Source organism: Mycobacterium neumannii (genome assembly GCF_048452905.1).
GTDB lineage: Bacteria > Actinomycetota > Actinomycetes > Mycobacteriales > Mycobacteriaceae > Mycobacterium > Mycobacterium neumannii_B.
This window is the reverse complement of sequence record NZ_JBCGVF010000008.1, coordinates 58,643-110,463: the sequence shown is the minus strand read 5'-3', so window position 1 is coordinate 110,463 and position 51,821 is coordinate 58,643. Positions and strand designations below refer to the sequence as shown.

Below are 51,821 nucleotides of genomic sequence, written 5' to 3'. Positions count from 1 at the left end.
TCATGGCGGGTCAACAGGTCCAAATCACAGGCCACCACCTGCTCATAAGCCGCGCGCAGCCCGGCGATCGCCGCCTGCAACGCTGTCCCCGACATACCTCGAACATACATTCGACATCCGACAAATCCGGCCCGGTGATTTGTGCTGCCACGCCGGCGGTCGGCGTGTTCGATGTTGTAGCCCGCAGAAAGAGTGTCCAGTAGTGATCCGAACTCGCGGGGCGATCGGAGGTCGGAGGCGTCCGCGTAGCGAGAGCTGGCGGTAGCGGTGCGGGCCGTTCAATTAGGTGGCGCATGGGCGGGTTGAGGATGGTTGGAAGTCATTGTGGCCGTGGGCAATCGTGGTGTGCAGACTTCTCCAAACCCGACTCAACTGCACCTATGCCGTGGTTTCACACACCGGGCACTATCTCGGCGAAGGTGCGTGTCTGCCCACGACGCGCCTCTCGAGTTCAGCAGTCTCTGCACGCTCGCGACACGGCGAGCGCCTCAGTACACGTCGCGCACGTAACGCTTGGCCGCGACCAGTTCGCGTTTGTAGTCATGGGCCTGTTCGTGCGACATCCCGCCGTGCCGCTCGATGATGGTGGTCAGCGCGGCGTCGACGTCCTTGGCCATGCGGCTGGCGTCGCCGCAGACGTAGAAGTGCGCGCCGTCGTCGAGCCAGCGCCACAGCTCGGCGCCCCGGTCGAGCATCCGGTGCTGGACGTACACGCGCGACGCTTGATCGCGGGAGAACGCGAGGTCCAACCGGTCCAGCAGCCCGTCGCGGGCCATGTCCTCGAAATCGTCGCGGTAGTAGTAGTTCTGAGCGCGGTGCTGCTCACCGAAGAACAACCAGTTGCGGCCACGGTGGCCGAGGGCCCGTCGCTCCTGCAGGAAGCCGCGGAACGGCGCGACGCCCGTGCCGGGACCCACCATGATCATCGGCACCGAGCCGTCATCCGGCGGACGGAAATGTGGTGAGCGCTGCAGGAAGACCGGCACCGACGACGCGCGGTCGGCCAGGAAGGTCGAGCAGACGCCGCCGCGCCGACCGCCGTCGGCGCCGCGGTAGCGCACCACCGACACCGTCAACTGCACCTCGTGCGGGCTGACCAGCGGGCTCGACGAGATGGAATAGCTGCGCGGGGTCAACCGGACCAGCACCTCGCGCCACTCGTCGGGATCGGCGTGCACGACGAACTCCTGAACGAGGTCGAGGCCGTTGCGGCCGGTCAACCATTTGTCCAGCTTGGCTTTGGGCGTCCGAAGCGCCTTGGCGTCGCGGCTGTGCTCGGCGATGAAGCGCACCAGGTCGGGAGTGACGCGGCAGAAGTCGAAGTGAGTGATGAGCGCGTCGCGCAAGGTCTGCTCGGCGCCGTCGACCTCGACGGTGTGCTGAGCCGGCATTCCGGTGGCCGCCAGCCACGCGTCGACCGTCGCGGGGTCGTTGGTGGCGCACACTCCCAGCGAATCACCTGCGGCGTAGGTGACGTCGTGCTCGGAGATGTCGAAACCGAACTGCCGCACTTCTTTTCGTGATGCGGGCCCGGTGAGCACCACATTGCGGGACAGCGGCACGACGAGGGGACGCGCGCGGGTGAACGGCTCAGCGACGGTGGTCGGGCGCGCGAGTGTCGCGACGCCTCCCCTAGGCAGTGATGTGTCGATGCCGGGGGTGAGCAGTGCGGTGACGTCGTCGGCCCAGCGTCGCATCCGTTCGTCGTCGTAGGCCTCGCAGTCAGCACGCTCGAGAAGCCGGATGGCGCCGAGGTCCGCCAGCCTCGTGTCGACGGCCTTGGCGTGTCCGCAGAAGTCGTCGTAGGACCGGTCGCCGATGCCCAGCACTGCATACCGCACGCCGGTCAACGGCGTCGCCTCCGAGGACTGCAGTCGCTGCCAGAAGCTCGCGCCGTTGTCGGGCGGCCCGCCGTCACCGAACGTGCTCGTGACCACGAGTACGTCACGAGCCGCCGCGAGGTCGGTCGGCGTGAGGTCGTCCATGTTCACCAGCTGAGCGTTGCCGAGCCGCTGGGCCAGTCGGGAGGCGAAGTCCTCGGCGTTGCCGGTCTGCGAAGCCCACAGTACGAGCGGTCCGCCGTCGAGTTCTGGTCGAGGGTCCGGTTCTTCGCCAGCACGCTGGGCCTGACCCGCGAGCAAGCCGTTGATCCACTGTCGTACCTCGGTGCACACGGGTGCCGAATCGGGCAGCACCGGAACATCGGCCCCGGCCTCGGCCAGTCCGCTGAAAAAGCCTGACACGTAGAGCGATTCGTGCTCGGTGAGCGTCGGCGACGCGACTGGCCGCAGGTCGACCGCGCACACCTTGAACTCGGGCTGCAGCGAGTCGGGGTCGACCGCGTCGTTGGTCAACGCGTTGACGGTGAGGTGCTGACCGTGCTCGTCGTTCCAGTGGAAAGGGACGAAACAGCTGCCCTGCCGTATGCGTTCGGTGACGACGGCGGTCAGCACCGCGCCCCCGCGCCGCGTCGTCAGCTCGACGGTTCGCCCGTTCTCGATGCCCAGCCGCAGCGCATCCTCGGGATGCACCTCGACGAACGGCTCACCGGTCAGTTTGTTGAGCGACTCGACGCGGCCCGTCTTGGTCATGGTGTGCCACTGGTGTGGCAGCCGACCGGTGTTGAGCACCATCGGGTAGTCGTCGTCGGGCAGTTCCCGCGCGTCCATGTGCGGGCGGGCGTGAAAGATCGCACGCCGTGACGGGGTTGGAAAGGCCAGTCGGGGTGTGCGTCCGTGCTCGTCGACGAACAGCTCCTGGCTGACGCCGTCGTTGAGGTAGCGGATGGGGTGGCGATCCGTGTCTCCGCCGGGCATGTCGCTGGGCGGGCAAGGCCACTGCAGTGGGGTTTCCCGCAGCCGCGCGTAGCTGGCGCCGCGAATGTCGTAGCCGGTCTTGGGGTTCCAGAACCGCCGGATCTCGTCGAAGATCTGTTCGCTGGAGGTGTAGGTGAAGTGCTCGCCGAAACCCATGTGGTTCGCCACCTGGCAGATCAGCTGCCAGTCGGGTCTGGCCTGCCCCGGTGCGGGAATGGACTGCTGCAGTAGCGTGAGGTTGCGCTCGGAGTTGACCATCACCGCATCGGATTCGGCCCACATCGCGGCGGGCAGCACGATGTCGGCGTAGGTGTTGGTGGCCGTCGCGCTGTAGGTGTCCTGGGTGATGACGAGTTCGGCAGCCCGTAACCCGTCGATCACCGTCGACCGGTTGGCCACGCTGGCAATGGGATTGGTGCAGATGATCCAGCACGCTTTGATGTCGCCGGCGGCGAGTTGCCGGAACATGTCGACGGTGCCAGGGCCGACGTCCGCGCGGATCGTGCCGGGGGCCACGCCCCACTGCTTCTCGACGAATGCGCGGTCCTGCGCCGAGGTCACCGAGCGCTGGCCCGGCAGCCCCGGTCCCATATAACCCATTTCGCGTCCGCCCATCGCATTGGGCTGTCCCGTCAACGACATCGGTCCGCTGCCCGGTCGGCAGATCGCGCCCGTGGCCAGGTGTAGGTTGCAGATCGCGTTCGTGTTCCACGTCCCGTGAGTGCTCTGGTTGAGTCCCATCGTCCAGCAGCTCAGCCACTCCCCAGCGTCGGCGATCATCTGGGCGGCGAGCCGGATGTCGGCCTCCGCCAGACCCGTGACGTGAGCGACCTTTTCGGGCGTGTAGTCGGCGAGGAACGCCGGCATCGCCTCCCAACTCTCGGTGTGCCGGTCGATGAAATCGCGGTCGATGTCGCCGTTTTCGACCAACAGATGCAGCAGCCCGTTCAGCAGCGCGAGATCGGTTCCCGGCTTGATCTGCAGGAAGAGGTCGGCGCGTTCGGCGGTCGTGGTGCGGCGGGGGTCGACGACGATCAGCTTGGCGCCTGCCTTGAGTCGGTCGCCCATGCGCAGGTGGAGGATGGGATGACAGTCGGCCATGTTGGAGCCGATGACGAAGAACAGGTCGGCGCGATCGAAGTCGGCGTACGACCCCGGTGGGCCGTCGGCGCCCAGTGATTGTTTGAAGCCGGTTCCGGCGCTGGCCATGCACAGCCGTGAGTTCGACTCGATGTGCACCGTGCGCAGGAACCCTTTGGCCAGTTTGGTCGCGAGGTACTGCGCCTCGATGGACATCTGGCCCGACACGTACAGCGCCACCGCGTCGGGACCGTGCTGCTCGACGATCTTCCGCAGCCTTCGGCCGGCCTCGGCGACGGCGTCGTCGACGGGTGTGGGGACCAGTTCCTCGTCGCGGCTGGGCCGCAGCATCGCCGAGGTCAACCGGCCGTCTGCGGCGCGCATCAACTCGGCGTGGGTGGCGCCCTTGGTGCACAGCCTGCCGAAGTTGGCCGGATGCAGCTTGTCCCCGGACACCCGCGCGATCACCGGGTTACCGGTTTCACGGTCGGTGGTGGTGTGCACCTCGATACCGCAGCCCACGCCACAGTACGAACACGCCGTCCGAGTCACCATGGGCGTCAGGCGGGCACCCGTGAAGCGACGCGGTCGACCTGCTCACCGGCGCCGGCCCGCGAGGTCTGCATGCGCAGGAACACGAACCATGTGACGATCGCGCAGATCACGTAGAAGCCGAGGAACACCCAGAACGCGTTGGTGGCGGACTTGGCGTCGCTGACGTACGACGCGCGCAGGACAACGTTGATGAACACGCCGCCGAGGGCGCCGACCGCACCGGCGAAGCCGATCAGGGCGCCCGACATGCTGCGCGACCAGGCGGCCTTGTCCTCGCGGCTCCATTCGTCGCGACTCTGCGCCTTGGCCTCGAAGATCGACGGGATCATCTTGTAGGTCGAGCCGTTGCCGATGCCCGACAAGACGAACAATAGGATGAAACCGGTTACGTAGGCGGCCATCTGCCCGCTGGTGGCCGCGCCTGCCATACCGTCGTCGAGCACGCCGGCCGCCACCAGGATTGCGGCGGCGAAGATCATCGCGATGAAGGTGTAGAGGGTGACCCTGCCCCCGCCGACCCGGTCGGACAGCTTGCCGCCGAACGGACGCGAGATCGAACCCAGCAGCGGGCCGATGAACGCGATCTGGGCGGCGTGCAGCGAGGCCTGCGCGGGGGTGTCGCCGCCGGCGAGGAAGTTGATCTGCAGCACCTGCCCGAAGGCGAACGAGAAGCCGATGAACGAGCCGAACGTGCCGATGTAGAGAAAGCTCATCACCCAGGAGTGCTTGAACCGCAACGCCTCTGCCATGGCGCCCAGGTTCGAGTGCTGATTGCCGAGGTTGTCCATGAACAGGGCCGCCCCCAACGCGGCCAAAGCGATCAGGACAAGGTAGATGGCGCAGACGATTTCGGGAGCGGTGTTGCTGACGGTGGCGATCACCATAAGCCCGACCAGCTGGATCACCGGCACCCCGATGTTGCCGCCGCCGGCGTTCAGGCCGAGCGCCCACCCCTTGAGCCGCTGCGGGTAAAACGCGTTGATGTTGGTCATCGACGACGCGAAGTTGCCGCCGCCGACTCCCGCGACCGCGGCCACGATCATGAACGTGGTGTAGGACGTGCCGGGATTGTTCATCACCCACAGCGTCAGCACGGTGGGGATCAACAGCAGCAGGGCGCTGACGATGGTCCAGTTGCGCCCGCCGAACCGCGCGGGGGCGATGGTGTACGGAATCCGCATGAATGCGCCGACCAGGGTGGGCATGGCGACCAGGTAGAACTTGCCCGCCGCGTCTATGCCGTAGACGTCCTGCGGCATGAACAACACCATCACAGACCAGATCGACCACACCGAGAATCCGACGTGCTCGGCGAAGATCGACCAGGTCAGGTTCCGCTTGGCGATCTTCTGGCCACCGGATTCCCAGGCCTCGACGTCCTCGGCGTCCCAATTGTCGATGGTGCGGCTGCGGCTCAGAGTCTTCACAAGCATCAGAGTCGCCTGCACCCATTCCGCATCCGTTGCGTCATCGTGACGTAAACGTCAACTCCAGCTCACATAGGTAACGGATACGCGTGCGGGGTGCACGAAACCGAGCCGAAACAAATGTGGCGTGGGTTACGCCGTCTCTCGCAGGCGATCAGAACGGTGGGATGTCCGCGGCATAGCGTGCGGCGTTGATGGCGCGTAGCCGGTTGATGCGATACGCGCGATCCTGAGCGCGGGTACGTTTTCGCTTCGGCATCGCCAGACCGCGCCATTCGTAGGGCGGCGGTCCGGTGCTCGAGGTGAGGACACCTGTGGGAGTCGCGAGGTGCGTGAACAACTGCGCCCCGAGTGGTTCGGTGCGGTATTTGCGACCGCTTGGCGAGGTGAAAACGATTGTGCCGTCCGGTGATTGCTGCTCGGTCCAGCCGCCGGGACCACAGTGGAACGTTTTCATGAGGTGGTGGAAGCGGCAGTAGCAGGCGTTGTTCGACGGATGTGTCGGCCCTGCCGGGTAGGGCACCGTGTGGTCGATGTCGGCTTTCCAGGCCGGCTTGTCGCAACCGGGCCATCTGCAGGTCAGATCGCGGCAGCGGACGAAGTCGGCCAGTGCGGCCGACGGCCGATACCGAGGGTCGGCGACCGGATCCTTCGGGATGACGAGGGGCTTGAGCTTGGCGGTTCTGGCCAGGTCGCGCACCATCGGCGCCGGTACCGGGCCGACGCCGGCCACGTATCCCGGTGTGTTCTTCTCACCGCTCACGGTCGCGGCGTCGGCGATCAGGTGGATCACAACATCCGTCGTCGCGGTGCGGCGACCTGACGCAGCGCACCGTTGTGTTTCGCACCGGCATGCCATCGAGGATTCCCTGTTGACGAGTGCCATCAGGGCATCGGCACGGCGTTGCCGTGCGGTGCGCGGGTCATCGCGGCAGACGGTGGCGGTGAGTTGGCCGAGTGTCTCGTCCAGTGCGGCGGCGTCGGTCGCGCGGATCTTGCCCTCGATATCGGCCATTCCGTACTTATCGATGGTGATGTCGATGTAGCGGTCGTCGTCGCGTTCCTTGGCGACGCGCAGCGCGTCGGGATCGACGTCGAGCACCATCCAATCGACCAACTGAGCGATCTTCTTGTCGGACAGCTTGTTCCATGATGGCGCCTTATGGGCCACCATTTCGTCGATCGCGGCGATCGCCTCGTCGTCGACGATCAGTCCGGCCCGGTAGTCGATGATGCTGATCACCCGAAAGTCGACCTGACCCGCGAGGAAGACCTCACCCAGCCGCGGCATGTGCTCGATAAGCGTTCGGCCGTAACCGATCATCGAGGACGCCCGTCCCCGGCTCATGCCCAGTTCGGCCGCGACCTCCGAGGCGATGATATCCCAGTCGTCGACGCACCAGTCGTCGTGCGTGTTGCCCATCGCGGCGAAGCGTTGCAAAGCAAACCGGCCTGCGGCGAGGAACTTCCGCGCGACGGCGACGCGCTCGGCACGCTGCGCATCGCGCATCGTATCGAGCAACTCCCCGTCGCCCGCGGATTCGAACATGCTTTCGATAATAGTCGCGACGTCCGACATTGATGCTGTTAAGCAGCCGTCTCCCAGAATCGGGTAAGAACCTCGGCTCCGCGTGCAGGATCCTGCACCATCCACCAGTGCCCCAAGCCATCGAGAACCTCCGTGCGTGCACCTGCTCGCGCCGCCGCCCGCCGGCGCATGTCCTCGGTGCCCACGTACGTGTCCTCCGTCGCGAGAAACGACAACCCCGGACGGGCGGCGGCCTTCTCGAGCTGGCGGGCCGCCTCGGACAGCACCGACTGGGCCGCAGATCGGTACAGCGCCAAGATCGCGCGACCCATCTCGGGACCTTGCGCCCGGGCGAGCGCGGTCGCGACATCGGGTGGGAGCCCCAGATCGGCCATCTGGGCCGCCCGGTCTTCGACCGTGCCGCCCATCATCGCCTCGACCAGTTCCTCACCGGCTCCGGGCGTCTGCCACACCTGAGCGAGGTCGTGCCAGACGTAGTCGGGATCGAACAGCCCCACGACGTCGCTGGCCCATGTCCGCAAGAGTTCGGGACGGTGCATCGCCACGTTCACGACGTGACCGCCGCCCCAGTCGTGTCCCACCAGATCGACCGGCTCGTCGAATCGCTCCAGTTCGCGCTCGAGCCAGTCGCGATAGTCGAGGTAGGCCGCTCCGAAGCCGTCGGGCACTGGTGCACCGAATCCGGGCGGGGAGAGTCGCACAACGTCATGGCGCTCGAGCGCGTCGACCAACGGACCCCATATTGCGTCCGTCTCCGGATTACCATGCACCAGAACCACAGTCATACCGCGATACTAGGCGTGCCTGATCACAGCTTGCGCCGGAGCCGGTCCCGGTACGACCGCCCGTCCGGGTCGTACATCAACCGGTACACGGGCTCGGCCCACAGCCGCATCAGCAGCCCGAGTCGTTCGGCCTTGTGCGGGCGCAAGCGGCCGGGCGGTCTCGGTCCTCGCCGACCCGAGGCGTACCACGCCTCCAGCGCCTCTGCGGTTTCAACGATCTCGGACACCGCGGTGACCGGATCGACCAGGCCGCCGTCCTCGCTGCCGTCCTCGGCGCGGTCCAAGTGCTCGCGCATCAGCTTCAGCCTGAAATCCCGTGCGAATACACCCTCGGAGTCCAGTACCGCACAGGACAACTCGCTGTCGTGCGTCCACGATCGCCGGTTGAAGTTGTCGCTTCCCGAGCACGCCCACACATCGTCGATCACACACACCTTCGCGTGTACGTACACCGGTGTGCCCTCGTGGTTCTCGACGTCGAATACGTGCACCCGGTCCGGTGCGGAACGGTGACACGTCTCGATAGCCTTCCACCGGCCGACCTGGTTGGGCGGCAGGGCCAGCCGGCCGTCGACATCGGGGTAACGCGGCACCACGGCGACCAGATGCAGACCGGGGTTGGCCCGTAGCGCGGCAGCGAACAGGTCGGCCACCCGCTTGGACCACAGGTACTGGTCCTCCAGGTAGATCAGGCGACGCGCGCGCGGCACCGCCTTGCTGTACGCGCGGGCGATGCTGCGCTCTCCGTGCGGGGCAAAGTCGTACGCGAAGTGGGCGTCGGGGTAGGTCCGCAGCACCTGCACGCTGTGCGGACCACACCGGGGCGGGTCCGGCGGTTGCTCCGGCAGCGTGTTGGCCGTCATATCCGCGCCGTTGAACTTGTCCCGCAGCCACGCCAGCGGGTTCAGCATGTCCAGCGACGCGGGGTCGTTCCACCGTTCGCGAAACGTCATGTCCAGCGCGCCCACGACAGGGCCCTGCAGCCGCAGTTGCACGTCGTGCCACGGCGGATGATCGCCGTAGCGCGGCGACATCTCGATCGCCTGCGGGTCGCCGCGGTGCGACGCGTCGTCGCGCCGCGAGTGACACAGGTCGATTCCTCCCGCGAACGCCACATCGCGTTCCGGCTGACCGGGATGGCGGATCACGACCAGCTTCTGGTGGTGCGAACCACCGATCCGCACCCGCTGGTCCAACAGGACCTCGCCGCCGGCCTTCGCGATGTGCTCGCCGAGGTTGCGGTTCTCCTCCTCACTGTAGGAGAGCTCGTTCAGATGTGACCGCCACACCAAACCCTTGACCACCACACCGCGTTCGGCTGCGCGACAGAACAACTCGCGAACCGTCGGACCGTCGTCGCGCATCTTCTCGTCGGGATCACCACGCCAGTCGGTGAAGAACACGTAGTCACCCGGCGCGAGCGCCTCCACCTCCGTGGCAAGGTGATCGAAATACGTCGAACCGTGCACGAGCGGTTCGACGCGGTTGCCCTCGCACCACACCGGGAGGTCCGTCGCGGGGTTTCCGCGCTCCTCCGTGGTCAGGAACCACTCCTCGACGTTCATGGGCGCCGCCGCAACAGCCGGTCGCGATACGAGCGACCGTCGGGGTCGAAGATCACCCGGTAGGCGGGTTCGGCCCACAGCCGCGTCAAAGGATCGACCCGTTCGCTCTCGTGCCGTCGCAGCCGTCCCGGCGGCCGCGGCCCGGAGCGGCCCGACCGATGCCACTCCTCCAATATCTCTGCGCACGCGATCATCTCGTCGACGGCGGCGATCGGGTCGACCAGACCCTCGTCTTCGCTGCCGTCCTCGGCCCGGTCGAGATGCTCGCGGAGCAACCGCAGCCGCAGATCGCGCGCGAACCGGTCGTCGGCGTCGAGCACGGCGCACGACAGTTCGCTGTCATGCGTCCACGACCGGCGATTGAAGTTGTCGCTGCCGATGCAGGCCCAGGTGTCGTCGATGATGCACACCTTCGAGTGCACGTAAACCGGTGTGCCCTCGTGGTTTTCGACGTCGAACACGTGCACCCGATCAGGCGCGGCGCGCCGGCACGCGTCGAGTGCCAATTGACGCCCGACCAGCGTCGGCGGGCGGCCCAGACCACCTTCCAGATCGAAGTAGCGCGGCACGACCGCGACCAGTTGCAGTTCGGGGTTGTTGGTCAACGCCTCGACCAGCAGGCTGGCGATCTCTTCGGACCACAGATACTGGTCTTCCAGATAGATCAGGCTCCTGGCGCGCCGAATCGCCTTCGTGTAGCCACGTGCGATGCTGCGTTCGCCCTCCTTGGCGAACTCGTACTGGATCAAGGCGTCGCCGTAGGTGCGAAGCACCTGCACCGCGTGCGGTCCGCAAGCCCGCGGGTCCGGCGGTTGCTCCGGGAGCGGGCGCCGCCGCTGGTCGTCGCCCCCGAATCGGTCGCGAAGCCACGCAAGCGGGTTGAACAGATCCAGCGGGGCGCGCGCCGTCCACCGCTCCCGGAATGTGACGTCCAGCGCGCCGATGACCGGACCGCGCACCTGCAGCTGCACGTCGTGCCACGGTGGGCGCTCCCCGTACCGCTTCGACATCTGCACCGCCTGCGGGTCACCGCGGTGCGACGCGTCGTCGCGACGCGAGTGGCACAGGTCGATGCCTCCGATGAACGCCACGTCGCGGTCCGGTTCGTCGGGATGTCGGAGCAATACCAGCCGTTGATGATGTGATCCGCCCACCAGTACCCGCTGATCGAGCAGCACCTCCCCGCCGGCGCGCTCGATGGTCTCGGCCAGGTGGCGGTTCTGCTCCTCGTTGAACTGCAAGCGATTCGGATACGACCGCCACATCAGACCCTTGACGAGCACGCCGCGCTCGGCGGCCGCGCGGAACAGTTCGGCGACGGTCGGGCCGTTGTCGCGCAACCTCTGGTCGGCATCCCCGCGCCAGTCGGCGAAGAACAGGTGATCTCCCGCGCCGAGCGCCTCAACCTCGGTGACGAGCCGATCGAAGTACGACGCGCCGTGAATCAGAGCCTCGGCCTGGTTGCCCTCGCTCCAAGCCGGCAGCTCCCAATCGGGGTTGCCGCGTTCACCGGCGGTGAGGAACCATTCGGCCAGCACTGACACCCCGTGGGATGCCCACTCGACGCTGGATCTACGCGCGGAATAATGGGGCGCGTGACGGCGAGTGCCCTGTTCCTCCACAACGACCACCTCGCGACCGAGGCACTGTTGGGCCAGGCGTTCGTCGACGAGGGCTTCGACGTGCACACCTTCGAGGTGGTGTCCCCCGAGCGCGCACACTCCCCCGCCGGCGACGTCACCTTCCCCGACCCGACCCACTACGACGTGCTCGTACCCCTCGGCGCGCGCTGGCCCGTTTACGACGACGCGCTGCGCGGCACCTGGGTCGGCGAAGAGATGGCGATGGTGCGCCGCGCCGCCGACGCGGGCATCGCGATCCTCGGTATCTGCTTCGGCGGACAACTGCTGGCGCAGAGCTTCGGCGGGACGGTCACACGGTCGCTGTCACCCGAGATCGGTTGGTATGACGTCGAGTCCACCGATCCGGAACTGGTGCCCGGCGGCCGGTGGTTCCAGTGGCACTACGACCGCTGGACACTGCCGCCCGGGGCCACCGAACTGGCCCGCACCGCCAACGCATCCCAGGCGTTCCAGCTCGGCCGCGCGCTCGCGCTACAGTTCCACCCCGAGGTCGACCTCGAGTTGCTGGACCGATGGCTGGCCGACGACGATATCGGCGAGATCGCCGCCTTCGGCCTCACCCACAATGAATTACGTTCTCAGACAGAGCTATTCGCAGGTGACGCGGCTAGCCGGGTGCGGCGTCTCGTACACGGCTTCGTGACGCGCGTGGTCGGTCAACCGTGCCCGAGCTCGTGAGCGAGCGCGCCGTCCAGCGACGGATGACGGAAGCGGTGGCCCAGCGCTTGCAATGCGGCGGGCAGCACTCGTTGATCGGCTTCGGCGAGTTCGCGCGCTCCCTGCTTCCCGAGCAGTAGTCGCGGCCCGAACGACGGAACCGGCACGGCGGCGGGACGGTGCAGCACCCTCGCCAGCGTCCTGGTGTAGTCGGCGTTCCGCACGGGATGCGGGGCCACCGCGTTGACGGGGCCGGCCATCCGGTCGTCGTAGAGCGCGCGGAGATACACATCGAGCAGATCGTCGAGCGCGATCCACGCCAGCCACTGCCTACCGCTGCCCAGCCGACCACCCAGGCCGGCGGCGAATAACGGTCGCATCAGGCGCAGCGTGCCGCCGCGCGCGGACTGCACGATCCCCGTCCGGACGGTGACGACCCGCAACCCCGCCTCGGCGGCCGGGGCCGTCGCCGCCTCCCAGTCCCGGACCACCTCGGCCAGGAAGCCATCCCCGACCACGCTTTCCTCGGTCAGTGCCGCATCGCCGCGGTCGAAACCGTAGATACCGACCGCCGACGCACTGACGAAGATTCTCGGTCCGTCGTCGGCCCGCGCCGCCGCCTCGGCGAGCCGACGGGTCGGTTCGAGGCGGCTGGCGCGGACCGCGTCCTTGTGGCCGCCGGTGAACCGCCCGGCGATCGACGCTCCCGCCAGGTGCACGACCGCGTCGACCCCGGTCAACAGCCCGGGATCCGGCCGATCGGGGTTCCACTGCCGCTCGCCCGGGCCCGCCGCCGCCCGTCGCACAAGCCGGATCACCCGGTGCCCTCCCGCGCTCAGAAACGGGGTCAACGCCGACCCGACCAGACCCGATGCGCCGCTGACCGCGACCGTGAGCGGGCGTAGCCCTGCGTCGGCGGCGTCGCGGTGGGCGGCAAGGTCGTCGGCCAGTTGGCGGTGGCGGTAGACGAACATCGGCCGTAGCGCCGCCGCCGGCACCGGCGCCTCGATGCGGTCGTATACCCGGGTGCCGCCGGGGGCCTCGCCGAACTCGTGAATGTGGGTCCACCGGCCGACCAGTCGCGGCGGCCACGAGGCCGGCCCGTCCGAGGACAGCATGTCGACGAAGCGGCGCGGTGGGTCGTAGCGGTCCGGGTCATGCTGTGCGATCCAGCGCAGACCACCCGGCAACCCGAGCACCGCGCGCCCGTCGGCCAGCGACTCGGCTTCCGCGATCGCCTTCATCGGCTGCCATGGAGGGATAAGCCGTCTCATCGCGCCGGGCCGTGCGTACCACCCGAACACCTCGTCGAGCGGGTGCCCGACGACGCTCTCGTATTCGATTCCCATGTGTCGATATTCGTCGCCGTCATGCCGATGGATTGCGCCAGGGTGGGGTATCCACGGTCGTAGTCATGAACGGATGGAGCGGGCTCGCCCGCCGAAGCGGCAAACGCCTGTATCAGGACCGCCGGGAGGCCGGCGAGGTTCTGGCCCGCGAGTTGTCGTCCTACCGCGGTCATGATGTGGTGGTGTTGGGTCTCGCGCGCGGCGGCGTTCCGGTCGCCGCGCAGGTGGCCCGCTTGCTGCAGGCTCCCCTTGACGTCTTTCTGGTCCGCAAGCTCGGTGTGCCGCAGTGGGAGGAGCTTGCAATGGGTGCGCTGGCCAGCGGAGGCGGTGTCGTCATCAACGAGAACCTCGTGCGCAACCTGGGCATCGGTGACGAGGCGATGCAGGCCGCGATCGCTCGCGAGACCGAGGAGTTGAACCGGCGCGAGCAGGCCTATCGCGGCGACCGCCCGCCTCCCGAGCTGACGGGCCGGACGGTGATCCTGGTCGACGACGGGATCGCCACCGGAGCCAGCATGCTCGCCGCGGTGCGTGCCGTGCGGGCCAAGAACCCGGCGCGGATCGTCGTCGCCGTCCCGGTCGGACCGCCGTCGGCGTGCCGGGAGCTAGCCAAGGAAGCCGACGACGTGGTCTGCGCGAGCATGCCGCCCGGATTCGAGGCCGTCGGCCAGGTGTTCGCCGACTTCCATCAGGTCAGCGACGACGAAGTGCGCGAACTACTGGCACCCGGCGAGCCGGAACAGCAAGGGCGGCAAGGGAATTAGCGGCGGTCTTCGCCGGAGTCGGCTTGTTCGACGACCGTGGTCTCGTCGTCGGCGCCGGGTTCGCCCGCATATTCGGGTTGTTCCGCGACCGTCTCGTCGTCGGGATAGTCCTCGTAGTACTCCGGGTCGGCATCGCTCTGTGCGTCAGGGGCCGTGTCGGCCTTGCGCCCCGAGCGCTCCCGCACCGCATCGACGATCAGCAGCACCACGCCGATGATGCTGGCCGCAATACAGACCCAGGCGATCAGTTCATTGCTGGTGACAACGGCCGTCACCAGTGCCGCGAGGCCGATGACAGCGAGGACAAGCGCAACGATCAGCATTGATCAACCCTAGGCCAAAGCGGGTTTCAGTTGTTTCCCCGGTTGAACTGATTGAAGCCGCCACCGTCGTTTCCGGCGCTGGAGTCGACGGGCGCGGCCGAACCGCGCTGGCCGAGCTCCTCGAGCTGGGACTCCAGATAGGTCTTGAGCCGGGTGCGGTATTCGCGCTCGAACGTGCGCAACTGTTCGAGGCGACCCTCCAGCACTGTGCGCTGCTGATTAATGGTCCCCATGATCTCGGAGTGCTTGCGCTCCGCGTCGGCCTGCAGGGCGTCGGCCTTCTCCTGCGCCTGGCGCAGCTGCGCCTCGGACCGGGTCTGCGCATCGGCAAGCATCGCGTCGGCACGCTGGCGAGCATCGGCGACGGTGGTCTCGGCGGTCTGTCGCGCCTCACTCACGAGGGCATCGGCCTGCGCCCGCGCATCGGCGAGCAGCTTCTCCGACTCGGCCTTGGCGGTGCTGGTCAAGCGGTCCGCGGTGTCCTGGGCCAGGCTCAACACCTTGGCCGCCTTCAACGCCTGGTCCTCGCTGGGCTGAGACGAAGGCGCCTCGTAGGCCGGCTGCGGCGTCGGAGCGGGCTCGGGGGCGGGTTGCTCGTAGACGGGCATGGCCTGCGTCGACTGGCTTCCGCCGGAGCCGGCGGAAGCCAACTCCTGCTCCAGCTCGGCGACACGCTGCCGAAGATCCGCGTTCTCCTCGATGAGGCGCGTCAGCTCGTTCTCGACCAGATCGAGGAACGCGTCAACCTCATCCTCGTTGTAGCCGCGCTTGCCAATGGGTGGCTTGCTGAACGCGACGTTGTGAACGTCGGCGGGTGTGAGCGGCATTGTCGCCCCCTTGAAGTCTGGACAGTCAACCGGTCTCAAAGTGTAGAGCGTGGGTGGAACGTAACTGGCGTCCATCCTGTCACACCAGACGCGGCCGTAGCAGAAGTGGATGAAATTAAGAGCGAATTTCAATCACGGCCGGGCACGCGGCGACCATTTCGCCGCTCAATTTCTCGCCGGCAAACGGCCCGTCCTCAACTCGCCCGAAGAGCCGACTCGGCCTGGCTCGACGGTCTCAGGCCGCGGCGCCGAAGGCCAGTTGCATGCCGATGAAGGCGACGAGCAGCAGCACCATGATCGACAGGTCGAAGCGCACCGCACCTATCGTGAGCTGGGGAATGAGCCGCCGCAGTAGCTTCACCGGCGGATCGGTCAGGGTCATGATGATCTCGAGGATCACCACTGTGGCGCCCTTCGGATGCCAGTCCCGGGAGAAAGACCGGATGAACTCGACCACGACCCGCGCGATCAGCAGCAGCCAGAAGACGAACAGGGCGAAGCCCAGGATTTCGAAAAAGAGCGACAACGCCGACGGTCCTCACTACGGGCACAGATGTGACTTTTACTACAGGCTTGATACAGGCAGATCGCGCCCGAGACCACTCAAGCCCGCACGCGACGCCAGCCTACCCGTCTGTGAGAACGCCCTATTGATAGGAGTAGAAGCCGGCCTCGGCGATGCGGCGCCGCTCCTCGGCCGTCACGTCGATGTCCGCCGGCGACAGCAGGAACACCTTGGTGGCCACCTTGTCGAACGACCCCCTCAGTGCGAAGGCCAGGCCTGCGGCGAAGTCGACGAGACGCTTGGCATCGGCGTTGTCCATCGACACCAGGTCCATGATCACCGGGGTTCCGTCGCGGAACCGTTCGCCGATCGTGCGGGCCTCGCTGTAGTCCTTCGGCCGCAGCGTGGTGATCTTCGCCAGCGGGCTGCCCGCCTCGAACAGCTCCGCCATCCTGCGGGGGTCCATGGCCAGCGCGCCTCGCGTGGCACCGCGCATCGGGGCGAAACGGGGTGCCGGGCGCTCGAATTCGCGCGGCGCGCGCAGCCTCGGCTCGAAGCGGTCCTCGTAACCGCGGTAACCGCCTGGCGCATCGTCATAGTCGCGGTCGTCGTAACCGCGGTGGCCCGGGCCGTACCCGTCGTCGTCGAAGTGTTCGTCTCGACTACGGCGCGAATATCCACGTGGGGCGCCGCGGTCGTCGTCCTCGTAGTACTCGTCGTCGTAGTCGTCCATCGGGGCCATACCGAAGTAGGCCTTGACCTTGTGAAGTGTGCTCATCGTTCGACCCTTCTCATGCCCTGGACTCTGGTGTCTGTGATGAAGATGTGACTGGAGTGACTACTTCTGGTGACGGTAAAGGACGTTGTCCCAATAACGCGGTACCGACACGCACACATGTCGAGCCGTGTTTGACCGCCGCTTCGAGATCGTTCGACATCCCGGCCGACAGCTCGAGGCGCTGTGGATAGTTCGCTTGGACCCGCCTGTACTCGGCGTTCACGCGAGCGAACGCCGCATCGGCGTCCTGGTCGAGCGGAGGGATCGCCATCAGCCCGGCCAACTCCAATCCCGATGCGGCATTCGCCGCGGCGCACAACTCGTCGACCGAATCGGGTTCATCGATGTCGACGCCGCCGCGGCTTTCGTCCCCGTCGAGGCTCAGCTGGATGAAGACGCGTAGTGGTTCGTTGCGCCTGCCCTCGTCGAGCGCTGTGGACGCCGCGCGGCTCAGCGCGTCGATCAATTTGCGGGTATCGACCGAGTGCGCCGCGTGAGCCCAGCCGGCAATGGATCGCGCTTTATTGCGCTGTATCCGGCCGACCATGTGCCAGCGAATGGATCCGACATCGGGAATGGCGGCGATTTCTCGGACTTTATTCGACGCTTCCTGTTCGCGTGATTCGCCGAAAGCCTCACAACCCAAACGGCGAAGAATAATGACATCGTCGGCGGGAAAGAATTTGGTTACCGGTAACAATTCAATGTCGCCGATATCGCGTCCTGCGGCCTCGGCGGCAGCGGCCAGGCGTTTGCGCACGGCCGCCAGCGCTTCGCTGAGCTCGACTTCGCGGGATGACGGCACGTTGTCGCTCACTCCATCCACACCAGTGAGGCGAACCGCCCGGTCGGGGCGTCGCGCCGATGGCTGAACAAGTTGCGGTCCTCGATCGTGCAGCGAGAGTCGACGTCGATGGCGGTGACACCCAAAGTGGTTAATTGCCGGTGGATTCCGGCGCGCAGGTCCAGCGCGGCCGTGTTCTTCGCGCTCGTCGTGCGGCTGCCGGGCAGCGCGGTCTCGACTTCGGCGGCCATGGCCTGGGGGACCTCGTAGTTGCGCCCGCTGGCCGCGGGTCCGAGCAACGCCGAGATGTCCTCGGCGTGCGCGCCGAGCGACAGCATCGCCTCGACGGTGCGCGCCACGACGCCGTTTTGCGCACCGACGCGACCTGCGTGCACGGCGGCCACCACACCGGCGCGCGCGTCGCCCAATAAAACGGGAACGCAATCGGCGGTAACCACCGCCAAAGCCAAACGCGGTGTGGCGGTGACCAATGCGTCAGTTTTTTCGACCGGACGATCCGTGGCGTGGTCGACCACGGCGACGTGATCCCCGTGCACCTGATTCATCCACACGATTGCGTCGTCGCCCAATCCGATGGCGCCGCCGAGCCGTTTGCGGTTGGCGGCCACGGCCTGCGGATCGTCGCCGACATGATCACCGAGGTTGAAGGTGTCGAACGGCGGCGCGGAGACGCCGCCGGCCCGCGTCGTGGTCACGCGCCGTATGCGAACCGTCACGGTCGCCAGTATTGCCGGATCAGTGGCGCATGAACGGCGGCACGTCGACGTCGTCGTCATCGTCCCCACCGATACTGACCGTCGCGCCGTTGGTGTGTACCGGCACGCTGGCCGGATCCGCGGGCTCGAACAGCGATGTGCTCACCTTGCCTGCCTTGCCCGGGGTGATGCCCTGGGCCTGCCCTTCGGCCGGGCTTACCACCGGTTTGCGTCCCGGACCGGCGGAGTCGAAGCCCGCGGCGATCACGGTGACTCGCACCTCGTCGCCGAGCGAGTCGTCGATGACCGTGCCGAAGATGATGTTGGCGTCGGGGTGCGCGGCGTCCTGTACCAGCGACGCAGCTTCGTTGATCTCGAACAGGCCCAGATCGCTGCCGCCCGCGACCGAGAGCAGCACACCCTGCGCGCCCTCCATCGACGCCTCCAGCAGCGGCGAGTTGATCGCGATCTCGGCGGCTTTGAGCGCACGGCCGTCGCCGCGCGCCGAGCCGATGCCCATCAGCGCGGTGCCCGCCCCACTCATCACGCCCTTGACGTCGGCGAAGTCGACGTTGATCAGGCCGGGCGTGGTGATCAGGTCGGTGATGCCCTGTACGCCGTTGAGCAGCACCTCGTCGGCGCTGCGGAACGCGTCCATCAGCGACACCGCGGCATCGCCCATCTGCAGCAGGCGGTCGTTGGGGATCACGATGAGCGTGTCGCAGCTCTCCCGCAGCGCCTGGATGCCGTTCTCGGCCTGGTTGCTACGCCGCTTGCCCTCGAACGAGAACGGCCGCGTCACCACGCCGACGGTCAGTGCGCCCAGCTTGCGTGCGATCGAGGCCACCACCGGCGCACCACCCGTGCCGGTGCCGCCACCCTCGCCCGCCGTGACGAACACCATGTCGGCGCCGCGCAGCAGCTCCTCGATGTCGTCCTTGGCGTCCTCGGCGGCCTTGCGCCCCACCTCGGGATCGGCACCGGCGCCGAGACCGCGCGTGGAATCGCGACCGACGTCGAGCTTGACGTCGGCGTCGCTCATCAACAACGCCTGTGCGTCGGTGTTGATGGCGATGAACTCCACGCCCTTGAGGCCCTGCTCGATCATCCGGTTGACGGCATTGACGCCGCCGCCACCGATGCCGACCACCTTGATGACGGCGAGGTAGTTATGTGGGGGGGTCATCGCGATCCCTTCCTCCCAAGTTGTCCGACGACACGCCGACGCCTTGACAGGCCCTGTAAACCCTAAACCTCAACCAGAGGGTTATAGTTATGTCAAGTTGTTCCGCGCAACCAGAACGGTAGGGCGAGGTCGCGACCTAGCGATGCAGGCGCGCCGACACGCGCGACAAATTTTTCGTGCAACTTCGCGCTGGACGTGCAACGGCGCGGCACTCCGTGCGCGGTCTCACTTCACGGTCGGCAGGTCCGGACTCGACACGTCGTAGGTCTTTCCCGGCTGGGTGAGCAACGCTCCCAGTTTTAGCGCCTTCTCCTCGGTCCGGTCGGTGGTCCCCCACACCACTTCCCTGCCGTCGATGAGCTGCAGCGTGATGGACGCGACCGAGGGCGCCGCGATGCGGGCGACCTGCGCGGCGACCTCCGGGCGCAGCGACGTCATCACCTGCAGCGCCGCCTTGGTCGGTGCGTCGTTGGGACCGGGATTGTCGGTGTCGAGGTAGGGCACCCCCGGCGGCGGCGGGCCGATCGCGAAGTCGACGCCGTCGCGGTCGAACAGGTGCGGTCCGTCCGGATAGTCCTTGACCACCACCGGAACTCGCTCGACGACGGTGATCCGCAGGGTGGACGGATACTGGCGCTGAACACGCGCGCTGGCGATCCGCCGGATCGCGGCCACCCGTTCGGCGACGTTCTCGGTGTTCACCTGAAGCAGCGGCGTGCCCTGCGCGACGGCCGCGGCCGCGACGATCTCCTCCTGCGGGACCGCGCCCACACCGGTGACCACCGTGTTGCGCACCGCCATCACCGGGGTGAAGTACAGCAGCAGTCCGAGCCCGACGACGATGACGCTGATCAGCGCCGACCACATCAGCACCTTCAGGCCGCGGACCGTTCCCCGGCGCAGTTTGCGGGCGTCGCCCGCGGGCTTGCCCAGTGCGCGTCGCTTGGCCTCCCTGCGGGCCTGCTCGATCGCCATCGCGCGGGCTTGGGCCGCGCGGCGCTCCTCACGCTCGCGGCGCGCCCGGCGGCGCGGCCCTTCGAAATCCGGCGACTCGCCTGGCGATTCAGAGTCCGGCGGCGTTTCGGAGTCCAGCGGCGCCTCCGCGTCGTGCGGCGTCTCCTGCGGCTGCGGCGCCTCCTGCCCCGGCTCGGGCGGCGCCGGGGACTCCGGGTCACGGTCGATCGGCCCGGTCATCGCGACCCCGGTGTGCTCCGGTTGGCCTTGACGCGCAGCGCGGTGAGGATCTCCGGGCCGAGCATCGTGACGTCACCGGCGCCCATCGTGACGACGACGTCACCCGGTGCGGCGGCCTCGGCCACCCGCGCCGACACCGCCGAGAAGTCCGGCACATACGTTCCCGGCACGCTGACGTGCTCGACGATGCTTGCACCGCTGACCCCGGCGATCGGCTGCTCGCGGGCGGCGTAGACGTCGAGCACGAACACTTCGTCGGCACCGTCGAGCGCCTGCCCGAACTCTCGGGCGAATGTCTGTGTGCGCGAATACAAGTGCGGCTGGAAGACGACGATCGAACGACCACCGGCCTGCTCGGTGACAGTGTGCAGTGCGCTGAGCGTGGCGCGCACCTCGGTCGGGTGGTGCGCGTAGTCGTCGAAGACCCGCACGCCGTTCGCTTCTCCGACCAGTTCGAACCGGCGCCGCACCCCTTCGAAACCGGCCAGCCCGTCGAGCACCGCATCGACCGGCGCGCCGGCTTCGATCGCGGCGAGCATCGCGCCGATCGCGTTGAGCGCCATGTGTCGTCCCGGTACCGCGAGGCGCATCACCCTCGGGTGAGCTTCGTCGGCGAACTGGATGTGCGCCACCGCGCCGGTGTCGTGCTGCTCCCAGTTCAGCAAGATGCCCTGCAGCGGTCGACTCGGGTCGCTGCCGTAGCGCAGCACGCGGATTCCCAACTCTTCGATCCGCTCGGCCAGCGCCGCGGCACCGGGGTCGTCGGCGCAGACCACAAGCGCACCACCGGGTTTGAGGTGTTCGACGAAGTCGTCGAAGACGGCGCCGTAGGCTTCGGCGCTTCCGAAGAAGTCGAGATGATCGGCCTCGATGTTCGTCACCACCGCGACGTCGGGGCTGTACTCCAGCAGGGAGCCGTCGCTTTCGTCGGCCTCCGCCACGAAGACGTCGCCGCTGCCGTTGTGGGCGTTGGTGCCCGCCTCGCCGAGGTCCCCGCCCACCGCGAACGACGGGTCGAACCCGCTGTGCTGCAACGCCACGATGAGCATCGACGTCGTCGTGGTCTTGCCGTGGGTGCCGGTCACCATCAGCGTGGTGTGGCCTGCCATCAGCTTGGCCAGGACCACCGGCCGCAGGATCACCGGGATACCGCGTCGACGGGCCTCGACCAGTTCGGGATTGGTCTTGGGGATGGCGGCATGGGTGGTGACGACGGCGGTCGGCCCGTCCGGCAACAGGTCCAACGAGGAGGCATCGTGCCCGATCCGGATCGCGGCACCACGGGCCCGCAACGCGGCCACCGCCCGCGACTCCTTGGCATCGGAGCCCGACACCAGCCCGCCGCGGTCGAGCAGGATGCGTGCGATGCCCGACATGCCGGCACCGCCGATGCCCACCATGTGCACCCGCTGCAGCTCCTCGGGCAACGACTTCGGTTTCACCGCAAACCCTTTCGGGACTCGGCTCGAGCCACCTCCATGGCGATCTCGGCGACCCGCCTTGCTGAGTCGCGGTGACCGGCCAGGGCGGCGCCCGCCGTCATCGTCTGCAACCGGCCGGTGTCGGTGAGCAGGTCGACGACGGTCTCACCGACGAAACCCGGCGACAGGTCGGCGTCGTCGACGATCAGCCCGCCGCCCGCCTCGACGACGGGAAGTGCGTTGAGCCGTTGTTCGCCGTTGCCGATCGGCAGCGGAACGTATACCGCGGGCAACCCGACCGCGGTCAGCTCGGCGACCGTCATCGCCCCGGACCGGCACATCGCGATGTCGGCGGCTGCGTATGCGAGGTCCATCCGGTTCAGGTAGGGCACAGGAACATACGGCGGGTCACCGTCGGCCGGCTCGCGCAGATCCAGGGTGTTCTTGGGGCCGTGTGCGTGCAGCACCGAAATACCAGCCGCCGCAAGGTCTTTGGCGGCGCCCGAAACGGCTCTGTTCAGCGACTGCGCTCCCTGCGACCCGCCGAACACCAACAGCACCCGGGCGTCGGGGGCGAAACCGAAGTGGGCGCGCGCCTCGGCCCGCAACGCCGTGCGGTCCAGCGAGGTGATCGCCGCGCGCACCGGCACCCCGACCACCTCGGCGGTCCTGCCCAGTCCGGGGTCGGCGACGGCCGAGAGCACCCGTCGCGCCGAGCGGGCACCAACCCGGTTGGCCCAGCCCGCGCGAGCGTTGGCCTCGTGCACCACCACCGGCACGCGCTTGTTTCGGCGCGCACTGCGCGCGGCCAGGTAGGCGGGCAGCGCGACGTAACCGCCGAAGCCGATCACCACGTCGGCCTCGACCTCGTCGAGCAGCGCCCGTGTCTGGCGCACCGCCCGCCGCACCCGCAAGGGCAGGCGCAGGAGGTCGCCGGAGAGTTTTCGCGGCAGCGGCACCGGCGTGATCAGCTCGAGGTGATAGCCGCGTTCGGGGACCAGCCGGGTCTCCAGGCCCCGCTCGGTGCCAAGAGCGGTGATCCGCACGTCGGGCACCAATTCAGTCAGGGCGTCGGCCACCGCCATCGCCGGTTCGACGTGTCCCGCGGTACCACCGCCCGCGAGGACCACGGAGACTCCCCGGTCGTCCCCCGGCCGCCGAGGGACGGGACCCGTGTCGTTCACCCGTAACGCTGACCTTCCAGTGCGCGCCGCCGGCTGCTGTCCGCGCGGCCGCCTCCATGATGCCTTGCCGCCCGGGCCGGCTTACCGGCCGTCTGACGTTTGCGGGCTGACTTGGGCGTCTGTTTGGCCGCAGGCTTGGGTGCCCGGGTGCGTTTTCCCGCCGGGGGTTTGCCGGGTCGCTCCGAACCGCGCCGGTTGAGCCGGTCGCGCACCGCATCGGTCCTCGACGGCACGTAGGGCGCGGGCAGCGGCAACCGCAGCAGCCTGTTGACCCGGTCATCGCGCCCGGCCCGCAACGCCGCCACCGCCTCGGGTTCGTGCCGCGCCGCGCTCGCCATGATGCCGATCATCAGAAGGGTTGTCGCCGTTGAGGTTCCACCCGCCGAGATGAGGGGCAGCTGCAGTCCGGTCACCGGAAGCAGGCCCACCACGTAGCCGACGTTGATGAACACCTGGCCCATGATCCACAGCGTCGCGGTGGCGGTGAGCAGGCGCAGGAACGGGTCCGCGGAGCGCCGCGCGATGCGCATCCCGGTGTAGGCGAACAGGCCGAACAGGCACAGCAGGCCGCCGGCTCCGATGAACCCGAGTTCCTCGCCGATGATCGCGAAGATGAAGTCGTTGTGCGCGTTGGGCAGGTAGTTCCACTTGGCTGCGCCCTGACCCAGGCCGTCGCCGAACACACCGCCGTTGGCCAGCGCGAACCGTGCCTGGCGAGCCTGATAACCCGAACCCTGCGTGTCGGCGGCGGGGTTCAACCAGGACTGCACCCGCGCGGACCGGTACCCCTCGGCCATTGCCAGCACCGCGGCCGACACGACGACCATGAGCAGCGAGGACACGAACACCCGCAGCGGCAGGCCGGCGTACCAGAGCAGGCCCAGCAGGATGATGCCCAGCGACACCGTCTGCCCGAGGTCGGGCTGGGCGACGATGAGCGCCAGCGCGACAAATGCGGCAGGTACCAACGGGATCAGCATCTCGCGCAGCGAGGCCTGCTCCATGCGGCGCGCGGCCAGCAGGTGCGCGCCCCAGATGGCGAACGCGATCTTGGCGAGTTCGGAGGGCTGCATCGAGAACCCCGCGACCACGAACCACCCGCGTGAACCGTTGGCCACGGTGCCGATTCCCGGGATCAGCACCAGGATCAGCAGCACGATGGTGAGCGCGAAGCTGGAGAAGGCCATGCGCCGCATCAGCTGCACCGGGATCCGCATCGCGACGTAGAACCCAAAAAGCCCGATGACCGTCCACAAGACCTGCTTGGCGAAGACGACCCACGGCGACCCGTCCTGGTCGTAGGAGTACACCCCGGATGCCGACAACACCATCGTCAGACCCAGCGTGGTCAGCAGAGCGGCCACCGCGATGATCAGGTGGAACGACGTCATCGGGCGGCCTAGCCACGCCCCGACCCGGGTCCGATGCCCGGCGGTTGCGACCACCGGCTCGGCCGGTTTGTCTTCGGCGCCCGTCCTGCGAAGCCGCAGCCGGGTCAGGATCATGGTCATCGGCGACTATCGGGTCAGGGCGCGCACGGCGTCGGCGAACGCGTCGCCGCGGTGGCTGTAGCCGCTGAACTGGTCGAAGGAGGCCCCTGCGGGGGCCAGCAGCACGGTGTCGCCGGACCGGGCGAGGCCGCGGGCGGCGTCGACCACCGCGGCCATGATCGCATCACCGGATTGCGTTCCCTCGAGCCTGATCACATGAGTAACAGGATTAACATCCGACCCATTTGTCCCTTGCACCCCAAAATCCTCCCCCGTCACAACCTCGATGACGGGGACATCCGGGGCGTGTCGCGATAACGCCTCGGCGATCAGGGCCCGGTCGCGGCCGATCAACACCGCTCCGACCAGCCGATTCGACATCGAAGTGAGCAGCTCGTCGACCGAGGCGCCCTTGAGCAACCCACCGGCCACCCACACCACCCGCGGGTACGCGGCGATGGATGCCCGCGCGGCGTGCGGGTTGGTCGCCTTTGAATCGTCGACGTACGTGACGCCGTCGACGGTGCCGATTACCTCGGCGCGGTGTCTGCCGACCCGGAAACCGGCGAGCGCGTCGGCGATGGCCGCCGGTGGCACGTCGACCGCGCGAGCCAGTGCGGCGGCACCGAGCGCGTTGAGCACCCCGACCGGGCCGGCCACCGGGATCGACGCGGCCTGGGCCAGCGTCCAGCCGCCCTCGGGTGGATCGCCGAACGCGTTGTCCACCAGCGCGCCGTCCACCACGCCCAGTTCGCCGGGCCCGGGCTCCGCCAGCCGGAACCCGACGCGAGTCGGGGCGGCCGCCGTGTCGAGCAGGCCTGCGGCCACCGGGTCGTCGAGTCCGACCACGGCGACGCGGCCGTCGAGCACGCGGGCCTTGGCACCCGCGTAGGCGGTCATGGACCCGTGCCAGTCGAGGTGGTCCTCGGCGACGTTGAGCACCACGCCCGCGTCCGGCCGCAGCGACGGCGCCCAGTGCAGCTGGAAGCTGGACAGCTCCACCGCGAGCAGGTCGGACGGTTCGGCGAGAACGTCGATGACGGGGTTGCCGATGTTGCCGCACAGCACCGCGTTTCGCCCGGCGGCAACGAGCATCGCGTGCAGCATCGACGTGGTCGTGGTCTTGCCGTTGGTCCCGGTGACGACGAGCCAGCGCCGCGACGGCCCGAACCAGCCCGCCCGGTCCAGCCGCCAGGCCAGTTCCACGTCGCCCCAGACCGGCACGCCCGCCTGTGCCGCTGCGGCCAGCACGGGAGCGGTCGGCGCGAACCCGGGACTGGTGATCACGAGCGCGTATTCGCCGATGGTGGCCTGGGCCTCAACGGTGGTGACGACGCTCGCGGGCGTGATCAATCGCTGCAGCGCCAGCGGATCGTCGTCGCAGATCGTCAACCGCACGCCGGTGGGCTCCAGTACGGCGCTCACCGAGCGGCCGGTCAGTCCCGCGCCGGTCACCAGCACCCGGGCGCCGGGGACCAGCGGCTCGAGATGCGTCATGTCAGGCACCGACGGTCGTCAGCCACTCGCTGTAGAACAACGCGACGCCGAGCCCGCAGGCGATCGCGGTGAGCAACCAGAACCGAATGATCACCGTGGTCTCCGCCCACCCCACCAGCTCGAAGTGATGGTGGAACGGCGCCATCCGGAACACCCTGCGGCCCGTGGTGCGGAACGCCAGGATCTGCACGACGACCGAGACCACCTCGGCGACGAACAGGGCGCCGAGCACCACGGCCAGCATCTCGGTGCGGCTGGCCACCGACAGCCCGGCGATGATGCCGCCGAGGGCGAGCGAGCCGGTGTCACCCATGAAGATCTTGGCGGGCGCGGCATTCCACCACAGGAATCCGATGCAGGCGCCCGCGGTGGCCGCGGCGATGATCGCCAGGTCCAAAGGGTCGCGCACGTTGTAACAGCCCAGGCCCGGACTCGTCGCGCAGGCGTTGCGGAACTGCCAGAACGTGATCAGCACGTAGGCCGCGCACACCATCGCCATCGCGCCCGCGGCCAGCCCGTCCAGCCCGTCGGTGAAGTTGACCGCGTTCGACCATGCGCTGACCACCACGATGCAGAACAACACGAAAAGTGCGGGCGGCAGTGTGACCGTGGCGATCTCGCGCACATAGGACAGTTCGGCGCTGCCGGGTGTCAGCCCGTCGGCGTTGCGGAACTGCAGGGCCAGCACGCCGAAGATCACGGCGGCGGTCAGGATGCCGACGGTTTTGGCGGTCTTGTTGAGCCCGAGGTTGCGTGAGCGCCGGATCTTGATCAGGTCGTCGACGAATCCGACGACGGCCAGGGCGCTGGCCAGAAACAGCACGAGAAGGCCGGAAGCCGACGGTCCCCGGCCGTCGATCACGACGCCGACGAGGTGGGTACCCAGGTAGCTGGCCCAGATGCCCGCGACGATGGCCACGCCGCCCATCGAGGGGGTGCCGCGCTTCTTGGCGTGGGTGGGGGGTCCGTCCTCGCGGATCTCGTGGCCGAACCCCTGGCGGGTGAACAGCCGGATCAGCACCGGGGTGAGCAGGATCGAGACCGTCAGCGCGATGCCGACGGCGATGAGGATCTGCCTCATGCGTGCGGGTCCCGGGATTCGGCGAGCAGCGCTTCGGCCAAGGCGCCGAGGCCGGCCGCGTTCGACGCCTTCACCAGCACCACGTCGGACGGCTGGAGTTCGGCGCGCAGGAGGTCCAGCGCCGCGTCGGCGTCGGCGACCATGGTGGCCTCAGCCCCCCACGACCCCTCCATCACCGCGCCGTGGTGCATGGCGCTCATAGTCCTCCCGGTTCCGACGACGATGAGTCGTGACACATCTAAGCGCACGGCCAGTCGGCCGATGCGGTCATGCTCGGATATCGCGTCGTCGCCAAGTTCGGCCATCTCGCCGAGCACCGCCCAACTGCGGCGCCGGGCCCCGCCCATGCGGGCCATCCACGCCAGCGCCTTGAGGCCCGCGCCCATCGAGTCGGGGTTGGCGTTGTATGCGTCGTTGATGACGGTGACGCCGTCGCCGCGGGTGGCGACCTGCATGCGGTGTTTGGACACCGGACCGGCGGTGGCCAGCGCGGTGGCCACCTGCTCGAGCGAGGAGCCGCACTCCAGCGCCACGGCCGCCGCGCACAGCGCGTTGGACACCTGGTGGTCCCCGTGGACGGCCAGCCCGACGTCGACGGACCCGGCGCCGGTGTGCATGCTGAACCGCGGCCTTGCCAGCTCGTCGAGCGTGATCACATCGGCCCACACGTCCACGTCGCGGCCGCCAGGCTCACGCGACACCCGAACGATGCGCGCGGCGGTCTTGGCGGCCATCGCCGCCACCGCGGCGTCGTCGACGTTGAGGACGACGGCTCCTGATGCTGGAACTGCTTGTGGCAGTTCGGATTTCGTCTCGGCGATGGCCTCCCGCGATCCGAATTCGCCCAGGTGTGCGGTGCCCACGTTGAGCACCACCGCGATCGAGGGCGGGGCGATCGCGGCCAGCGCGGCGATGTTGCCGCGATGCCGTGCCGACATCTCCAGCACGAGGAAGTCGGTGGACCGCGTCGCGCGCAGCACCGTCCACGGATGCCCGAGTTCGTTGTTGAACGAACCGGGCGGCGCGATCACCTCGCCGAGCGGGGCCAGCACCGCGGCAACCAGGTCCTTGGTCGAGGTCTTACCCGACGATCCGGTGATTCCGATGATCGTGAGCCCGCCTGCGACGAGTTCCGCCGCGACCGCACCGGCCAGCTTCGCCAACGCCGTGAGTACGGCTGCGCCCGAACCGTCGACGTCGTGTTCGAGCACCCCCGCCGCGCGGTCGGATGTCTCCGGTGTCGGGTCGACGACGATCGCAGGGACCCCGACCGGGCGGGCGGCCAGCACCGCTGCCGCCCCGGCGTGCACCGCCGCGGAGGCGAAGTCGTGTCCGTCCGAGCGGGCTCCGGGCAGCGCGAGGAACAGACCGCCGGTCGTGACGGCCCGCGAGTCGAACTCGACGGTGCCGGTGACCCTGGTGGTCGCGGCGTCCGCTTCTGAGATGTCGGCGAGGCGGCCGCCGACGATCTCGGCGATCCGGGCCAGCGTCAGGTCGATCACGGCAGGGGTCCCCGTGCCTCGAGGGCGCGCCCCAACTCCTCGCGATCGTCGAAAGGTCGGGTGACCCCGGCGCCGGTCTGCCCGGCCTCGTGCCCTTTGCCCGCGACGAGCACGACGTCCCCCGGTCGCGCCCACGCCACCGCGTGCTCGATCGCGGCGCGGCGATCGCCGATCTCGACGACCTCCGCACGGCCCACCGCGCCGGCCACGATCGCCGCGCGGATCTCGGCGGGTTCCTCGTCACGCGGATTGTCGTCGGTCACCACCACCAGATCGGCCAGTTCGGCTGCGACGCGGCCCATCGGGCCGCGCTTGCCGGGGTCGCGGTTACCGCCCGCCCCGAACACGACGGCCAATCGGCCGTCGGTGTCTGCCCGCAACGTCTCCAGCACGGCCTGCAGGGCACCGGGCTTGTGCGCGTAGTCGACCACCGCCAGGAAGTCCTGCCCGCACTCGACGGGCTCCATCCGCCCCGGCACCGTCGCGGTGCGCAGACCGGGCACGGCCTGCTCGGGCGACACACCGACCGCGTCGAGCAGCGCGATCGCGAGCAGGCAGTTGGCCACGTTGTAGCGCCCCGGCAGCCCGATCCGCAGGTGGTGGTGCACACCCGCCGGGTCCACCGCGAAGAACTCCTGTGCGTTGCGTCCGACCGTGCGGACGTCCTCGATACGCCAGTCGGCGACCCGACCGGTCGCGCTGACCGTCACGGGCTCACGCGCCAGCCTGGCCATCTCCCGGCCGGCGTAATCGTCGACGCAGAGCACGGAAAGCTCTGCGCGGTTGGAAGATTCGGGAGCGAACAGTCGCGCCTTGGCCTCGAAGTAGTCCCGCATCGTCGGGTGGAAGTCGAGATGGTCGCGGGACAGGTTGGTGAACCCGCCGACCGCAAAATGCACACCGTCGACGCGGCCGAGGGTGAGCGCGTGGCTCGACACCTCCATCACGACGGTGTCGACGCCCTGCTCGACCATCACCGCGAGCAGCGCCTGCAGGTCGGGCGCCTCGGGCGTGGTGAGGACGCTGGCCTGATCGCGTCCGTCGATCCGGATGCCGACGGTGCCGACGAGTCCCGCCACCCGCTCCGCCGATCGCAGCCCGGCCTCCACCAGATAGGTGGTGGTGGTCTTGCCGGAGGTGCCGGTGATCCCGATGACCCGCAGCCGCTCGGACGGCCGCCCGTACACCTCGGCGGCCACCGCGCCGAGCACCGACCGCGGATCCGGGTGGACCATGACCGGGATTTCCACATCGGGCCCCAACAGCGCCAGCCCGTCGGGGTCGGTGAGGATCGCTGCCGCACCGCCTGCGATCGCCTCGGCGGCGTAGCGGCCGCCGTGCGACGACGCCCCCGACAGCGCCGCGAACAGGTCACCCGGTTCGACGTCCCCGCTGCGTAGCGTGACGCCGGTGACGCGGATGTCCGGTACGGCACCGCCCGCTGGCACCGCCTGGACCTGCCCGGCCAGCGGTCCAAGCGCCGCGCCGGCGGGATGGCTGGGTCGCAGGTTCATGGCGTTGACACAGTACCCAGTCGCCCTGGCGGCCCCCGCGACATATCGGGGCCGCCGCCAGCCTCGTCAGTCGGCTACCAGGGTCAACCGCGAGTCGGGATCCGGCGACAGCGGCACGTTCTCGCGCTGCAGCAGCCAGGAGGCGATGTTGTGGAACAGCGGTGCCGACGTGGTGCCGGGCTGGCCGTCGGCCGTGCGCTGCGGGTGATCCATCATGATGGCGACGACATAGCGCGGGTCGTCGGTGGTGGCGATGCCTGCGAACGTGATCCAGTAGACGTCGCTGTAATAGCAGCCGCAGGCCGGGTTGATCTGCTGTGCGGTACCGGTCTTCCCGGAGATCTGGTATCCCTCGACGGCCGCCTGCGAACCCGTGCCCTGCTGCACCCCTGTCGGGTCGCGCTGCACCGTGGCACGCAACATGTGCCGCACGGTCTTCGCCGTTTCCGGCGAGACCACCCGAATGCCCTCGGGGCGAGGCTCGTCGGTGCGGGTGCCGTCGGAGGCGATAGTGGTTTTGACGATGCGCGGCGGGACGCGCACACCGTCGTTGGCGATGGTCTGATACATGCCCGCCATCTGCAGCAGGGTCATTGAAAGGCCCTGTCCGATGGGCAGGTTGGCGAATGTGCTTCCCGACCACTGGTCGATCGGCGGGACCAGGCCCGCGCTCTCACCTGGCAGCCCCACCCCCGTGCGCTGACCGAGGCCGAACTTGCGGACCATGTCGAAGAAGCGCTCAGGGCCGAGTCGCTGCGCCAGCATCAGCGTGCCGACGTTGGAGGACTTACCGAAGATGCCCGTCGTGGTGTACGGCATCGTCCCGTGCTCCCAGGCGTCTCCGACGGTGACCCCGCCCATGTGGATCGACCCCGGCACCTGCAGCACCTCGTCGGGATGCGACAGCCCGTACTCGATGACCGATGCGGCGGTGACGATCTTGTTGACCGAACCCGGTTCGTACGGCGAGGACACCGCGGGGTTGCCCAGCTGGCGATGCTCCTGCCTGCCGATGTCCTGGCTCGGGTCGAACGTGTTGTCGTTCGCCATCGCCAGCACCTCAGCGGTTTTCGCGTCTAGGACGACCGCAGAGACGTTCTTGGCGCCGGAGAGGTTCTTGGCCTGCTGCACCTGCTGCTGGACATAGAACTGGATGTCGTCGTCGATGGTCAGCATCACCGTGGAACCGTCGACCGCGTCGTGGCGGTTGCGGTAACTGCCCGGGATGACCACGCCGTCGGACCCGCGGTCATAGGTGATCGACCCGTCGGTGCCCGCCAGCACGGCATCGAGCGAATCCTCCAGTCCCAGCAGGCCGTGCCCATCCCAGTCGATACCGCCGACGATGTTGGCCGCCAGCGAGCCGCCCGGATACTGGCGCAGGTCTTGACGCTCCGAACCGACCTCGGGGAACTTCTTGGTGATCGCCTCGGCGATGGCCGGATCCACCGCACGGGCGAGATAGACGAACGTCTCGTTGCTCTTGAGCTTCTTGAGCACCGTGGCCGAGTCCGGCTTGTTGTTCAGCCGCAACGCCACCTCGGCGGCGATGTCGCGCAACCTGCGGTCGGGTTCGGGCGCTTCGGTGCTTTTCGCCCTGGCCTCCTCCAACTGCTTGCGGACCTTCTGCGGCTGGAAGGTCAGCGCGCGCGCCTCGATGGTGAAGGCAAGCTTGTCGTTGTTGCGATCGACGATCGCCCCGCGGACGGCCTTGTCGACGTCGGTGACCTTGAGTTGGCTGGCCGCCTCGGCCCGCAATCCGTCGGCGCGGGGCACCTGGAGATGGAACAGCTGCCCCGCCGCGACGATCAGCACGAGGAAGATCGCCGCGTTGCCCACTCGATGCCGGAACACGAAAGAGGCGCTGCGCAGCCCGGTTTCGGTGATCGGAGCGCGAGTCCGCCGCGCTTTGGCCGAGCGCTCCTGAGGGCCGGCGGCCGGTGCGGCCTTGCGGGGCCGACGCTCGCGGCTCATGCGGCCGGACCTGCGGGATCCACGACCGCGGGGGGCACGACCGTTGGGCTGAACTGTTCGGCGCCGGGCACGGGACCCGGGAGCCCCTGCGGGTTCGGGATGTGCAGCGCATCGGCCGGGGCCATCGGCGCCGCGGGCGGGACCATCGGCCCCGGTGCGGCACCGGGCACCGGCGGCTGACCAGGAAGCACCTGCGGCAACGCCGGGACCACCTGCGGCACCGCGGCGCCGGGCGCAGGCACGGCCGCATTCGGGGTGGGCGCCGTACGCGTCGGTATCCGGACGGTGACCTCGCGGGGATCGACGACCCGCGGCGCGGGCGGCCGCGGTCCGGGTGGCGGCGCCTGCGGCGTCGCGTCGGGCAGCGGAGTGTTCAGCGGCGGCGGCGGAACGCCCTCCGCCGGCTTGGGTGTGCCGACCACCACCCAGTTACCCGCCGGGTCCTGCACGAGGTGTGCGGTGTCGCGGGACGGGATCATCCCGAGCTCGCGTGCGGCTTCTGCCAACGCCGGGGCGGCCTGCGCCTCGAGCACATCGCGCTCGAGCGCTTCCTTCTGTTGCAGCAGAGCCTGATTCGTCTCGCGAGCGTTGCCCAGTTGATAGGACCGCTCGGCGGCGTCGGTGGACAGCCACAGCGTCGTGCCCAGGCCCATTCCCAGCGCGCCGATCACCAGCACCACGAACGGCACCCTGGACACCAGTGCCCGCGGGCTGAGCTCCACCGAGGTCAGTTTGACGATGATGCGCTGGCGTAGTGGTGTCCGAACGACCTTTGGTGCCTTGGCCTTCCGCGCCTTGGCACGCGCCTTGGCCTGGCTGGCGTTCTTGGGCCTGCTCGGTGCGCCGGTCGGGCGCGGGATGGGGTTGGTCTGGGGCGCTGAGCGCTGCGGTCGCTGCTCGCGGGTCGGCTTGCGGCGCGCCTGCGCGTCGGCCGAGCGGCGCTGAGCGCCGGTGCGCCGCCGTTCGTCGGCGCTGCGCACCGCTTTTGCCCGCTTGGCCGGCTTGGCCGGTTTGCGCTGTTTGGTCTGTTTGGTCTGCTTGGCCTGCTTGGCGTTCACCTGGGTGCCCCCACCTTCTCCAGTGCTCGTAGCCGCACAGGCGCGCTACGCGGGTTCCGTTCAATCTCCTCGGGAGCTGCACGCTCGGCACCGCGAGTCAGTGCGACGAACTCCGGCTCGTGACCCGGCAGTTCCACCGGTAGGCCGGGCGGCGTCCTGGACGCCGTTGCGGAGGCGAAGGCCGCCTTGACGATGCGGTCCTCCAGGGACTGGTAGGCCATCACGACGATGCGGCCGCCGGGAGCCAGAGCATTGAGCGCCGCAGGCAACGCGTCGCGCAGCGAGTCCAATTCGCCGTTGACCGCGATGCGAAGCGCTTGGAACGTGCGCTTCGCCGGGTGCCCTCCGGTACGGCGCGCCGGCGCGGGAATCGCCTGATACAGCAGCTCGACGAGCTCCCCGGTGGTACGGAACGGCTGGCGGGCGCGCCTGCGGATGAGCTGGGCGGCGATCCGGCTCGCGAAGCGTTCCTCGCCGAACTCGCGCAGAAGCCGGGTCAGCGATTTCTGGTCGTAGGTGTTCACCACCTCGGCGGCCGTCAGTTCGGCGTCGGGATCCATCCGCATGTCCAGTGGCGCGTCGGCGGCGTAGGAGAAGCCGCGTTCGGTGCGGTCGAGCTGCATCGAGGACACGCCGAGGTCGAACAGGATTCCATCTGCATGGCTGGCCCGGTAGCGGTCGTCGCCAAGCACCCTGCCGATGCCGTCGTACCGCGTGCGGACCAGCATCACCCGGTCACCGAACCGCGACAGGCGCTCGCCGGCGATCCACAACGCATCGGGGTCGCGGTCCAAGCCGATCAGCCGCAGGCCGGGCAGTTCGGTCAGGAAGCGCTCCGCATGCCCGCCGGCTCCGAGGGTGGCGTCAACGAGCACCGCGCCCCCACCGTCGGAACTCCGCCGTGTCAGTGCCGGCGTGAGCAGGTCGACGCAGCGGTCCAGCAGGACGGGGACGTGTCCGTGGTCGCCGCTGCGCCGTTCCATCGCATTGCCTCCGTCCAACGCCCCTGCATCGAGGTCCCTGTCCGAGAGCGCGGACCTGGCGTCGGGGAAGTACGCCAGGGCCGGTTCGGGCAGAGGCCGCGATGCACGGGCTGGATGCCTGTGCCGGTCGACCGCCGAATCAGATGATGTCGTGCAGAGCTTCATCGGTGGCCGCGGAGAAGTTCTCTTCGTGGGTCTGCTGGTACTCCTGCCATGCGGTGGAGTCCCAGATTTCCAGGTAGTCGACCGATCCGATCACCACGCAGTCCTTCGAGAGGTTCGCGTAGCGGCGGTGATCGGCCGACAGCGTGATCCGGCCTTGTGCGTCGGGATGCTGTTCGTCGGTGGCCGCGGCCAGGTTCCGAAGGAATGCGCGTGCTTCCGGGTTGCTACGCGATGCCTGCGACGCCCGTCGGGCCAGCTTCTCGAACTCGGCGCGCGGGTAGACGGCAAGGCTGTGATCTTGGCTTTTGGTGACCATCAACCCTCCTGCCAGCGCGTCGCGGAACTTGGCGGGCAACGTGAGCCGCCCCTTGTCGTCGAGCTTCGGCGTGTAGGTGCCGAGAAACATCTCGCCACCTCCCTGCCGATCAACAGAGCCCCGGTCGCTCCGTTGTCCGCCACTTTACCCCACAATCCCCCACCATCCACCATTTGGCCGTCAATTTTCCTAGTGAGTCCCCACCCATCGCCCCACAGCTGGCGTCGCGCGGGCGGCAAAGTCCCGGCGTCGAGCGCAACGGTGAAGAAAAGTGCAGGTGAGCGCGCCAAGGGACACGGTGGGGTGAAGTGGGGGCGATCAGCCGCCGGACACACGAAAAAGGGGCAGCCCGCGGTGCGGGCTACCCCTGTGTCGTGTCAGTGCCTATTCGTCGAAGCGCCGACGGAAGCGATCCTCCATACGGCTGGCAAACGATCCACCTGAACCCTTGCCCCGCTTCTGCCGGGGAGCGCCCGGTTCGGCGACCGCCCGGTCGCGTCCACCGGGGACGCGCGGGCCGGTGATCGCGAACACCACACCGCCGAACATCACCATGAACCCGAGTACCGAGAGCACCGGGAAGCCACTGATCTGGGTGGCCGGGATCGCGACACCGGACACCAGCATGGCGAGGCCGAGCACGAAGAGTGCGGCACCCTGCAGGCGACGCCGGGTCGAGGGTGCGCGCAGGGTTCCGCCTCGGACACTCGAAGCGAACTTCGGGTCCTCGGCATAGAGCGCGCTCTCGATCTGGTCGAGCATGCGCTGCTCATGATCGGAGAGTGGCATTCGTCCCTCCCTCGGAACCCAGGGCCCACCGTGGCCATCTCATTGTTCAAAGTCATGTGTGCCCGCGTTCACGGGCATCTAACAGTCATGATACGAGGTCGATCTGAGCCGTACCACCTTGTTCGACGCCCGATTGTATGACGGACGCCGCCGCGTGGGAGGTGCAGGCGGATCCACTCGATAATGGTTGGGACGACACCGCCCCGATACGCGGAGAGGCAGACACATTTGGCGACATTTCTCATCGATCTGTCGCCGAGCGATATGCAGCGCCGGCTCGGTGACGCGCTCGCCGTCTACGTCGACGCGATGCGCTATCCGCGCGGCACCGAGGCGCAGCGGGCGTCGATGTGGCTCGAGCACACTCGAAGGCCCGGATGGAAGGCCGTGGCGGCGGTGACCATCGGGGACACCGACGACGCACCCGTCGATGACGCCGAACTGGCCTCAGCCCCGATGGTCGGCATCGCCTACGGCTACTGCGGCGCCCCTGACCAGTGGTGGCAGCAGCAGGTGGTGGCGGGGCTGCAGCGGGTGGGCACCGACCGCACCTCCATCGCTGCGTTGATGACGAGCTACTTCGAGCTCACCGAACTGCACATCCACCCGCGAGCCCAGGGGCAGGGGCTCGGTGAGGCGCTGGCTCGCCGACTGCTCTCCGACCGCGAGGAGTCCCACGTGTTGTTGTCGACGCCGGAGATCAACGGTGAGGCGAACCGGGCGTGGCGGCTGTACCGCAGGCTCGGCTTCACCGACGTCATCCGTGGCTACCATTTCGCGGGCGATCCGCGGGCTTTCGCGATCCTGGGCCGGTCATTGCCGCTGTGACACGGATTTGATGTCGGCGACGCCTCGGCTCGGCTCGGTCTGGCACGATGACCACGTGCCGGCCCGCCACCGCATCAGCAGACCCCGCCTGCTCGCGCTCGTGATGCTGATCCTCGTCGTGCTTCCGACCGCCGTCGGCTGCGTCCGGGTGCGGGCGTCGATCACGGTCTCTCCCGACGACAGGGTTTCCGGTCAGATCGTCGCGGCGGCAAAGCCGCGAAACGCCGACGACAAGGGCCCGCAGCTGCTGAACAACCTGCCGTTCGCCAATAAGGTGGCGGTTTCGGAGTACAGCCGCGACGACTACGTCGGCTCTCAGGCGGTGTTCTCCGACCTCACCTTCGCCGAACTGCCTCAGCTGGCGAACATGAACCGCGACGCCGCCGGTGTCGACCTCTCGTTGCGCCGGGCGGGTGACCTCGTCATCCTCGAGGGGCGCGCCGACCTCACCTCGCTCAGCGATTCGGAGGCCGACGTGTCGGTGACCGTGTCGTTCCCTGGCGAAGTCACCTCCACCAACGGTGATCAGGTGTCGGCCGAGATCGTCGAGTGGCAGTTGCGGCCCGGCGTGGTCAGCACCATGAACGCACAAGCCCGCTACACCGACCCCAGCGCGCGGAGCTTCACCGGCGCCGCGATCTGGCTCGGCCTCGGCTCCTTCGTGGTGGCGGCCATCATCGGAGCCCTGGCGTACATGAGCCGTGACCAGTCGCCGAAAGTGGGCGAAGCCCGCGATTAGCGCAGGCTCTACGCTGAAGGCGTTCGGGGCAGGGTGGTCGCACAGAGAAAGGGGCGCCCGCTGAGCGTGCATGCCACGGCACCGTCGGCCGTCGAGCTGGCGGGGGCCGTCACCGATCAGCTGCGGGACCATCTGCAGCAGCGTCGCAGCGAATGCGCCTATATGGGCGACGACTACGCCGAGATGACCGCCGCACTGGAGGAATTCGTGCTGCGCGGCGGCAAGCGGCTGAGGCCCGCGTTCGCCTACTGGGGCTGGCGGGCGGTCGCCGAGCAGCCCGAGAACCCCCTCGACCCGGACGTCCTGCGGTTGTGTTCGGCGCTCGAGCTGTTGCACGCCTGCGCGTTGGTCCATGACGACGTCATCGACGCCTCGGCGACCCGCCGCGGGCTGCCGACCGTGCATCGGCTGTTCACCGAGCGGCACCGCGCGCACGGCTGGCACGGCTCGGCAGAGCAGTTCGGCATGTCGGCGGCGATCCTGCTCGGCGACCTGGCGCTGGTCTGGGCCGACGACGTCGTCGCCACGGCGAACCTGTCGACCGAGGCCGCCGTGCGAGTCCGCCGGGTGTGGGGAGCGATCCGCACCGAGGTGCTCGGCGGCCAGTACCTCGATATCGTCGCCGAAGCCAGCGGAACCGACTCGGTGGCTTCGGCGCTGACGGTCAACATCTACAAGACCGCGTCGTACACGATCACCCGGCCGCTGCAGCTCGGCGTCGCCGCGGCCGCCGACCGGCCCGATGTCCATGCCGCCTTCGATCAGTTCGGCACCGACCTCGGCGTGGCGTTCCAGTTGCGCGACGACGTGCTCGGGGTGTTCGGTGATCCCGCGGTCACCGGTAAGCCGTCCGGTGACGATCTGCGAGCAGGCAAGCGCACGGTGTTGTTGGCCGAGGCGGTCGAACTGGCAGAAGACGTCGACCCCGCGGCGGCGAAGCTGCTCCGCACCTCCATCGGGTCGGAACTCTCCGACGCCCAGGTCAAGGAACTGTGCACAGTGATCGAGTCCGTCGGCGCGCTCGCCGCGGTGGAGAACCGCATCGACGAGCTCACCCGCCGCGCGCTCGACACCCTCGGTTCCGCCGACATCGACGCCCATGCCAAGGCGGGGTTGTCCGAACTCGCCCGATTGGTCGCGAATCGAACCGCATAACGATGACGACCCCCCCATCGACCTCCCCATCGACACGGCCGTCGAAAGCCGGCTTCACTGCGCACCTTTCGCGGTTCACCTCGTTCGCGACGTCACCGCAGGCCCAACCGGCCCGGCTGGGCTTCCTCGGCGCCGTTTTGATCACCGCCGGAGGGTTGGGCGCGGGCAGCACGCGCCTGCACGACCCGCTGCTGGAGTCGCTGCACCTGTCGTGGCTGCGGTTCGGGCACGGTCTTGTGCTGTCGTCGATCCTGTTGTGGGGCGGTGTGGCACTGATGCTGGCGGCGTGGCTGTGGCTGGGACGCCGGGTAGTCGACCGCACCGCAACCGAATACACGATGGTGGCCACCACCGGCATCTGGCTGGCGCCGCTGCTACTGAGCGTCCCGCTGTTCAGCCGCGACACCTACTCCTACCTCGCACAGGGAGCACTGCTGCGCGACGGCCTCGACCCGTACGCGGTCGGACCCGTCGACAACCCGAACTCGTTGCTGGACAACGTCAGTCCCATCTGGACCACCACCACCGCACCGTACGGGCCGGGCTTCATCCTGATCGCCAAGTTCGTCACGATGCTGGTCGGCAACGACGTCGTAGCGGGCACGATGTTGTTGCGGCTGTGCATGCTTCCCGGCTTGGCGCTGCTGATCTGGGCCGCGCCGCGCGTCGCAAGGCACATCGGCGCCGACGGTGCGACCGCGCTGTGGATCTGCGTGCTCAACCCGCTGGTGATCATCCATCTGATGGGCGGCGTACACAACGAGATGCTCATGGTCGGCCTGATGATGGCAGGCATCGCGTTGACGTTCTCTGGCCGCCACCTCTGGGGCGTGAGCCTGATCGCCGCGGCGGTCGCGGTGAAAGCGACCGCGGGACTGGCGCTCCCGTTCATGGTCTGGGTGTGGGCGCGGGACCTGCGCAACAGGCGCGACTTCTCGGCGGTCAAGGCGTTCGTGGCGGCGTCGGCGGGCTCGGCGCTGATCTTCACCGCGGTGTTCGCCGTGCTGTCGTTCGCCGCGGGGGTCGGGCTGGGCTGGCTGACGGCCTTGGCAGGTTCGGTGAAGATCATCAACTGGCTGACCCTGCCCACCGCGGCGGCCAACGTGATCAACGCCGTCGGCGGCCTGTTCCTGCCGGTGAATTTCTACGCGGTGCTCGACGTCGCCAGGATCATCGGCATAGCGCTCATCGCACTGTCACTTCCGTTCGTGTGGTGGCGGTTTCGGCGCACCGACCGCGAAGCACTGACCGGTATCGCGGTCGTGATGGTGATCGTGGTGCTTCTCGTGCCCGCCGCGCTGCCCTGGTACTACACCTGGCCGCTGGCCGTGGTGGCCGCGCTGGCACAGAGCAGGCGGTCGATCGCGGTCATCGCGAGCCTGTCGACGTGGATCATGGTGATCTGGAAACCCGATGGGGCACACGGGATGTACTCGTGGCCCCACGTGCTGCTGTCGCTGGCATGCGCCGCGGTGGCGTGGTACTCGCTGAAGAACGCGCCTGAGGTCAGGACGCCACGACCGCGGGCGGTCAATAAGCCGCGACCGCGGGCGGTCAATAAGCCATCGCCTGGGCCCGGCGCACCACCTCACGGGCCTGATGCGAGTGAAGAGCATCAACGGGCCGAGCATTAGGCAGTTCGTCGGTCGCGCCGTCGCGCCTGATGGTCAGGGACGCGTCGGGCGTGAACAGCCAGCGCACGATCTCGGTGTGGTGGTAGCCCCCGTCGCGCAGCACGACGAGTAGTCCGGGCAGGCTCTTGACGACGTGGCCGGTGTCGTCGAAGAACACCTTCGGGATCACGACAACGCCGTCTCGCCGGACCCCGATCAGATGGCCGTCCCGCAACTGCTGATGCACTTTCGTCACCGCGACACCGAGCATCTCGGCGACGGTGGGTAGGTCGTAGACGTCCTCGGCGGGATCGAGGACGTCCTCGGAGGCCGGAATACTGCTCACCGCACCGAGTCTAAATCTCCTAACCGTCGGCCCGAGCCGCAAAGCCGCCGGTGTCGCGCTCCGTAACATGTCTGCGGTGGAGGCCTACCCGCGAACGGACCCGCTGCTGGGAACCGTGCTCGACGGTCGGTACCGCGTCGACGTGATGATCGCGACCGGGGGCATGTCGTCCGTGTACCGCGGACTCGATCTGCGGCTGGATCGTCCGGTCGCGCTGAAGGTGATGGACAGCCGCTATGCGGGCGACTCGCAGTTCCTCACCCGGTTCCAGCGCGAGGCGCGCGCGGTGGCGCGGTTGACCGATCCAGGTCTGGTCGCGGTGTATGACCAGGGCGGCGGACGGATGGGCGGTCCGCCCCCCTTCCTCGTGATGGAGCTCGTCGAGGGCGGCACGCTGCGCGAGCTCCTGCGCGAGCGTGGGCCGATGCCGCCGCACGCCGCCGCTGCGGTGCTCGGCCCGGTTCTCGGTGGGCTGGCCGCAGCACACCGCGCCGGCCTGGTGCACCGCGACGTCAAACCCGAGAACGTGCTGATCTCCGACGACGGCGATGTCAAGATCGCCGACTTCGGACTGGTGCGGGCGGTGGCCGAAGCGAAGATCACCTCGACCAGCGTCATCCTGGGTACCGCGGCGTATCTGTCACCCGAACAGGTCAGCACCGGTGACGCCGATCCGCGCAGCGACGTCTACGCGGCGGGCATCTTGACCTACGAACTGCTGACCGGCCGCACGCCGTTCGCGGGCGACTCGGCGCTGGCCGTGGCGTATCAGCGGATGGACAACGACGTCCCGGCGCCAAGCACGGTGATCGCGGGCGTGCCCGCGCAGTTCGACGAGCTGGTGTTGCGCGCGACCGCCCGCGATCCGGCCCGGCGCTATGCCGATGCCCGGGAGATGGGTCAGGACCTCGAAGCGATCGTCGACGAACTCGGACTGCCACCGTTTCGGGTGCCGGCACCGCGCAACTCCGCCCAGCATGCGTCGGTTCCTCTTCACCCGCCTGCGGCGCCGCCGGCGGCTGCGGCCCCGCCCGCACCCCGCCAGGCGACCCGGACGCTCCCGCGCGACGACTGGCAGGCCCCCGAACCCGAATACCAAACGGTGTCGGGACGGTTCGCCGGAATCGAGCTCGAGGAGTTCTACTGGGCGCGGCAGCGCGCCAGGCGCGCACTGCTGTTCTGGGTGGTCGCCGTGATCACGCTGACGGCGCTGGTCGCGGCGGCCGCGTGGACGACCGGCAGCAATCTGACCAACCTGATCTAGTCGCGCAGCATCTCCGCGACCAGGAAGGCCAACTCCAGGCTCTGCTGGGTGTTCAACCGCGGGTCGCACGCCGTCTCATAGCGGCCGGCAAGGTCGGCGTCCGAGATGTCCTGGGCCCCACCGAGGCATTCGGTGACGTTCTCACCGGTGATCTCGACGTGGATGCCGCCGGGATGGGTGCCCAGCGCCCGGTGCACCTCGAAGTAGCCCTGCACCTCGTCGACGATGCGGTCGAAGTGGCGGGTCTTGTAGCCCGTCGAGGACTCGTGGGTGTTGCCGTGCATCGGGTCGCACTGCCAGACCACCTGATGGCCGGTGGCCTGCACCTTCTCGATGATCGGCGGAAGCAGGTCGCGCACCTTGTTGTTACCCATGCGGGTGACCAGCGTCAGACGCCCCGGCTCGTTGTTCGGGTCGAGGCGTTCGACGTACTCGACGGCCAGCTCCGGTGTCATGGTCGGGCCGAGTTTGACCCCGATCGGGTTCGCGATCACCTCCGCGAACGCGATGTGTGCGCCGTCGAGCTGACGGGTGCGCTCGCCGATCCACACGTAGTGCGCGGACAGGTCGTAGAGCTTCGAACCCTGCTCGGTCTCCGACAGCCGCAGCATCGCGCGCTCGTAGTCGAGCACCAACGCCTCGTGGCTCGCGTAGATCTCGGCGGTCTCCAGGTTGCGGTTGTCGACCCCGCACGCGCTCATGAACGTCAGCGCGCGGTCGATCTCACCGGCCAGCGCCTCGTACCGGGCACCGGCAGGCGACGTGCGGACGAACTCGCGGTTCCAGTCGTGCACCAGATGCAGCGACGCCAGGCCCGAACCGGTCAGGGCGCGTACCAGGTTCATAGCGGCGCTGGCGTTGGCGTACGCGCGGACCAGCCGCGACGGGTCATGCTCACGCACCGCGGCGTCGGGAGCGAATCCGTTGATCATGTCGCCGCGGTAGGACCGCAGACCGAGCGCGTCGATGTCGGCCGAGCGCGGTTTGGCGTACTGGCCTGCGATGCGGGCCACCTTGACCACCGGCACGCTGGCGCCATAGGTCAGCACGACGGCCATCTGCAGCAGCGCCCGCAGGTTGGCCCGGATGTGGGGCTCGGTGTTGTTGACGAAGGTCTCGGCGCAGTCGCCGCCCTGCAGCAGGAACGCCTCGCCGCGGGCCACGGCGGCCAACAGGTCCTTGAGCCGTTCCACCTCGGCGGGCACCGTCACCGGCGGGACGCTCTCGAGCACGGTGCGCATGTTCTTCGCCGCTTCGACATCCCAGGTCGGCTGTTGCACCGCGGGCTTGGCGAGCGCGGCGTCGAGCCGCTGCCGAAGCTCATCGGGCAGCGGCGGCAACGAGGGCAGCTGTTCGATGGGTACGTCGACGGTCCAGTTCACCCGTTCATGGTAACGGCCCGCGACATGTGCTTTTCACCGCTGGCCCGGCGCTTCACCGGTGGTCATCAGCTGGAACCGCCGCAAATTGTGGCGAGCGTCGACCAACGCGTCGTGGGCGTCCCGCGGGCGCGGGGGCATGCGCGGGGAACCGCGCTCCTCCCAGAACTGGCGCAGCTCGCGGGTGAAGCGAGGTATCGCCGGTGGGAGATCGGTCATCGGGCCCCAGAGCTGACACAACACGACGTGGTCGTAGGCGCCCACCCAGGCCCACAGCTCGATCGGCTCCTGGTCTGGGCCCGAGTCGTCGATGCGAAAAAAATCCTCCAGCTCCGAGCGGATCTGCCGACGCGAGCGCCACAGCTGTGAGGACGGCGGCGGAAGTTTAGGCAACACATGCTTGCGGACCCAGCTGCCCGCCCGGTCGGGGTCGAATTCGGTTGACACGGCGTAGTATTCGCGACCGTCCTCGGCGACGATGCCGATCGAGATCAGGTCGATGGTGCGCCCGTTGTCGATGAATTCCGTGTCGTAGAAGTAGCGCACTACGCGGGTTCCTTCTGGGGTGCGGCGACGACCGACCGATCCTTCGGGGCGGGTGCGGCGTGGATCTCGCGGTCGAGTTGCTCGTCGACCTTGGCGTCGTCGGGAAACTTGGGCATACCCGCGATCGCGTCCTGCAGCCACAGTTTGGCCTGGACCACCGGCCGCCGCAGCCAGCGCTCGCGCTCCAGCGCCCGATGCATCTTGCGCGGGCGGTTGGTGTAGCGCCAGCGCGCCCACGGCGCGTGCGGCCTGGACAACCGGATCGCCCCGACGAACAGCAGCGGCGTCACGAACATCCCCACGAGGCCGGTCCACACCTTGCCCTTGAGCAACACGATGACGGCCAGCATCAGCGTCAGCACGGCGGCGATGACCACGCCCGCCCGTGCGCCCAGCGAGTGGTCGTTGCGCCAGATGTCGATGTCGAAGAACGACAGCGGGTTGAGCCCCAGGATCAGCAGGCCTGCGACGGCGACGGCGGCGAACACCGCATCGACCGAGGTTCTGCCGTCCTCGGCCCAGTACACGTCCTGCAAATGCAGGATCAGCGCGAACTCGTCGAGCACCAGCGCTGCACCGATTCCGAAAAAGATTGCCGCCGCCGTGAATTCGGGTACTCCCCCGTCGACACCCAACGTCACCATCGTCACACCGGAGATCATGACCAGGACCACGCCGATCACCACGTGGTGGATGTGCAGCCCAGAGCCGGAAACAGAGATGTTGCGCGGCTGCCACCACTTGCGCGGCGCATCGCTGTCGGCATGCCTGCGGATGTACCGCACGATCGTGCGGGTGACGAAGAACGTCAGGATGAACGCGATCAGGCAGTACATGAGCGGCGCCCGCGCGTGCGGGACGCCGAATACGAGGTGTAAGTCCGCGAGCACCCAGAAAACTTACGCCGACCTGCGCGTGTCGCGCCCGGTATACCGGCCGACGCGCCGGGGCGCCCCGATAGTCTGGTCAGCGAGATGAGTACGTGGCGGTCGCCCGGCGGGGCTGGTTGGGGGCCAACGCTCGCCTGGCGGCTGTTTCAGCTGCTGACCCTGGCGGCGTTGGTCTGGGCCGGCTGGCGTGTGCTCGGCCGGGTGCCCTACCGCATCGACGTCGACGTCTACCGGATGGGCGGGCAGGCCTGGTTGGACGGCCGGCCGCTCTACGCCGACGGAGCGATGTTCCACACCAGGGGCGGCCTCGATCTGCCGTTCACCTATCCCCCGCTCGCCGCCGTGGTGTTCGCGCCGTTCGCGTTGCTGTCGCTGGAAGCGGCCAGCGTCGCGATCACGGTGACCACGCTGGTGTTGCTCATCGTCGCGGTGACGATCGTGCTGCACCGGTGCGATGTCTGGTCGAAGACGCCGGTCACGGCCGAACCCGCATGGCTGCGGCAGGCGTGGCTGGCCGCCGCGATCGTCGCCCCGGCGGTGGTCTATTTGGAGCCAATCCGGTCGAATTTCGACTTCGGCCAGATCAACGTCGTGCTGATGACGCTGGTGATCGCCGACTGCGTGCCGCGCCGGACACCCTGGCCGCGGGGCATGCTCCTGGGGCTGGCGATCGCGCTGAAGCTCACTCCGGCGGTCTTCCTGCTGTATTTCGTGCTGCGCCGCGACGTTCGCGCGGTGGTCGTCACCGCGGTGTCCGCGGTCGTCGCCACCCTGATCGGGGTGGCGTTCGCCTGGCGTGACTCCCTGGAGTACTGGACCGAGACCGTGCGCAACACCGATCGCATCGGCACGGCGACGCTGAACACCAACCAGAACATCGCCGGGGCCCTGGCTCGGCTGGGGCTGAGCGAAGGGCCACGGTTCGTGTTGTGGACCGCGGCCTGCGTAGCGGTGCTGGCGCTCACCGTGTGGGCGGTGCGACGCGTGCTCAAGGCCGACGAACCGGTGCTGGCGCTGATCTGCGTGGCGATGTTCGGGTTGGTGGTGTCGCCGGTGTCGTGGTCGCACCACTGGGTGTGGGCGCTGCCGACCTTGCTGGTCGCGGCGCTCGTGGCCTATCGGAGGCGGCATGTGGCGCTGGGTGTGGTTGCGGCCGCGGGCTTCGCGTTGATGGTGTGGACACCGATCACGCTGATGCCCGAGCACCAGGAGACCGCCGCGTCGCTATGGCGCCAACTGGTCGGTGGTTCCTATGTGTGGTGGGCGATCGCGGTGATCGTGGCTGCCGGCTCGCTGACGGCGGCGCCCGCGATGCGCAGCAGGCCGGTCGTCGACGAGGCGCCGGTATCCGCGGTCAATTAGGCGTCAGCCGGCCCCGGTTGAATTGCCGGCTCAGCCGGCGGCCACCTGCGGCATGCGGGCCGACGGCTTTGTCTTCTCGTCGGCCCTGCCTTCCTTGATGTCGGCGGCGTAGAGGTCGACGTACTCCTGACCGGACAGCCGCATCAGCTCGTACATCACCTCGTCGATGACGGCGCGCTCGATGAAGCGGTTGCCCGCCAGCCCCTCGAACCGGCTGAAGTCCATCGGCGCGCCGAACTTCACCTGGACTCGGCCGAAGCGCCACATTTTGCTGCCCGGCGGGTTGACGACGTCGGTTCCGACCATCGCGACGGGAATGACCGGTATACCGGTCTCCAGCGCCAACCGGGCCAGGCCGGTCTTGCCCTTGTAGAGCCGGCCGTCCGGCGAGCGGGTGCCCTCGGGGTACATCCCGAGCAGCTTGCCCTCGCCGAGGATCCGCGCCGCGGTGTTCAACGCGCTCTGCGCGCTGTCGGCGTCCGTGCGGTCGATCGGCACCTGACCGGCGACGGTGTAGAACCACCGGGTGAACCAGCCCTTCAGCCCGGTGCCGGTGAAGTACTCGGCCTTGGCCAGGAACGTGATCCTGCGGTTCACCACCAGGGGCAGATAGAAACTGTCTGCGACCGCAAGGTGATTACTGGCCAGAATCGCTGCGCCGGACGACGGAACATGGTCCAGCCCTTCGACTTTCGGTCGTCCCAGCAACGACAACAGGGGTCCCATGAAGATGTACTTGAACAGCCAATACCACATGGGCCCTCCCGGTGATCGAACACCGGCCGGTGTTCTGCGCCAACTTTACCCACGCACTGTGGATGCGACCACAGCGCGCAAGACTACTCCTCGACAGTTACCGGAATGTGCTGATATCGCCCCGGAGCAGGCGGCGGAGCCGAGCCGTTCGGTCCCGGGTCGTCGGGCGGCCCAGGCGGGCCGTCCGGAGGTGCGTCGGGTCCCTTCGAACCTTCTGTTGCCTGGTCCAGAATCGCCCGGACCACGGCAAGCAGGGCGACGCTGTGCTCGGCGACGACGGTGAGCAACGGATGCTGTTCGCCCGCCGCCAGGGCAGCGAGCGCACACACCGGGCACCAGACCTGCTGACACTTACCCGCGGTACCGGTCGTCGCGCGCGCCGCGGCCAGTCGCACCGCGGGATCGAGCCTGTCGAGGATGGCCTGCGCGAGCGCCCGCAGCTCCGGTCCGAGATCGCCGTGTGGCGTCGTCACTTCGGCCACACCTCCGGATTCGGTCGGAACCGCACGGTCAACTCACTCCCCCGCAACTGCGCGTCCACGACGATGCATCGTCGCAATACGGACGCCAATCGGACCCGGCGCCGCAATCCGCCCGCGCCGACTATCAGATCGTCGTCGACTCGGCCCAGCGTTAGCGCCGAGGAGTCGACCTGCGGCAACTCTAGCCGCAACCGGTACACCGATTCGAGGCCGGAGCCGGACTCGCGGTCGACGATCGGGCGCAATGGCCCCGGCGGGGGCGACCCGTCGCGGCGGCGTGCGCTGTCCAGCAGTTCACCGAGCGCCTTCGCCCCTATCGGCTCGCCGGCCAGGTGCGGAACCAGGACCAATTGCACATCGCCGATGGTCGCGTCGAGCCGATCGAGGACGGCCCGCTGCTCGGATATCCGCTCGGTGTACCAGTCGAAGGCGGGATGTTCGGGCAGGTTGCGATACTCGAACGAATCGTCTTGTACGAGTATCTGGTTGACGATCAGCTCGGCGACCGCAACGCCCATCAGCGCCAACGAACCGAGCGTGCGCGCGGCCTCGGCGGCCACCACGCGCTCGGCGGTCATCACCAGATGGGCGCTGACCTTGGAACCGTCGGTGAGCATCGCGCTCAGTGCTTCGGTACCCGCGCTGATGCGTTCGAACAAGGCGACGACGGCCGCGCTGTGCGGGTCGTCGAATCCGGTGGACAGCCGCCGGTGCCGCGGCCACGCCCGCTCCAGGTACAGCCCGAACGTCGCGGGCAGGGTGAGCATGCGCAGCGCATCGGCGGTCGACGCGCAGTCGACTACGATCCGATCCCAGTCCCCAGAAGCCGCCAGTTCGCCCACCTCGTAAAGACCGAGCACCTCCTGGACACCCGGTAGTGCCGAAAGTTCCTCGGGGGCAACGCTTCCCAATTCGGACTCCGGGAACCTGTCGGACAGCAGGCCCGCGATCTCGCGCCACCGCGCCTCGAGCAGGGCCAACGTGTCCAACGCCAGCGCGTCCAGCGCTCCGCCACCGGCGTCGGCGTCATCGGTGAACACCCGGGTGGGCCGACGCTGGCCGGTCGGTGTCACGGCTACCCCGAGCACGTCGCCGATGGAGTGCGCCTGATCGGTCGAGACGATCAGCACCCGTAGCCCCGCGCGTGCGTCACGCACGGCGGTGGCGGTCGCCAACGTCGACTTGCCGACCCCGCCCTTACCGACGAACAGACCGATCTTGGCGACAGACGGGCCGGGGGCATTGGCGCTCACTCAGCCTCGACTCGTTTCTTGAGGTCCTTCAACGCGGTTTCCGTGAGGCGCCGTTCGGCTTTACGCTTCAACAGCCCGATCATCGGAATGATCAAATCGACAGACAGTTCGTAGGTGACGTCGGTCCCTGATCCCTTGGGCGACAAGCGATATGCGCCTTCCAGCGACCTCAGCAGCGAGCTCGATACCAGCGACCACGTCACCGAGTTGCGGTCCGGCGGCCAGTTGTAGGACAACACCATGGTGTCCTTGAGGACGGCGGCATCCAGCACGAGCCGGGCGGTCTTCGGATAGCCCTCGGCGTCGGCCTCGAGTACCTCGGTCTCCTTGTATTCGGCCACCCAGTCCGGATAGGACCCGATGTCCGCGATGACGTCCATGACCGTCGAGGGATCGGCATCGATGTAGATGGTCTGCGCCGTCTTGTCCGCCACGTTGAAAATCTACCCTCCCCTGTTGTCGGCGGCCGAAGCCTCAGGCCAACGGCGAAACACCCACCGGGCGCGTGGCCTCAAGCCGCTGCTTCACCTCGAATGCCATGTTCTTACCCGCGACCCGTCGCCGGTGGCTCATCTTCGCCAGATTCATCTTGGCCAGCTGCCACGCCGCGACCCCCGCCGGCTCGGCGTGCAGGAAGTAGTGCAGCACGACGCCGTCGAGCACCGGTTCCAGCCAGATCTCCATGGTGCCGAGGAGCGCTCCGGTGACGGTCCACCGGTGACCCTTGTCGCCGCGGTCCTCCACCACGGTCAGCCGCAGGTCTGGCCACCAACGTCGCCAGCTCGCGGGCTCGGCGATGTAGCGGCCGACCTCGGCGGGATCGGCCGCGACGAACGTGTCGTCCGCGATCTGAATGCTGTGCATGGCATACCAGCTTCACATACGAGCCTGCCCGCCCGGATACCGGCCGACTAGGGTGGATACGGCAAGATCAGCCGGACGGAGAGGCCAAGACCGTGCGTGAGTTCAGTGTGCCAGCGTCCTTCACGGTGGAGGAGCACGACAACGTCGCCAGCGCCGTGTTCGACCATGAGCGCGATGATCCCGACCATGTGATCTTCCAACGCCTCGTCGACGGTTCGTGGACCGATGTGACCTGCAGGCAGGCCGCCGACCAGATCCGCTCCGCCGCGCTGGGCCTGATCGCCAAGGGCGTGCAACCGGGCGACCGCGTGGCGCTGCTTTCGGCCACCCGCTATGAATGGCCCATCCTGGACTTCGCGATTCTGGCCACCGGTGCGCTCACCGTGCCGATCTATGAGACCAGTTCGCCCGAGCAGGTGAAGTTCGTGCTTTCGGACTCCGAGTCCGTGCTGCTGATCGTCGAGACCGACGCGCACGCCGACAGGATCGAGCACCTCAAGGACGAACTGCCCCGGCTGCGTGATGTGCTGCGCATCGAGAGCGCGGGCGCGTCGGCGCTCGACGAACTCACCGAGGCGGGAAATTCGGTCGACATCAAACAACTCGACGACCGGTTGGCCGGCCTGGCGGCCGCCGATCCCGCGACGCTGATCTACACCTCGGGCACCACCGGTCAGCCGAAGGGGTGTCAGCTCACCCACTCCAACCTGGTCTACGAGATCCGCGGCTCCAAGGAGTGCTTCCCGACGCTGCTGGCCAAGGGCGAGCGCATGCTGGTGTTCCTGCCGCTTGCGCACGTGCTGGCAAGGGCGATCACGCTCGCTGCGCTCGCCAACAAGGTCACGTTGGGCTTCACCAGCGACATCAAGAACCTGGTCGCGACGTTCGCGGTGTTCAAGCCGACCGTGGTGGTGTCGGTGCCGCGGGTGTTCGAGAAGGTCTACAACACCGCCGAGCAGAACGCCAACAACGACGGCAAGGGCCGAATCTTCGAGATGGCCGTCAACACCGCGATCGAGTGGAGCAACTCGCTGGACACCGGTAAGGCCGGCCTGCTGCTGCGCGCCAAGCACGCGGTGTTCGACCGCCTGGTCTACGGCAAACTACGGACCGCGCTGGGCGGCGACTGTCGGGCCGCCATCTCGGGCGGCGCTCCGCTGGGCGCACGGCTCGGCCACTTCTACCGCGGGGTGGGGCTGACGATCTACGAGGGCTACGGCCTGACCGAGACCAGCGCCGCGATCACCGTCAACCGAATCGACAACGTCAAGGTCGGTTCGGTCGGAACGCCGTTGCCTGGCAACAGCATGCGCATCAACGACGATGACGAGTTGCTGGTCAGGGGCGGCGTGGTGTTCAACGGGTACTGGAAGAACGAGGAGGAGACCAAGGCGGTCTTCTCCTCCGACGGCTGGTTCCACACCGGTGACCTCGGCGCGATCGACGAAGACGGCTTTCTGACCATCATCGGCCGCAAGAAGGAGATCATCGTGACTGCGGGCGGCAAGAACGTTGCCCCGGCGATCCTCGAGGACCGGTTGCGCGCGCATCCGCTGATCAGCCAGGCGATGGCGGTCGGCGACGCCAAACCCTTCGTGGGCGCGCTGATCACCATCGACGCCGAGGCGATCGAGGGCTGGAAGGAGCGCAACAGCAAGAGTGCGGGCGCGTCGGTGGGCGACCTGGCCACCGATGCGGACCTGGTCGCCGAGATCGACCTTGCGGTCAAGGACGCCAATCAGGCGGTTTCCAAGGCCGAGGGAATCCGCAAGTTCCGCATCCTCCCGGTGGACTTCACCGAAGACAGCGGCGAGTTGACCCCGACGATGAAGGTCAAGCGCAAGGTGGTGGCGGAGAAGTTCGCCAGCGACATCGAGGCGCTCTACTCCGGATAGAGCAGGTTCGACAGTCGCGTCGCCTGGGTGTGCCACTGCCAGTTGTCGACCACCCAGCGCCGACCCGCCGCGCCCATCCGCACCGCACGGTCGGGATCGGCCAGCAGGTCGCCGACGGCCGCCGCGATCGCGCCGACGTCCCAGCCGTCGACCACCACACCGGTCTCGCCGTCGCGTACGGTCTCCGGCGCACCGCCTGATCGGCCCGCCACGACCGGAACACCGGTCGCCGAGGCCTCGAGGTAGACGATGCCGAGACCCTCGACGTCCAGTCCGGCGCCGCGGGTCCGGCACGGCATCGCGAACACGTCGGCCATGGCGTGGTGGGCGGGTAACTCGTCGCCGGGCACGGCGTCAGTGAACACGACGTCGTCGGCCACCCCGAAGCCGTGCGCCAGCTTGTGCAGGGTCGACCGGTAGGGTCCGCCGCCGACGATCACCAGCGCCGCACCGGGCACGCGCTGCCGGATCGCGGGCATCGCCCGAATCAACATGTCCTGCCCCTTGCGCGGAACCAGTCGCGACAGGCATACGACGACGGGGCGGTTGCCGAGCCGGTAGCGGGCCCGTAATTCGGCTCGCGCGATCTCGTCGGGCGTGAACCGGTCGGTGTCGACTCCCGGCGGCAGGTGTTCGAGCGCGGCGCGCGGCCCGAATGCCGAGGTGAATCGGCGCCGGGTGTACTGGCTGACGTAGGTGACCGCATCGGTGGCGGACCCGATGCGCCGCAGAGCATTGCGAGCCAGGGGCAACATCGACCAGCCGACCTCGTGACCGTGCGTGCTGGCGATCACCCGGCGTGCGCCTGCGTCGCGGGCCAGCGGCGCCATTAGCGCGAGCGGAGCCGCAGCACCGAACCAGACCGTCTCGGCGGCGGTCTGCTCGATGAGGCGCCGCATCCGGCCGCTCACCGACGGCTCGGGCAGCATGAGGGTGGTCGGGTGCCTCACGACCTGATACGACGCGTCCCGG

The 51,821-nt window shown here is 68.2% G+C and carries 46 protein-coding genes (1 of these 46 cut by a window edge); 9 read left to right on the top strand and 37 right to left on the bottom strand.

Features of this window, described 5'->3' with window-relative positions; genetic code table 11:
- Positions 1-488: 488 nt before the first annotated feature.
- The 6 genes from AAHH99_RS23195 to AAHH99_RS23170 all read right to left on the bottom strand — a co-directional run bounded on the left by AAHH99_RS23195 (position 489) and on the right by AAHH99_RS23170 (position 11,321).
- Positions 489-4,451, bottom strand: coding sequence for a molybdopterin-dependent oxidoreductase (locus AAHH99_RS23195; protein WP_418770823.1), 3,963 nt, complete (start codon positions 4,449-4,451; stop codon positions 489-491).
- A 5-nt stretch (positions 4,452-4,456) separates the two neighbouring features.
- Positions 4,457-5,884, bottom strand: a complete 1,428-nt coding sequence (locus tag AAHH99_RS23190) for a nitrate/nitrite transporter (RefSeq protein ID WP_418770822.1) — start codon at positions 5,882-5,884, stop codon at positions 4,457-4,459.
- 148 nt (positions 5,885-6,032) lie between these two features.
- Positions 6,033-7,427 (bottom strand): HNH endonuclease signature motif containing protein, encoded by a 1,395-nt coding sequence (locus AAHH99_RS23185; protein ID WP_418770821.1) that lies wholly within the window; start codon positions 7,425-7,427, stop codon positions 6,033-6,035.
- A 38-nt stretch (positions 7,428-7,465) separates the two neighbouring features.
- On the bottom strand, positions 7,466-8,212 hold the full coding sequence (locus AAHH99_RS23180) for an alpha/beta fold hydrolase (RefSeq protein WP_418770820.1): 747 nt from the start codon (positions 8,210-8,212) through the stop codon (positions 7,466-7,468).
- Positions 8,213-8,235: 23 nt separating this feature from the next.
- Positions 8,236-9,777, bottom strand: a complete 1,542-nt coding sequence (locus AAHH99_RS23175) for a phospholipase D family protein (protein ID WP_418770819.1) — start codon at positions 9,775-9,777, stop codon at positions 8,236-8,238.
- Complete coding sequence (locus AAHH99_RS23170; protein WP_418770818.1) at positions 9,774-11,321, bottom strand: phospholipase D family protein; 1,548 nt, start codon at positions 11,319-11,321, stop codon at positions 9,774-9,776. Before AAHH99_RS23170 ends, AAHH99_RS23175 begins: the two co-directional genes overlap by 4 nt.
- Before the next feature lie 42 nt (positions 11,322-11,363).
- On the opposite strand from AAHH99_RS23170, the gene AAHH99_RS23165 reads away from it, so the two are divergent.
- Positions 11,364-12,098 carry a type 1 glutamine amidotransferase gene (locus AAHH99_RS23165; RefSeq protein ID WP_418770817.1) on the top strand — a complete coding sequence of 245 codons (735 nt, stop codon included), beginning with the start codon at positions 11,364-11,366 and terminating at the stop codon, positions 12,096-12,098.
- Here AAHH99_RS23165 and AAHH99_RS23160 read toward each other — a convergent pair.
- On the bottom strand, positions 12,077-13,426 hold the full coding sequence (locus tag AAHH99_RS23160; protein WP_418770816.1) for a TIGR01777 family oxidoreductase: 1,350 nt from the start codon (positions 13,424-13,426) through the stop codon (positions 12,077-12,079). The two genes, AAHH99_RS23165 and AAHH99_RS23160, sit on opposite strands and share 22 nt — an antisense overlap.
- Before the next feature lie 65 nt (positions 13,427-13,491).
- On the opposite strand from AAHH99_RS23160, the gene AAHH99_RS23155 reads away from it, so the two are divergent.
- On the top strand, positions 13,492-14,190 hold the full coding sequence (locus tag AAHH99_RS23155) for a phosphoribosyltransferase (RefSeq protein ID WP_418770815.1): 699 nt from the start codon (positions 13,492-13,494) through the stop codon (positions 14,188-14,190).
- On the opposite strand, the gene AAHH99_RS23150 is transcribed toward AAHH99_RS23155, so the two are convergent.
- From AAHH99_RS23150 to AAHH99_RS23055, 20 genes are all read right to left on the bottom strand, one after another.
- Positions 14,187-14,513: a phage holin family protein gene (locus AAHH99_RS23150; RefSeq protein WP_418770814.1), complete on the bottom strand. Its 327-nt coding sequence runs from the start codon at positions 14,511-14,513 to the stop codon at positions 14,187-14,189. The two genes, AAHH99_RS23155 and AAHH99_RS23150, sit on opposite strands and share 4 nt — an antisense overlap.
- A 26-nt stretch (positions 14,514-14,539) precedes the next feature.
- Positions 14,540-15,340, bottom strand: coding sequence for a DivIVA domain-containing protein (locus tag AAHH99_RS23145; RefSeq protein ID WP_094293503.1), 801 nt, complete (start codon positions 15,338-15,340; stop codon positions 14,540-14,542).
- Between the two features lie 235 nt (positions 15,341-15,575).
- Positions 15,576-15,866 (bottom strand): YggT family protein, encoded by a 291-nt coding sequence (locus AAHH99_RS23140; protein ID WP_064349985.1) that lies wholly within the window; start codon positions 15,864-15,866, stop codon positions 15,576-15,578.
- Positions 15,867-15,987: 121 nt separating this feature from the next.
- Entirely contained in the window at positions 15,988-16,623 is a 636-nt protein-coding gene (locus tag AAHH99_RS23135; RefSeq protein WP_418770813.1) for a cell division protein SepF, read from the bottom strand.
- A gap of 13 nt (positions 16,624-16,636) precedes the next feature.
- The gene (locus tag AAHH99_RS23130) at positions 16,637-17,440 is read right to left on the bottom strand and encodes a YggS family pyridoxal phosphate-dependent enzyme (RefSeq protein WP_418770812.1); all 804 of its coding nucleotides are present in this window, start codon (positions 17,438-17,440) and stop codon (positions 16,637-16,639) included.
- Positions 17,437-18,144 carry a peptidoglycan editing factor PgeF gene (gene pgeF / locus AAHH99_RS23125; protein WP_418770811.1) on the bottom strand — a complete coding sequence of 236 codons (708 nt, stop codon included), beginning with the start codon at positions 18,142-18,144 and terminating at the stop codon, positions 17,437-17,439. Before pgeF ends, AAHH99_RS23130 begins: the two co-directional genes overlap by 4 nt.
- Positions 18,145-18,163: 19 nt before the next feature.
- The gene (ftsZ, locus tag AAHH99_RS23120) at positions 18,164-19,309 is read right to left on the bottom strand and encodes a cell division protein FtsZ (protein ID WP_418770810.1); all 1,146 of its coding nucleotides are present in this window, start codon (positions 19,307-19,309) and stop codon (positions 18,164-18,166) included.
- Between the two features lie 225 nt (positions 19,310-19,534).
- Positions 19,535-20,503 (bottom strand): FtsQ-type POTRA domain-containing protein, encoded by a 969-nt coding sequence (locus AAHH99_RS23115; protein ID WP_418770809.1) that lies wholly within the window; start codon positions 20,501-20,503, stop codon positions 19,535-19,537.
- The gene (murC, locus tag AAHH99_RS23110; protein WP_418771106.1) at positions 20,500-21,903 is read right to left on the bottom strand and encodes a UDP-N-acetylmuramate--L-alanine ligase; all 1,404 of its coding nucleotides are present in this window, start codon (positions 21,901-21,903) and stop codon (positions 20,500-20,502) included. Before murC ends, AAHH99_RS23115 begins: the two co-directional genes overlap by 4 nt.
- Before the next feature lie 38 nt (positions 21,904-21,941).
- Positions 21,942-23,108: an undecaprenyldiphospho-muramoylpentapeptide beta-N-acetylglucosaminyltransferase gene (murG, locus tag AAHH99_RS23105; RefSeq protein ID WP_418770808.1), complete on the bottom strand. Its 1,167-nt coding sequence runs from the start codon at positions 23,106-23,108 to the stop codon at positions 21,942-21,944.
- Positions 23,105-24,610 carry a putative lipid II flippase FtsW gene (ftsW, locus tag AAHH99_RS23100; protein ID WP_418771105.1) on the bottom strand — a complete coding sequence of 502 codons (1,506 nt, stop codon included), beginning with the start codon at positions 24,608-24,610 and terminating at the stop codon, positions 23,105-23,107. The genes murG and ftsW overlap by 4 nt, the downstream gene beginning before the upstream one ends.
- Before the next feature lie 15 nt (positions 24,611-24,625).
- Positions 24,626-26,104: a UDP-N-acetylmuramoyl-L-alanine--D-glutamate ligase gene (murD, locus tag AAHH99_RS23095; protein ID WP_418770807.1), complete on the bottom strand. Its 1,479-nt coding sequence runs from the start codon at positions 26,102-26,104 to the stop codon at positions 24,626-24,628.
- Entirely contained in the window at positions 26,097-27,176 is a 1,080-nt protein-coding gene (mraY, locus tag AAHH99_RS23090; RefSeq protein WP_064393994.1) for a phospho-N-acetylmuramoyl-pentapeptide-transferase, read from the bottom strand. The genes murD and mraY overlap by 8 nt, the downstream gene beginning before the upstream one ends.
- Positions 27,173-28,678, bottom strand: coding sequence for a UDP-N-acetylmuramoyl-tripeptide--D-alanyl-D-alanine ligase (locus AAHH99_RS23085; RefSeq protein ID WP_418770806.1), 1,506 nt, complete (start codon positions 28,676-28,678; stop codon positions 27,173-27,175). The genes mraY and AAHH99_RS23085 overlap by 4 nt, the downstream gene beginning before the upstream one ends.
- Positions 28,675-30,192 carry a UDP-N-acetylmuramoyl-L-alanyl-D-glutamate--2,6-diaminopimelate ligase gene (locus AAHH99_RS23080; protein WP_418770805.1) on the bottom strand — a complete coding sequence of 506 codons (1,518 nt, stop codon included), beginning with the start codon at positions 30,190-30,192 and terminating at the stop codon, positions 28,675-28,677. The genes AAHH99_RS23085 and AAHH99_RS23080 overlap by 4 nt, the downstream gene beginning before the upstream one ends.
- A 66-nt stretch (positions 30,193-30,258) precedes the next feature.
- Positions 30,259-32,166 carry a peptidoglycan D,D-transpeptidase FtsI family protein gene (locus AAHH99_RS23075; RefSeq protein WP_418770804.1) on the bottom strand — a complete coding sequence of 636 codons (1,908 nt, stop codon included), beginning with the start codon at positions 32,164-32,166 and terminating at the stop codon, positions 30,259-30,261.
- The gene (locus AAHH99_RS23070; protein ID WP_418770803.1) at positions 32,163-33,224 is read right to left on the bottom strand and encodes a hypothetical protein; all 1,062 of its coding nucleotides are present in this window, start codon (positions 33,222-33,224) and stop codon (positions 32,163-32,165) included. Before AAHH99_RS23070 ends, AAHH99_RS23075 begins: the two co-directional genes overlap by 4 nt.
- On the bottom strand, positions 33,221-34,372 hold the full coding sequence (gene rsmH, locus AAHH99_RS23065) for a 16S rRNA (cytosine(1402)-N(4))-methyltransferase RsmH (RefSeq protein ID WP_418770802.1): 1,152 nt from the start codon (positions 34,370-34,372) through the stop codon (positions 33,221-33,223). Before rsmH ends, AAHH99_RS23070 begins: the two co-directional genes overlap by 4 nt.
- On the bottom strand, positions 34,347-34,778 hold the full coding sequence (gene mraZ / locus AAHH99_RS23060; RefSeq protein WP_059098924.1) for a division/cell wall cluster transcriptional repressor MraZ: 432 nt from the start codon (positions 34,776-34,778) through the stop codon (positions 34,347-34,349). The genes rsmH and mraZ overlap by 26 nt, the downstream gene beginning before the upstream one ends.
- Before the next feature lie 294 nt (positions 34,779-35,072).
- Positions 35,073-35,477: a DUF3040 domain-containing protein gene (locus tag AAHH99_RS23055; protein WP_418770801.1), complete on the bottom strand. Its 405-nt coding sequence runs from the start codon at positions 35,475-35,477 to the stop codon at positions 35,073-35,075.
- A 228-nt stretch (positions 35,478-35,705) separates the two neighbouring features.
- Here AAHH99_RS23055 and AAHH99_RS23050 point away from each other — a divergent pair, with 228 nt between their 5' ends.
- The 4 genes from AAHH99_RS23050 to AAHH99_RS23035 all read left to right on the top strand — a co-directional run bounded on the left by AAHH99_RS23050 (position 35,706) and on the right by AAHH99_RS23035 (position 39,833).
- Positions 35,706-36,305, top strand: coding sequence for a GNAT family N-acetyltransferase (locus AAHH99_RS23050; protein ID WP_418770800.1), 600 nt, complete (start codon positions 35,706-35,708; stop codon positions 36,303-36,305).
- 103 nt (positions 36,306-36,408) lie between these two features.
- Entirely contained in the window at positions 36,409-37,044 is a 636-nt protein-coding gene (locus tag AAHH99_RS23045) for an LppM family (lipo)protein (protein WP_418771104.1), read from the top strand.
- Between the two features lie 66 nt (positions 37,045-37,110).
- Positions 37,111-38,199, top strand: a complete 1,089-nt coding sequence (gene idsA2 / locus AAHH99_RS23040; RefSeq protein WP_418771103.1) for a bifunctional (2E,6E)-farnesyl/geranyl diphosphate synthase — start codon at positions 37,111-37,113, stop codon at positions 38,197-38,199.
- A gap of 2 nt (positions 38,200-38,201) precedes the next feature.
- Positions 38,202-39,833: an alpha-(1->6)-mannopyranosyltransferase A gene (locus AAHH99_RS23035; RefSeq protein ID WP_418770799.1), complete on the top strand. Its 1,632-nt coding sequence runs from the start codon at positions 38,202-38,204 to the stop codon at positions 39,831-39,833.
- On the opposite strand, the gene AAHH99_RS23030 is transcribed toward AAHH99_RS23035, so the two are convergent.
- On the bottom strand, positions 39,754-40,158 hold the full coding sequence (locus AAHH99_RS23030) for an Rv2175c family DNA-binding protein (protein WP_418770798.1): 405 nt from the start codon (positions 40,156-40,158) through the stop codon (positions 39,754-39,756). The two genes, AAHH99_RS23035 and AAHH99_RS23030, sit on opposite strands and share 80 nt — an antisense overlap.
- A 67-nt stretch (positions 40,159-40,225) precedes the next feature.
- Between AAHH99_RS23030 and AAHH99_RS23025 the strand changes: the two genes are divergently transcribed.
- A complete protein-coding gene (locus tag AAHH99_RS23025) occupies positions 40,226-41,422 on the top strand; it encodes a protein kinase domain-containing protein (RefSeq protein WP_418770797.1) in 1,197 nt (398 codons plus the stop codon).
- On the opposite strand, the gene AAHH99_RS23020 is transcribed toward AAHH99_RS23025, so the two are convergent.
- Genes AAHH99_RS23020 through AAHH99_RS23010 form a run of 3 tightly spaced genes read right to left on the bottom strand, consistent with a single transcriptional unit; the run spans position 41,419 to position 44,183 of the window.
- Positions 41,419-42,804, bottom strand: a complete 1,386-nt coding sequence (locus tag AAHH99_RS23020) for a class II 3-deoxy-7-phosphoheptulonate synthase (protein WP_064394004.1) — start codon at positions 42,802-42,804, stop codon at positions 41,419-41,421. The two genes, AAHH99_RS23025 and AAHH99_RS23020, sit on opposite strands and share 4 nt — an antisense overlap.
- Positions 42,805-42,837: 33 nt before the next feature.
- Positions 42,838-43,347 carry a polyadenylate-specific 3'-exoribonuclease AS gene (locus AAHH99_RS23015; protein WP_418770796.1) on the bottom strand — a complete coding sequence of 170 codons (510 nt, stop codon included), beginning with the start codon at positions 43,345-43,347 and terminating at the stop codon, positions 42,838-42,840.
- Complete coding sequence (locus AAHH99_RS23010; RefSeq protein WP_418771102.1) at positions 43,347-44,183, bottom strand: hypothetical protein; 837 nt, start codon at positions 44,181-44,183, stop codon at positions 43,347-43,349. Before AAHH99_RS23010 ends, AAHH99_RS23015 begins: the two co-directional genes overlap by 1 nt.
- A gap of 138 nt (positions 44,184-44,321) precedes the next feature.
- Between AAHH99_RS23010 and AAHH99_RS23005 the strand changes: the two genes are divergently transcribed.
- Positions 44,322-45,599: a glycosyltransferase 87 family protein gene (locus AAHH99_RS23005; protein ID WP_418770795.1), complete on the top strand. Its 1,278-nt coding sequence runs from the start codon at positions 44,322-44,324 to the stop codon at positions 45,597-45,599.
- Positions 45,600-45,629: 30 nt separating this feature from the next.
- On the opposite strand, the gene AAHH99_RS23000 is transcribed toward AAHH99_RS23005, so the two are convergent.
- The 5 genes from AAHH99_RS23000 to AAHH99_RS22980 form a co-directional block, all read right to left on the bottom strand.
- A complete protein-coding gene (locus tag AAHH99_RS23000) occupies positions 45,630-46,355 on the bottom strand; it encodes a lysophospholipid acyltransferase family protein (protein WP_418770794.1) in 726 nt (241 codons plus the stop codon).
- A gap of 83 nt (positions 46,356-46,438) precedes the next feature.
- The gene (locus AAHH99_RS22995) at positions 46,439-46,828 is read right to left on the bottom strand and encodes a hypothetical protein (protein WP_418770793.1); all 390 of its coding nucleotides are present in this window, start codon (positions 46,826-46,828) and stop codon (positions 46,439-46,441) included.
- The gene (locus AAHH99_RS22990) at positions 46,825-48,090 is read right to left on the bottom strand and encodes an ArsA family ATPase (RefSeq protein ID WP_418770792.1); all 1,266 of its coding nucleotides are present in this window, start codon (positions 48,088-48,090) and stop codon (positions 46,825-46,827) included. The genes AAHH99_RS22995 and AAHH99_RS22990 overlap by 4 nt, the downstream gene beginning before the upstream one ends.
- A complete protein-coding gene (locus AAHH99_RS22985; RefSeq protein ID WP_418770791.1) occupies positions 48,087-48,524 on the bottom strand; it encodes an SRPBCC family protein in 438 nt (145 codons plus the stop codon). Before AAHH99_RS22985 ends, AAHH99_RS22990 begins: the two co-directional genes overlap by 4 nt.
- 40 nt (positions 48,525-48,564) lie before the next feature.
- Complete coding sequence (locus AAHH99_RS22980; protein ID WP_418770790.1) at positions 48,565-48,954, bottom strand: polyketide cyclase / dehydrase and lipid transport; 390 nt, start codon at positions 48,952-48,954, stop codon at positions 48,565-48,567.
- Between the two features lie 92 nt (positions 48,955-49,046).
- Here AAHH99_RS22980 and AAHH99_RS22975 point away from each other — a divergent pair, with 92 nt between their 5' ends.
- On the top strand, positions 49,047-50,849 hold the full coding sequence (locus tag AAHH99_RS22975; RefSeq protein ID WP_418770789.1) for an AMP-dependent synthetase/ligase: 1,803 nt from the start codon (positions 49,047-49,049) through the stop codon (positions 50,847-50,849).
- On the opposite strand, the gene AAHH99_RS22970 is transcribed toward AAHH99_RS22975, so the two are convergent.
- Positions 50,837-51,821: the 3' portion of a glycosyltransferase family 4 protein gene (locus AAHH99_RS22970; RefSeq protein WP_418770788.1), read on the bottom strand. Its footprint extends 152 nt past the window's final position; only the last 985 of its 1,137 coding nucleotides appear in the window; its start codon lies off the right edge, out of view; it ends in the stop codon at positions 50,837-50,839. The two genes, AAHH99_RS22975 and AAHH99_RS22970, sit on opposite strands and share 13 nt — an antisense overlap.

Coding starts and splice junctions, on each gene's coding strand:
- AAHH99_RS23195 (WP_418770823.1), bottom strand. CDS start 4,451: ATGGTGACTCGGACGGCGTGTTCGTACTGTGGCGTGGGCTGCGGTATC.
- AAHH99_RS23190 (WP_418770822.1), bottom strand. CDS start 5,884: ATGCTTGTGAAGACTCTGAGCCGCAGCCGCACCATCGACAATTGGGAC.
- AAHH99_RS23185 (WP_418770821.1), bottom strand. CDS start 7,427: ATGTTCGAATCCGCGGGCGACGGGGAGTTGCTCGATACGATGCGCGAT.
- AAHH99_RS23180 (WP_418770820.1), bottom strand. CDS start 8,212: ATGACTGTGGTTCTGGTGCATGGTAATCCGGAGACGGACGCAATATGG.
- AAHH99_RS23175 (WP_418770819.1), bottom strand. CDS start 9,777: ATGAACGTCGAGGAGTGGTTCCTGACCACGGAGGAGCGCGGAAACCCC.
- AAHH99_RS23165 (WP_418770817.1), top strand. CDS start 11,364: ATGGGGCGCGTGACGGCGAGTGCCCTGTTCCTCCACAACGACCACCTC.
- AAHH99_RS23160 (WP_418770816.1), bottom strand. CDS start 13,426: ATGGGAATCGAATACGAGAGCGTCGTCGGGCACCCGCTCGACGAGGTG.
- AAHH99_RS23155 (WP_418770815.1), top strand. CDS start 13,492: ATGAACGGATGGAGCGGGCTCGCCCGCCGAAGCGGCAAACGCCTGTAT.
- AAHH99_RS23150 (WP_418770814.1), bottom strand. CDS start 14,513: ATGCTGATCGTTGCGCTTGTCCTCGCTGTCATCGGCCTCGCGGCACTG.
- AAHH99_RS23145 (WP_094293503.1), bottom strand. CDS start 15,340: ATGCCGCTCACACCCGCCGACGTTCACAACGTCGCGTTCAGCAAGCCA.
- AAHH99_RS23135 (WP_418770813.1), bottom strand. CDS start 16,623: ATGAGCACACTTCACAAGGTCAAGGCCTACTTCGGTATGGCCCCGATG.
- ftsZ (WP_418770810.1), bottom strand. CDS start 19,309: ATGACCCCCCCACATAACTACCTCGCCGTCATCAAGGTGGTCGGCATC.
- AAHH99_RS23115 (WP_418770809.1), bottom strand. CDS start 20,503: ATGACCGGGCCGATCGACCGTGACCCGGAGTCCCCGGCGCCGCCCGAG.
- murC (WP_418771106.1), bottom strand. CDS start 21,903: ATGGTGGGCATCGGCGGTGCCGGCATGTCGGGCATCGCACGCATCCTG.
- mraY (WP_064393994.1), bottom strand. CDS start 27,176: ATGAGGCAGATCCTCATCGCCGTCGGCATCGCGCTGACGGTCTCGATC.
- AAHH99_RS23080 (WP_418770805.1), bottom strand. CDS start 30,192: ATGAACCTGCGACCCAGCCATCCCGCCGGCGCGGCGCTTGGACCGCTG.
- AAHH99_RS23075 (WP_418770804.1), bottom strand. CDS start 32,166: ATGAGCCGCGAGCGTCGGCCCCGCAAGGCCGCACCGGCCGCCGGCCCT.
- rsmH (WP_418770802.1), bottom strand. CDS start 34,372: ATGAAGCTCTGCACGACATCATCTGATTCGGCGGTCGACCGGCACAGG.
- mraZ (WP_059098924.1), bottom strand. CDS start 34,778: ATGTTTCTCGGCACCTACACGCCGAAGCTCGACGACAAGGGGCGGCTC.
- AAHH99_RS23055 (WP_418770801.1), bottom strand. CDS start 35,477: ATGCCACTCTCCGATCATGAGCAGCGCATGCTCGACCAGATCGAGAGC.
- AAHH99_RS23045 (WP_418771104.1), top strand. CDS start 36,409: ATGCTGATCCTCGTCGTGCTTCCGACCGCCGTCGGCTGCGTCCGGGTG.
- AAHH99_RS23035 (WP_418770799.1), top strand. CDS start 38,202: ATGACGACCCCCCCATCGACCTCCCCATCGACACGGCCGTCGAAAGCC.
- AAHH99_RS23025 (WP_418770797.1), top strand. CDS start 40,226: ATGTCTGCGGTGGAGGCCTACCCGCGAACGGACCCGCTGCTGGGAACC.
- AAHH99_RS23010 (WP_418771102.1), bottom strand. CDS start 44,183: ATGTACTGCCTGATCGCGTTCATCCTGACGTTCTTCGTCACCCGCACG.
- AAHH99_RS23005 (WP_418770795.1), top strand. CDS start 44,322: ATGAGTACGTGGCGGTCGCCCGGCGGGGCTGGTTGGGGGCCAACGCTC.
- AAHH99_RS23000 (WP_418770794.1), bottom strand. CDS start 46,355: ATGTGGTATTGGCTGTTCAAGTACATCTTCATGGGACCCCTGTTGTCG.
- AAHH99_RS22980 (WP_418770790.1), bottom strand. CDS start 48,954: ATGCACAGCATTCAGATCGCGGACGACACGTTCGTCGCGGCCGATCCC.